This window comes from Micrococcus sp. EWR3.9.1, from assembly GCF_052615555.1.
Genome location: NZ_JBQXFD010000016.1, coordinates 1 through 47,176 on the forward strand (window position 1 = coordinate 1; position 47,176 = coordinate 47,176).

A 47,176-nucleotide genomic window follows, 5' to 3' on the forward strand; every position below is an offset into this window, starting at 1 on the left:
GACGGGGTGGGCGGTCACGTGAAGGTCGAGGTCCAGGACCCGGCGAACGTGCCAAACCCGGTGATGTCCGTGGTCTGGGGAGCGAGGGCGTCGACAATGCACCGCACGTCGACGCTCGGCCCCGGCTCCCGGGAGCGCAGGAGCAGGAGGTCGTGGACCGAGTTCCCCACGGTCGTCAGGACCGGGACGTCCACCTTCCGCCGTCCTAGGCGCTCATCAGTGGCGACGACGTAGCTGTCGGAGTGGGAGTAGAAGACGGCCGGGTGGATGAAGTCAGGGGCCCGGCAGTCGGACAGACTCTGCAGATAGGTCCGCAGGTCGGCCGCCTGGTTGATGGCCTGCCTCCTGGGGGATCGTGCGTTGTGGTCCTCGGCCACGATGCGGACGTCGATCTGCCCGGGGGTCTCGGCCTTGCGTTGGAGCTGGATCGCGAAGTCGTCACCGAGGTCGAGGTCGGGGAAGAGGAGCTTCCACGACCGGTGCTCGCCCCGCGGCAGGGTGCCGTCGAAGATGAGTCCCGTCCAGTGCTTGTTCTCGATGAGCGTCACCGACCTCTCGGTCAGCAGGAGATGGTCGACCTGGTGCAGGAAGTATCTGCCGTCATCAGTCGGCGTGGGGAATCGAATATTTGTGAGAAGGACTCCGTTCAGGTCGAGTCTCCGGCACTGGTCGAGAATGAACCGCCGTGATGGCTGCTCGTAGTTCGTGGCAGAGTCCAGCTTCTTCGCGAGTGCCTCATAGCGCTCGACGAGGACCCTCCGGTCATGGTCCATGCCCCGCACATCATTCTGGTGACGGTCGCTGAGGGCTCGAACGTATTGGTCATGCGCCGGTTGTTTGGCGGCCAGCTCGATGGAGTAGTCCGAATGGATCTGCTCCCGTTGCGCAGCGCTCTCGGTTGCCAGTTCGCTCAGGCTGGCTTCGGACTCCTCCTTGGTCGACTCCAGCGAGGCCTGGAGGCGCCTCGTTCGAAACCGATGCCAAGCGGCCAGTAGAGCGAGGCAGCCGGTGAGAACGAGAACGATGATCCATGGTGTGGTGTTTCCCTCCATGTGCTGAGTGGATCACAACAGGGAGACAGGTTAAGAGTCTCGGGTGCTGTCCAAGCCCCGTCGCCCCATCATGTACGGGGGTATCGCCTGCGGGGGCGGGGTGTGGCGGACGGGTGATCGGCTGCACTGGGGTGGGCGCGCCGCACAGCGCCTCGGTCGTGGCCGTTCGGTGGAAGGAACCCCGTGGCGAGACCCTCCCCCGCGCCGACCTCCTCGCCGCCGTCGTCGCACCGCCGGGCGGCTGCGCCGAGGCCAAGTCGATCGGCGTCTGACCCGGCGCACCCCGCGCCGAGGCCCGCAGACGCGCCGTTTCGTCCCCGAGGTAGCGGCGTGTCTGCGGGCCTCGGCGCCGGTCCGGTCGCCCACGACGACGGCGCGCCCTTCCGGAGGAGGACGCGCCGTCGTCGTGGGGTGGGGACGGGCGAAGCCCGTCAGGCGGGCCGGATCAGGCCGGCACCACCGGGTGGGAGCGGGTGGCGACGACCTGCTCGTCGTGCAGCTCGCGGTCCTGGATGCCCTTGGGGACGAACAGGACGGCGATGAGCGAGACCGCGGAGATCGCGATGATGTACCAGGCCACGTTCTCCCAGCCGGTCTTCACGAGCTGGTCGGCGATCAGAGGGGCGAAGGCGCCGCCGATGATGGTGCCGAGCGCGTAGCCGATGGAGACGCCGGAGAAGCGGACGCGGGCCGGGAACATCTCGGCGTACATCGCCGACTGCGGGCCGTAGGACGGACCCAGGCCGAGGGTCAGGACGAACAGGCCCAGCGAGAACAGCGGCAGAGATGCGGTGTTCAGCAGCCCGAACAGCGGGAAGGCCCAGACGATCAGGAACCCGTAGCCGAACACGAAGGTCAGCTTGCGGCCGATCTTGTCCGAGACCCAGCCGCCGAGCAGGGTGAAGATGAACCAGCCGACGCCGCCGACGAGGCTCGCGATGAGCACCTCGGAGGAGGTCATGCCCAGACCCTTCGGGCCGCCGTACTTCGAGAACCACGCGATGAGCAGGTAGCCGACGCCGTTGTTCGCGGCGAAGATCACGGCGGCGAGGATGACCTCCTTGGTGTGGTGCCGGAAGAGCTCGCCCAGCGGGGCGGACTCGTCCACCTTGAGCTGCTGCATCTCCTTGAAGACCGGGGACTCCTCGACGGCCTTGCGGATCAGGTAGCCGACCACGATCAGGATCACGGAGATCAGGAACGGGATGCGCCAGCCCCAGGTGAGGAACTGCTCCTCGGACATGGTGGAGCGCACGATGAACAGCACGCCGGTGGCCAGGATCATGCCCAGCGGCACGCCGATCTGCGGAGCGGAGCCGAACAGGCCGCGCTTGCCGTGGGGGGCGTGCTCCACGGACAGCAGCGCCGCGCCGCCCCACTCGCCGCCGGCGGACAGGCCCTGCAGCAGGCGCAGCACGACGAGCAGGATCGGGGCCCACACACCGATCTGGGCGTAGGTGGGCAGCAGGCCGATGAGGGTGGTGGCCAGGCCCATGCCGATCAGCGTGAGGGAAAGGACGAACTTGCGGCCGAAGCGGTCGCCGAGGTGGCCGGCGATGATCGCGCCGAGCGGGCGGATGAGGAAGGAGATGCCGAGGGTGGCCCACGCGGCGATCTGGGAGCCGTTCTCGCCCATCGGCTGGAAGAAGAGGGCGGCGAAGACGAGTGCGGTGGCCTGGGCGAAGATGAAGAAGTCGTACCACTCGATGGTGGTGCCGACGACGGTGCCGGCGATGACCTTGCGCTCCTCGCGGCGATCGCGCGCGGGGGCGGTCGCCGCGGGGGATGCGACGGTGTGGCTCATGGGTGCTCCTGGGATGCGGTGCGGCGGCCGACCGTGAGACGGCGGCGGGACGGTGTGGCACCCGACCGATCGGTCGGGAAGTGACACCCGTCACCGCATACGATCCCATGTGACTTACGCCACGATCCAGGCTGATGACGGGAATGTGACGCGGCGTAGCCGGGACGACGACGGCGCCGCGCCCCTCGTGCGAAGGGTGCGGCGCCGTCGTCGGTGGCGGGGTGCGGCGGCTCAGCCGCGGCCGGTGAACTCCGGCTTCCGCTTCTCCTGGAAGGCATGGAAGCCCTCGGCGTAGTCGGCGGTGCCGCAGAGCTCGCCCTGGGCGATGTTCTCCGCGTCGAGGGACTCCCACAGGCCCACGCGCCGGTCGCGGACCTGGGCCACGAGCTCCTTCGACGCGCGGAACGCGAGGGTCGCGCCGGAGGCCACCTGGGCGACCTTCGCACGGGTGAACTCGAGCAGCTCGTCCGCGGGCAGGGCCCGGGAGAACAGCCCGGCCTGGACGGCCTCGACGCCCGAGAGGAGCTCGGCCGTGTAGATCAGGTCCAGGGTGCGGTGCGCGCCCAGGCGCTCGGTGAACAGCCAGTGGCCGCCGGAGTCCAGGGTGGCCCCGAGGTTCGCGAACGGCGAGCCGATCTTCGCGTCCTCGGCCACGTACACCACGTCCGTGGCGATCGCGAGGCCCAGGCCCACACCCAGGCAGGCGCCCTGCACCGCCGCGAAGGTGGGGACCGGGATCGCGGACATGGCCCGCAGCACCGGGGTGACCTTGCCCCGCAGGTAGGCGGTGGCGTCGTCCTCGGCCGGGACCACGGCGGAGATGTCGCGGCCCGCGCAGAAGCCGCGGCCCTCGCCGCGCAGCAGCACGGCCCGGACCTCGCCGGACTCGACGCCGGCGGCGGCCCGCTCGTAGGCGGCCTGGAGTTCGGCCAGCGCGGCCTCGTCCAGGGCGTTCATCCTCTGGGGGGCGTCCAGCACGATCTCGGCGACGCCGTTCTCGACGGTGATCTCGATCATCGGGGGCTCCTTCGGTCTCGTGGGCGGGCGCTCAGGCGTCGAAGTCCAGCGTGATCGAGTCGGAGGTCGGGCGGGTCTGGCACGTGAGCACGTAGCCCTTCTCCACCTCGTCCTTCTCGAGCGCATAGTTCTCGTCCATCTCGTACGCGCCGTCGACGACCTTGGCGCGGCAGGTGCCGCACACGCCGCCGGCGCACGCGAAGGGCACGTCCGAGCGGACGCGCAGCGCCGCGTTGAGGACGGTCTCGTGGGCGGACTTGGGGGACTCGACCTTGGCGGTGAGGCCGTCGAGGTTGAACTCGATGGTCACGTTGTCGCCCTTCGGGTCCACCTCGACGACACGTCCGGAGTGGCCCTGCGGGTTCTCCGGACGGCCGGTGGTGAACAGCTCGAAGCGCACGTCGTCCTCGGACACGCCGCGGGCGGCGAGCGTCTCACGCGTGAGCTGCACGAGCTCGAACGGGCCGCAGAGGAACCACTCGTCGGTGCCCTCCACGTCGATCACGCGGTCCAGGAGGGTGGTGAGCTTGTCCTCGTCGATGCGGCCGGAGAGCAGCGGGGACACGCGCTGCTCGCGGGAGAGCACGTGGTGCACCGTGAACCGGGCCGGGTACTTGTCCTTGAGGTCGCCGATCTCCTCGGCGAACATCACGTCCATGGCGGAGCGGTTCGCGTAGACCAGGTCGAAGCGCGAGGTCTCGGAGGCCGCGAGCACGGCCTTGGCGATCGCCATGATCGGGGTGATGCCCGAGCCGGCCGCGAACGCCACCAGGTGCGTGTCCTTCTTCTCCGCGACCTTCTCCGCCGCCACCTTCTGGGCGTCGTTGAGAGAGGTGACGTGCGTGCGGGACGTGAACGCGCCCTGCGGGTTCATCACGTCGATCTTCTCGCCGACCTCGAGGCTCTCGTTGGCCCACGTGGAGAACTTGCCGCCGATGTCCTTCTTCACGGCCACGCGGATCTCGCCGCGCTTCGGGACGGCGCAGATCGAGTAGGAGCGGCGCACCTCGGCGCCGTCGAGCTCCTTGCGCAGGGCCACGTACTGGCCCGGCACGTAGTCGTAGTCGTCGGCGAGCTCCTCGGGCACCGCGAAGGTGATCTCCACGGAGTCGTCGGTCAGGCGGCGCAGCTCGGACACCTCGAGGGTGTTGAACGTGGCGCGGCGCTTGCCGGTGGTGGGGACGTCGGTGGTCTCGGTCATCAGTGCACCTTGAAGTAGTCGAAGGGCTCGAGGCACTCCCGGCAGGTGTAGAGGGCCTTGCAGGAGGTGGAGCCGAAGCGGGTGATCTCGCGGGTGTTCAGGGAGTGGCAGCGCGGGCACTTCACGGCCATGCCGATCCTGACCGGGCCGTCCGTGGTGCGCGCGACGGGCGGGGCGATGCCGTACTCGTTGAGCTTGGCCTTGCCCTCGTCCGTCATCCAGTCCGTGGTCCACGCCGGCTGGAGCACCAGGCGCACCTCGGCGTCGGGGAACCCGGCGCGCTCGAGCGCGCGGCTGACGTCCGTGGTGATGGTGTCCATGGCGGGACAGCCGGAATAGGTGGGCGTGATGACGACGACGGCCCTCTCGCCATCGGCCCGTGCCTCCCGGAGGATCCCGAGGTCCGCGATGGACAGCACGGGGATCTCCGGGTCGTGCACGGTGGAGGCCGCATCCCAGACCCGCGCGTCGGCGGGATCGGCGGGGCGCAGCTCGCTGGCGGTGGTCACCAGGTCGCTCCCGGGTGACGGCGCGCCAGGGACTGCATCTCCGCGAGGATGTACCCGCGGTACTCGCTCATGGCACCGGAACGGTCGCCGCCGCGGGCGGTGCCCGTCGTCGGGACGGTCAGGCCGGCCTCCTCGATGGCCGCGCGGATGCGGGTCATCGTGGGCTCCTCGAGCGAGGACGGCAGCACGGCGACGCCCTGCTCGGCGAGGGCGCGGACGACGTCGTCGTCGTGGAAGAGCTCGGCCACGTAGGGCCACAGCTCGTCCAGGCCGCGCTGCATGCGGCGCTTCGACTCCTCGGTGCCCAGGCCCAGGCGCTGCAGCCACAGGGCGGCGTGGTCCTGGTGGTACAGGACCTCCTTGAGGGCCTTGTCCGCGATGGCGGCGAGCGTGGAGTCCGTGGACTCGCGCAGGCGGGTGTACAGCTCGTACGAGTAGAAGGAGTAGTACAGCTGGCGGGCGATCGTCTTGGCGAAGTCGCCGTTCTCGGCCTCCACGAGGCGGACGGAGCGGAACTCCTCCTCGTCGCGGAAGTACGCGAGCTCGTCCTCGGTCTTGCCCCACGCGGTGCCGGCGTAGGAGAGGAGGAAGCGGGCGTGGCCCACGAGGTCCAGGGCGATGTTGCCCAGGGCGATGTCCTCCTCGAGCTCCGGGGCGCGCGAGATCCACCAGGACAGGCGCTGACCGAGCATCAGGGCGTCGTCGCCGAGGGCGAGGGCGTAGCGGGCGACGTCGTCGCTCGCCTTCTGCTCGCCCGCCGCGATCTCCTCGGCGGTGATGGCCACGCCCGCGGAGTGCCTCGTGGCGGAGTCGTTGGTCGCGAAGCTCACAGGTGCGGCACCCCCTCGGACTGCTGGTAGTAGGTGGCGTGACGGTAGGACTTGCCCTGCGCGGACTCGAAGAAGCCGCCCTTGGAGTCCGGGTCGGAGGCCGCGATGGCCTCGGCCGGGACGACCCACACGGAGGTGCCCTCGTTGCGGCGGGTGTACAGGTCACGCGCGTTGCGCAGCGCCAGGGTGGCGTCCGGGGCGTGCAGCGAGCCGGCGTGCACGTGGGAGAGGCCGCGGTTGGCGCGGACGAAGACCTCCCACAGGGGCCAGGCGTGGGAGGCGGCGGTGGTCTCGCTCATGGGTCAGGCTCCGATCAGGTGGGTCTCGGCCGGCGCGTTCTGCTCGGCCTGGCGGCAGGCGTAGGCGGCGGCGGCCTCGCGGACCCAGGCGCCCTCCTCGTGGGCCTGGATGCGACGGGCCATGCGCTGGGTGTTCATGGGGCCGTCGCCCTTGATCACGGACATGAACTCGTCCCAGTCCAGCTCGCCGAAGTCGTAGTGGCCGCGCTCCTCGTTCCACTTCAGGTCCGGGTCCGGCAGGGTGAGGCCGAGGGCCTCGGCCTGCGGGACGATCATGTCCACGAAGCGCTGGCGCAGGTCGTCGTTGGAGAAGCGCTTGACCTTCCACGCCATGGACTGGCGGGAGTTGGGGGAGTCCTCGTCCGGCGGGCCGAACATCTGCAGGGCCGGGCCGTAGAAGCGGTCCACGGCGTCCTGGGCCATCTGCTTCTGCTCCGGGGTGCCGTGCGAGAGCTCGTAGAGGATCTCCCAGCCCTGGCGCTGGTGGAACGACTCCTCCTTGCAGATGCGCACCATCGCGCGGCCGTACGGGCCGTAGGAGGCGCGGCACAGCGGCACCTGGTTGCAGATCGCGGCGCCGTCGACGAGCCAGCCGATCGCGCCCATGTCCGCCCAGGTGCGAGCCGGGTAGTTGAAGATCGAGGAGTACTTCGCGCGGCCGGAGAGCAGCTGCTCGTTCAGCTCGTCCCGCGGGGTGCCGAGGGTCTCGGCGGCGGAGTACAGGTACAGGCCGTGGCCGGCCTCGTCCTGGACCTTGGCCATGAGGATCGCCTTGCGCTTCAGGGAGGGGGCTCGGGTGATCCAGTTGGCCTCCGGCTGCATGCCGATGATCTCGGAGTGCGCGTGCTGGGAGACCTGGCGGGTCAGGGACCTGCGGTACGCCTCGGGCATCCAGTCGCGGGGCTCGATGCGTGAGTCCTCCGCGATCAGACGGTCGAAGTTCTCCTGGCCGGCCGCATCCTCGGGGGACGGGACGGAGGCCAGGTGCTGGGGGGAGCTGGTCTGCGTCATGGGGATCACCTCACGCTGAGTGCGGGCTGGTTCCGTGGTCAGGGCGCACCGGGGCGCATCGAATTACTGACCGCTCGTTCAGAATAGGCCAGGGTGTGACCTCGGTCAACACGCCGAAGCCGGCGCGACCCGGGTGCGACGCGGCCGCCGGGACGGTGCGAGAGGGTTGGCTCCTGCACAGGCGTCCCGACGGCGTCCCCCATCCCCGGATCGCCCCTCGCCGCGGTCGCGGGGCCCGGGCCCTCCCTACGGTGGCCGCATGTCACCCCTCATCGGACCTCAGCAGATCGCCACGGCCCTGCGGGCCGTCGGACTCGACGACGACGCCGCCCGCCTGGTCGCGTGGGCCGACCCCGCCCGTCGCGAGCGGGAGGCCGCCGAGCAGGCACTCGCCGACCTCGCCGTGGCCCAGACGCAGCTGCGCACGGCGCTGGGCGGGCTGGTCAGCGCCGCCACGGATGTGCGCTCGGCGCTGCACACGGCATGGCGCGGCGAGGCCGCCGGCGCCTATGGGGAGGCCGTGCGGCGGGCGGCGACCCTGGCGGCGGAGCTCGAACGGGAGGCCGGGGAGTGGCTCGCCCTGCGGGCCACCGCCGAGCGGGAGGCGGAGGACGCACGCCGAGACGCCGAGGCCCGGGAGCGGGCGGCCGAGGAGACGGCGCTGGCCGTCCTGCGCTCGTTGGCGGTGGCGGCGTGACCGGCGGGCGGGGTGCCGGCCCGGGGGCGGTGGCCTTCAGCACGCACGGCGGACCGGGCTCGATCTACGCGGAGGCCGAGGAGATGCGCGTCGTGGCCGGGCGGCACGAGCACGCCGCCGACGAGGCGGCCGGAGCCTCGTGGCAGGTCGACGCGGCCGCCTTCGGGCTGGGCCGGTCGGCCACGTGGCTCGCCTCCGCCGCCCTGCTGCAGGACCGACTGGCGGAGGCGGTCGGTCGGGTGCGGAACCTGTCGGAGCAGTGCGCCGAGCTGCACCGTGACCTGCTCTCCGCGGCGGCCCGCTACGAGGAGGCCGAGCGCGCGGCGGCCGGCATCATGGCCGCCGAGGACGCCTCCCTGGGGGAACTGCCGGCGCTGCTCTGGCGGGACGGCCATGACGGCCTCACCACCCGCGAGGCGGAGCGGCTCGTGCAGGACGTCGTCCAGGCGGTGCCCGAGGCCATCGTGGCCGCCATGCTCGCGGCCGCCGGGTTCCCCCTGCTCGCGGCCCTGGCACGGATCGACGTGAAGATGCTGATGAGGGCGCAGAAGCGCGTGCTGAAGCGGCCCGTCTCCTCCGCCGCGAAGAAGGGGACGGATGCCGCGTCGGACCTCACCGAGGCGCTGCGGGTCTCCCCGGACGAGGCGTGGACCGTGGTGGCGGACGCCCTGACCCTCGCCGGCGCGGCGCCCCGGGGCGCGGTGACCCTGCACGGGGCGCCGCAGGACCGGCCGACGGCGCCCGCCCTGCTGGACGGCTCGGCCACGGGGCTGGCCTCGCTCATCCCGCGCGCGGAGGGGGACGGGGACCTCACGGTCACGGAGGTGGTGCGAGAGAACGGGAGCCGCGCCTGGGTGGTGGGCCTGCCGGGCACCCGCGGCGGCCTGATCCCGGATCCCGAGTCGACCGACCCGTGGGACGCCGGCGGGCTGCTGGACGCCCTCGGCTCCGGGTCCGAGGTCACGGCCCCGGCGGTGCGGGCGGCGCTCGAGGCGGCCGGCGTCCCGCACGGCGCCCCGCTCGTCCTGGCCGGCTACTCCCAGGGCGGGGTGCACGCCGTCAACCTGGCCGGGCGCGAGGACTTCACGTCCGTGTATCCCGTGGCCGGCGTCATGACGATCGCGGCGCCGTCCGGCAACGCGGTGGAGACCGGGCGGACCGCGGTGCTGGAGTTCTCCTCGGACGGGGACCTGGCCGTCGCCGCGGACGGGGCGCCCACCCCCGTCTCGTCGCGCCGGGCCGAGGTGGTCTTCCACCCGGCCGGCCACGGATGGGATGCGCCCGGGGGTGGCTTCCGGACCGCCTCTCCGCTGGCGGTCGAGGACGACCTGGGCGTCGCCCACGACTTCGACGCCCAGGTGGACCTGATCCGGCAGTTCGAGGCCGCCGAGCCCGCGTCCCGGGCGGAGGTCGCCGGGCTCTCCGCCGCGTTGGCCGGGCTGACCGCCGGCACCGTGGCCTCGAGCCGGGCGGTGCGCCTGCGCCGCACGCCGCCCGAGCGGGGCCACCTGCCCCCGGGATCCCGGTGAGCGCGCCGGCGGCGGGGCGCCCGTCGCCTGCTCAGTTCGCGTCGAGCAGCACTCCCGCGAAGAACGCGTTCAGGCGGTCGACCTCGTCCAGGCCGAAGACGCCGGAGACGTACTGGTCCGGGCGGACCACGACGACGGCGCCGTCACGGCTGATGCCGCGGGCCTCGAAGATGTCCTCACCGTGCGTGGGCCGGCACGTGGCGAAGATGTTGTTCAGGTCGTGCAGGCCGAGGGAGCCGGTGGTCGGCCGGAAGACCGACGGCACGTCCGGGTGGGCGAACTCGGTCTGCTTCTGCTGGTACACGACCTTGATGTCGAAGCGGGCGTCCTCCGGCCCGTCCGACGGGGTGTGGCGGTTGCGGAAGGACCGCGGGTCCTCCTCGATCGCCTTCGCCCACGCCGCGACCTTCGAATCCTCGGCGCGCGGGGAGGCGGCGTCGGCGAACACGTAGACGCGCCAACGGCCGTCCGCGCGGTGCAGGTGGCCCAGGTGCTTGACGTTGGTGTCGCACGAGCGCTCCACCAGCGCCGACTTGAAGCGCTTGCCGATGGGGTAGCCCTGCGCCAGCGCCTGACCGGTGGCGTCCGTGGTGAGGAGGGAGGGCCGGTACTGCGTCATGAAGCCGGCCGGGAACTCGGCGGTCTTCGTGTAGAACTCGGCCACCTCGTTCGGGTCGCCCAGCTCGGAGGTGGGCTTGGCCATGAGCGTCGACCACTCCTTGTCGAAGTCGATCAGGTTCTTGGCGATCTCCTTGCGCTCCTCCGAGTAGGTCGGCACGAGCTCGGCCGGGGCCATCCCGGAGAGCACCTGGCCCAGCTTCCAGCCGAGGTTCCAGCCGTCCTGCATGGACACGTTCATGCCCTGGCCGGCCTTCGCGGAGTGGGTGTGGCAGGCGTCGCCGAGCAGGAACACGTTGGGGTGGGCCACGCGCTCGCGGTTGTCGAAGCCCGAGGTGAGGCGGTGGCCCACCTCGTACACCGAATGCCAGGCGACCTCCTTCACGTCCAGCGTGTAGGGGCGCAGGATCTGCTGGGCCCGGCGGATGATCTCCTCGAGCGGGGTCTGGCGCACCTGGTGGTTGTCGTCCGCCGGGACCTCGCCGAGGTCCACGTACATGCGGAACAGGTGGCCGCCCTCGCGGGGGATCAGGAGGATCGAGCCGCTGGACGAGTGGATCGCGCACTTGGTGCGGATGTCCGGGAAGTCCGTGTCGGCCAGCGCGTCCATGACGCCCCACGCGTGGTTCGCGGCGTCGCCGGTCAGGGTGTGGCCGATCGCCTTGCGGACGCGGGAGCCCGCGCCGTCCGCGCCCACCACGTACTTGGCGCGCACCTGGCGGGTTGGTCCCGAGGCGGGGTCCTCGAGGGCGTTGCCCTGGGCGTCCACGGTGCGGCGCAGGGTCACGAGCACGGGGTGCTCGCCGTCGTTCGTGTCCTCGAGGGTCTCGAACGCCCAGCCGTAGTCCGGCCGCGCGCGGGTGGGGGAGTTCTTCATGTACTCGGCGAACCAGTCCAGGATGCGGGCCTGGTTCACGATCAGGTGCGGGAACTCGGAGACGCCCTCCGGGTCGTCCTCGGCCAGCGAGGTGCGCACGATCGTGTCCGCGTCATCCTCGGCCGGGTTCCAGAACGCCATGGAGGTCAGGTCGAAGGCCTCGTCGATGATCTCGCTCGCGAAGCCGAAGGCCTGGAAGGTCTCCACGGAGCGTGCCTGGATGCCGTCCGCCTGGCCGATCTCGAGGCGGTGGGGGCGGCGCTCGATGATGCGGGTGTGGACGTCCGGGAACATCGCGAGCTGGGCGGCGGCGATCATGCCGGCCGGGCCCGAGCCGACGATCAGCACGTCCATCTCGTCCGGCAGCTCGGCGGGGCGGTCCAGGCCGATGCCGGCCGCCACCTGGACGCGCGGGTTCGTGGAGACGTAGCCGTGGTGGTGGAAGAGCATGAGGGTCCTTTCGCTGCGGGGGATGTCGCTGCGCGGCGCGCGTGCCACCCGACGGCGTGTTCTCTCAGAGAACACGGTGTTCCCCCTGGGAACACATGTGTGCCAGACTGTACGCGGACGTGACCGGGTTCACAACCGGCGCGCGGGTCGAACACGCCCCGGGCGCGTCACGTCCGGCACGCGAGGCGAGGAGCACGGATGGCGGAGCACGACGGCGGCCCGGTCCGGGAGGGCGCGCCCTCCCAGACGCTCTCCCGCGCGCTCACCCTGCTCGAGACCGTCGTGGAGGCGCCCGAGCCGCCCACCATCGCCGACCTCGCCGACGGCCTGGGCGTCCATCGCTCGGTCGCCTACCGTGTGCTGCGCACCTTCGAGACCCACGGCCTGCTGCGCCGCGACGGCCTCGGCCGCGTCCACGCCGCCCCCGGCCTGGCCGTCCTCGCCCGCCGGGTGGAGCAGGATCTACGCGCGGCGGCCATGCCGCACCTGACCGCCGTCTCCACGGACCTGGGCATGACCGCGTTCCTGGTGGTGTGGGACGGCGCGCACTGCCTCACCCTGGCCACGGCCGAGCCGCCGAGCGGCAACCTCGTCACGCAGCGGCCGGGGACCCGGCACCCCCTCGGGATCGGGGCGCCGGGGATGGCGATCGCCGTCGCCCTGACCGGACAGGAGTGGGCGCGGCTGCCCGGCGAGGCCCCGCCCGAGCGGCCCGAGCTCGACGACGTGCGGGAGCGCGGCTGGGCCGTCAGCTCCGACGAGGTCATCACCGGCGTCTCCTCGGTGGCCGTGCCGCTGCGGGTCCCGGGCCAGCTGCCCGCCGCCCTCGCCGTGGTCTACGCGACGCGGCCGGAGGACCCCGCGCGCCTCGGAGACCGGCTCGGTGAGGCGGCCCGGGCCGTCGCCGTCGCCTTCGGCGCAGCCTGAACCCCGGGGCCCGTGGGGCGGATCACAGCGTCCGCGGCCCGCATTACCCTGGTGGCCATGACTGATGACGCACCGCAGACGCCCGCCGTGGTCGCCCCCCACAAGAAGGTCGGCATGCTGCCGCCGTACGCCGCCGGCAAGCCGCCGGTCGCCGTCCCGGGCCTGCACCCCTACAAGCTCTCCTCGAACGAGAACCCCTACGCGCCCGTGCCCGGCGTGATCGACCGGGTGCGTCAGGTCGTGACCGGCCCGGAGGGCGCGCCCAGCACCCTCTGCCGCTACCCGGACACCCTCTCCACCGGCCTGCGCCAGGCCCTGGCCGCGCACCTGGACGTCCCGGCGGACGACGTCGTGACCGGCGCCGGCTCCCTCGGCGCCCTGGCCCAGGTCATCACCGCCTTCGCCGGCCACGGCGAGGCCGGGGAGGGCGACGAGGTGATCTTCGCGTGGCGCTCCTTCGAGGCCTACCCGATCGTGGTGCGCACCGCCGGCGCCGTGGACGTGCAGGTGCCGCTCACGGCGGACCACCGCCACGACCTGCCGGCCATGCTGGAGGCGATCACGGAGCGGACCCGCGTGATCCTGCTCTGCACCCCCAACAACCCGACCGGCCCCGTGCTCACGACCGCCGAGGTCGAGGACTTCCTGGCGCGCGTGCCCGCGCACATCCTCGTGGTCATCGACGAGGCCTACGTGGAGTTCGTCCGCGACGAGGACGCGGTCAAGGGCCTGGAGATGTACCGCAAGCACGCGAACGTCGTCGTGCTGCGCACCTTCTCGAAGGCGCACGGCCTGGCCAACCTGCGCGTGGGCTACTCGGTCTCGCAGCCGGAGATCACGAAGGCCCTGCGCACCGTGGCCACCCCGTTCGCGGTGTCCACGGTGGCCGAGGAGGCCGCGATCGCCTCGCTCGAGCACCTGGACGAGGTCCTCGAGCGCGTGCAGGTCGTCGTCGACGAGCGCGAGCGCGTCGCCGCCGCTCTGGCCGGGGCCGGCTGGGACCTGCCCTCTTCGCAGGCCAACTTCGTGTGGCTGCCGCTCGGTGAGCGCACGCAGGCGTTCGCCGAGGCCGCCCAGGCCCGGGCCCTGTCCGTCCGGGCGTTCGCGGGCGAGGGCGTGCGCGTGAGCATCGGCGAGCAGGAGGCCAACGACCGCTTCCTCGAGGTCGCGCGCGACTTCCTGACGTGAGCGGGCCGGCGTGAGCAGCACGCTGGACCGGCTGATCCGGGTCCGCTCCGCGTTCGACGCGGAGCGTCCGGCGCTGACCGTGGCGGCCCTGGCCCGGCGCACCGAGCTGCCCCTGGCCACCGCCTATCGGTGGGTGGACCGGCTGGTGCGCGCCGAGCTGCTGCAGAAGGACGAGGACGGCGTGGTCCGGCCCGGCCTGCGGCTGTGGGAGATGGCCTCCCGGAGCGCGCCGAGCATGTCCCTGGCCCGGACGGCCATGCCGTTCCTCGTGGACGTGCAGTCGGTCCTGCGGCAGCACACGCAGCTCGCGGTCCTCGACGACGACGGCGTCCTCGTGCTCGCCCGGCTCTCCTCCCAGGGGGCCGTGGTGAACCAGGCGGACGTCGCGGGTCGGCTGCCGCCGTTCACCACCGCCCTGGGACTCGTGCTGCTCGCCCACGCCCCGGTCGAGACGGCGGAGCGGTTCATCGCCCGGCACCGGGACCGGCTCGGCGCCGTCGTGGATCACCATCCCCTCGAGTCGGGGCGTGCGGTGCCCGCGGGCGTGCGGGCGCGGGTGGCCACGCCCAGCGAGCCGCGGCTGCGAGCGCTTCTGGCGGATGTGCGGCGGGAGGGGTACGCGGCCGTGGACGGCGCGTTGGACGAGGAGTCCCGGGGGGTCGCCGTGCCGGTCCGCGGGGCCGACGGCGTGGCGGCGGCCGCGCTCGGGGTCGTCGTCCCCCGCGAGGCGCCGTACACCCCGGGGGTGCCGCCCCTGCTGATGACGGCCGCCCGGGGGATCGCCCGCGGACTCGGCGGCCATTCTCACTGAGTGAGAACGGCCGGGCGCGGGCCGTGTCCTGCGCCACAGGATGGTCGGGACCTCCGCCGCCGGCCCCGGCCGCGCGGCCCGACCCGCCCGGCCCGACCGGTGACGTCCCCCGGAAAGGACGCCATGACCCAGCCCCCCGTGACCCGCACCCGCGTCGGCATCGTCGGCGGCGGGCCCGCCGGCCTGATGCTCTCCCACCTGCTCGCGCGGCAGGGGATCGACAACGTCGTCCTCGAGTCCCGTGACCCCGAGACCATCGCGCACACCCACCGCGCGGGCATCCTCGAGCAGCCCAGCGTGGAGATGCTGACGGACATGGGCGTCGACGGCCGGGTGAGGACGGTGGGCGACGAGCACCGCGGCATCATCCTGCGCTTCGACGGCGAGTCGCATGCCCTGGACTTCCCGGAGCTTGTGGGTGCCACGGTCACCCTGTACGCGCAGAACGAGGTCTTCGTCGACCTCGCCGCGGCGCGGCGGCGCGACGGCGGCGACGTCCGCTTCGAGACCGAGGTGCTCGAGGTGCTCGACGTCGACTCGGACACCCCCGGCGTCCGGTTCCGCTCCGTGGCCGCTGGCGAGGAGGGGCCGGTCGAGGAACTGCGCTGCGACATCCTCGTGGGCGCGGACGGCTCGCGTTCCACCGTCCGCAAGGCCCTCCAGCGCGACACCGAGGGCGAGGACCACTTCCACGCGTACCCCTTCGCCTGGTTCGGCATCCTCGCCGAGGCGCCCAAGTCCTCGCCTGAGCTGATCTACGCCCGCTCCGAGCATGGCTTCGGCCTGATCTCGCAGCGCTCGGAGACCGTGCAGCGCATGTACTTCCAGTGCGACCCCTCGACCCGCGTGGAGGACTGGTCCGACGACCGGATCTGGGACCGGCTGCAGCGCATCGTGGCCGGCCCGGACGGCTTCACCCTCAAGACCGGCCCCATCATCGACAAGACGGTGCTCGGCTTCCGCTCCTATGTGCGCACACCGCTGAGTCACCGCAACGTCTTCCTCGCCGGCGACGCCGGACACACCGTCCCGCCCACCGGGGCGAAGGGCCTGAACCTCGCCTTCGCGGACGTGCGCGTCCTGGCCGAGGCGCTCGAGTCGTGGGCCGCCACGGGCTCGCGCGACCTGCTCGACGCCTACTCGGAGACGGCGCTGACCCGCGTGTGGAAGGACCAGAACTTCTCCTACTGGATGACCACCATGCTCCACGCCCGCCCGGACGCCTCGGAGTTCGAGGACATGCGCGTGCGCGGTGAGCTCCGCAACGTGGTCCAGTCCCGTTACGGACGGCAGTTCCTCGCCGAGCAGTACACCGGCTGGCCCTCCGCCTGAGCCCGACCGATCCCCGACCCCGCAGAGAAAGGAGCCGACGTGAGCATCGCCGCCCAGGCCAAGGACGACGACACGTTCGACAGCGCCCACGTGCTCGATCCAGCCGCCACCCGCGACTCGCAGGGGCAGATCAGTGAAGAGATCGCGGCCGTCCATGCCCAGGCCCAGGGCGAGACCCAGCCGCGGCTCGACTTCCCGCCCTATCGCTCGTCGGTGTTCCGCCACCCCACCAAGTCGCTCGTGCACGCCGACCCCGAGACCGTGGAGCTGTGGTCCCCGGCCTTCGGCCACCGCGACGTGCACCCGCTCGAGGCGGACCTGACCGTCGGCCAGAACGGCGAGCCGATCGGCGAGCGCATCAAGGTGCGCGGCCGCGTGCTCGACGACGACGGCCGCCCCGTGCGCCACCAGCTGGTGGAGATCTGGCAGGCCAACGCGGCCGGCCGCTACGTGCACAAGCGGGACCAGCACCCCGCGCCGCTGGACCCGAACTTCACGGGCATCGGCCGCACACTGACCGGCGCGGACGGGACCTACGAGTTCACCACCATCAAGCCGGCCCCGTACCCGTGGAAGAACCACCGCAACGCGTGGCGCCCGGCGCACATCCACTTCTCCCTGTTCGGCACGGACTTCACGCAGCGCATGATCACCCAGATGTACTTCCCGGGCGATCCGCTGTTCCCGCTGGACCCGATCTACCAGGGCATCACGGACCAGGCCGCCCGCGACCGGCTCGTGGCCACCTACGACCACTCGGTGACCAGCCACGAGTGGAACACCGGCTACTGGTGGGACATCGTGCTCACGGGCAGCCACCGCACCTGGATGGAAGACGAGGAGGGCGATCACTGATGCGGATCGACGAGACCACCGAGCGCACCGCCGACGGGAGGCTGGTCCCCACCCCGGGCCAGACCATCGGCCCGTTCTTCGGCTACGCGAACGGCTACGAGCAGGTCCACCTGCCGTGGCGCGACGGCCACCAGCTGGTCCCCGCGGGCCGCGCGGACGCGATGCGCCTGTTCGGCACCGTCTACGACGGCAACGGCGATCCGATCCCGGACGCCATGATCGAGATCTGGCAGGCCGACGCCGAGGGCGTCATCTCGCAGGAGGACGGCTCCCTCGTCCAGGACGGCTTCACCTTCACCGGCTGGGGCCGCTGCGCCGTGGACAACGCGGGCCGCTACACCTTCTCCACCGTGGAGCCCGGCGTGGTGAACGAGGACCGCGCCCGGTTCATCCACGTCGTCGTGTTCGCCCGCGGCCTGCTGAACAAGCTGCACACCCGCGTGTACCTGCCCGAGGACGCCGAGGCGATCGTGCAGGACGCGTTCCTGACCTCCCTCGACGAGGACCGCCGTCGCACCCTGATCGGCACCCGGAACGACGACGGCTCGCTCGAGTTCGACATCTGGATCCAGGGCCCCGGGGAGCACGCACCGAAGGAGACCGTGTTCCTGCAGTTCCCCGGCATCGAGTACCCCGAGCTCGACTGACGCCGGCCTCGGCCGCAGGCCCGGCCCCTCCCACACGCGGGACGGGTCGGGCCTGACGCCGCCTCCGGAGCCCGATCCCACCCCTCCGACCCCAGGAGCCCGCCATGACCTCAGCCGCCGCCGACCTCGCCGCCGTCGCCGACGTCGGCCTCCTGGATCCGGCCTGGGCCGGCAGTCGGGCGGAGACCGCCACCGCGGACCGCACCTTCCTGGGGCACCTGCTCGACGTCGAGGCGGCCTGGGTGCGCGTGCTCGCCCGGCACGGGCTCGCCACGGAGGCGGAGGCGGCGGCCGCCGCGGCGGCGGGCGACCCGGACGCCTACGACCTCGCCGCGCTCGCCCGCGCGGCCCAGGGCAGCGGCACCCCCCTGATCCCGGCGCTGAAGGCGCTGCGCGCGCAGCTGCCGGCCGGCTCCCGCGCCGTGCACCTGGGCGCCACGAGCCAGGACGTCGTGGACTCCGCGCTGATGGTCATGGTGGGCCGGGTGGGCGCGATCCTGGCCGAGGACCTCGCCGCCGCGCAGGACGCGCTTGCGGAGCTGGCCCGCGCCCACCGCTCGACGCCGATGGTCGCCCGATCCCTCGCCCAGCACTCCCTGCCCTCCACCTTCGGGCTGCGCGCCGCGAACTGGCTCGACGGCCTCGGCCAGGCCGCGGATCGGCTCGCCGCCGCCGTCGCGGACCTGCCCGTCCAGTGGGGCGGCGCCGCCGGCACCCTGGCCTCCCTGTCCGGGCACGTCGACCGCGCGCACCGCGCGGGGACCCTCGGCCCCGAGGTCACCGCGTTCACCCTGGTCGAGGACCTCGCCGCCGAGCTGGGCCTCGCCGCCCCCGCCGGGCCCTGGGACACGAACCGCATGGCCGTCACGGGCGTGGCCGCGGCCCTGGCCGACGTCGTGGCCGCGTGCGGGAAGATCGCCAACGACGTGCTGACATCGGCGCGGATCGAGAACGGCGAGCTCGGTGAGCCGCTTGCGGCCGGCCGCGGCGGCTCCTCCGCGATGCCGCACAAGCAGAACCCCGTGCTCTCCGTGCTGATCCGCTCCGCCGCGCTGTCCGCCCCCGGGCTCGCGGCGCGGGTGTACACGGCGGCCGGCGCCGCGGACGACGAGCGCCCGGACGGGGCCTGGCACGCCGAGTGGCCCGCGCTGCGCCGCCTGCTGCGGGTGGCCGGCGGGACCGCGGCCCTGACCCGCGAGCTCGTCTCCGGCCTGCGCGTCCACGAGGACCGCATGCGGCGCAACCTGGAGCTCACCGGCCCGCTGCTCGTCTCCGAGCGGATCATGGCCGAGCTGGCTCCGGAGCTGGACGAGGCCTCCGGCGAGCCGGGCTCCGGGAAGCGGCTGATCCAGGACGTCGTGGACCGCTCCCTGGCGTGCGAGGGGAACTTCCGCGCCCTGCTGCGCGCGGCGGTCCCGGAGTCCGTTCCGGACGCCCGCCTCGACGACCTCCTCGACCCCGCCGCCTACACGGGGGAGGCCGAGGCCCTCGTGGACCGCCTCCTCGCCGCCCGCCGGGGCACGACGACGCCGCCCCGCACCTGAGACCATCTCCGTCAGAACCGGCCGCGCCCCTCGGGATGCGGCGCCGCCGCAGAGGAAGGACCGCCCATGAGCACCCCCCGTGTCACCACCACCCTCCTGAAGCCCGCCCAGGACCCCGCCCGCGTGCTCGTGGTCGGCGCCGGCCTCGGCACCGGCGTCCAGGCCCTGTGGAGCCTCGCCGCGCAGCAGCTCCCTGAGGACACCGTGGTGGTCGGCTACGACCTGCCCGGCCACGGCGCCTCCGAGCCCCACGCCGAGCCGTTCTCGATGGCGGAGCTGGCGGACGCCGTCGTCGCCGCCGTGCAGGCGCTGCAGGAGGACGGCACCGTTCCCGCGGACCTGCCCGTGCACTTCGCGGGCGTCTCCCTCAACGGGTGCGTGGCGCTGCAGCTGGCCCTGGACCACGCGGACACCGTCTCCGGTGTGGCCGTGATCTGCTCCGCCGCGAAGATCGGCGAGGCGGGGTCCTGGCGCGAGCGCGCCGAGCTCGTGGAGCGTGCCGGCACCCCGACCCTCGTCGAGGGCTCGGCGCAGCGCTGGTTCGCCGACGGGTTCATCGCGGCCCACCCGGAGCGGACGACGGGCCTGCTGCACACCCTGCAGGAGGCGGACCGCCATTCCTACGCGCGCCTGTGCGAGGCGCTGGCCGACTTCGACGTGCGCGGGCGCCTCGGGGAGATCGCCGTCCCCGTCCTCACGATCCACGGCGTGGCGGACCAGGTCACCCCGCCCTCGGCGGGCGAGGAGATCGCCGCCGCGGTGCCGGGCACCGTGACCCACGTGTTCGACGAGACCGCCCATCAGGCCCCCCTCGAGCAGCCCGAGCGCACCGCCGCGGCCCTGGCCGCCTTCCCGGCGCGCTGAGCCGCCCGCCCCCTCCCGCCCTGCCCCGCACGACGACGCCCCCACCACGAGGAGAGACTGCGCATGAGCGCCGAGCAGCCCATCGGGCACGACATGGACCGCACCTCCCAGGAGGTGCTCGACGCGGGCATGGCCGTGCGCCGCGAGGTCCTGGGCGACGCCCACGTGGACCGCGCCGAGGCGAGGAAGGACGCCACCACCGAGGACTTCCAGAACCTGATCACCCGCTACGCATGGGGGACGATCTGGACGCGGCCCGGTCTGGACCGGCGGATGCGCTCAGCCGTGACCATCTCCGCCATGGTGGCCGGCGGCTACTGGGACGAGTGCGCCATGCACCCGCGCGCCGCCCTGCGCAACGGCCTGACCCGGGAGGAGATCCAGGAGATCCTCCTGCAGACCGCGGTCTACGCCTCCGTGCCGGCGGCGAACATCGCGTTCAAGCTCGCCCAGGAGGACGCCGACCTCGCCGAGGGCAGGCCGCTCTGAGCGCAACGTTCACAGCGCGCACGAGGCCCCATGCCCGGGAAGGACATGGGGCCTCGTCTGCGCGCTGATCAGTCGAGCTCGACGACCACCGGCTGATCGAGGGAGAGGCCGCCCCCGGAGACCTTGACCTGGGTGATCTCGGTCCCTGCCGGAACGTCGAACCACAGGTAGCCGCTGGCCACGTTGCCCGGGTTGGTCGGCTCGATGTTCATGCCGTTCTCGGTGCCGTAGATCGATGCGTCCGTGCTGTAGCTGTACTCGGCCCCGTCTGCGCTGACGAGCTTCACGCTGTCGGCGAAGAACGTCCGCTCCTCCTTGGCGTTGTTCTTCGCGCTGATCTGCACGGGCACGAACTCGCCCTGGGCCTCCGTGGAGAAGCCGGACGGGCCGACGCTCGCGACGGGCGTATCGACCGACTCAACGGTCGTGGCCCAGTCGCCCACGGTGAACTCCTGGCCGAGGCCGACCTTGGCTGCCTCGTCGCTGGAGCTGGTCTCGCCCTGGGAGGCGGCCTCTCCGCCCCCCTCCGAGGTGCTGTTCGAACCGCCGCCCATCATGGAGGCGAGGACGGCGATCACGATCAGGGCGAGCAGGCCGATCAGGGCGTACTTGAGACACCCCCCTTTCTTCTTCGCGGGGGGCTGCACGACATTGCCGTTGGCGTCGTAATACACAGGATTGCTCTTGCGGGCCACGATGCTCCTTCGGGAGGGCGCAGTGATGTCACATGCCGTTGTGGCCAACGGCTGCCATGCACGGCGCGTGAATTGAGTAATGAATGATGGGAGTATCGCATGCCGTAGAGGAAGCTGGGAGTACTCCCCGGAGCATCGCGTTCCAGCTGGCCCAGGAGGTCTTCGCCCGGCACGATGCCGACCTTGCCGACGCCGGGTCCGGCGTCGTGCTGGGCATGTGGGACCCGGCCGGCCTCCTCTACGGCCTCGGACTCATGGCCGTGGCGGCCGTGACCCTTGTCCGCCGCGCCCCGTTCGGCGGGTCGATCATGGTGCGGGTGGCCCGCTGCACTTGTGACCCTTCTGGCGGCCGTTCCACCCCGGAGAAGGGTCAGAACCGCAGTCGATTCGCGGGGGCCGGTGCTACGGTCGGGCCGAGCCGCCCCACCCCCACTCTCGGAAGGACACCCATGCGTGAGCGCGTCGCCCTGATCGGAGCCGGCCCGTCCGGCATGGCCCTGCTGAGGAGCCTCGCCCTGGCCGAGGACGCGGGGGCGGCGGTCCCGGAGGTCGTGGCGTTCGAGCGCCAGGACGACTGGGGCGGCCAGTGGAACCTGGACTGGCGCACCGGCGCGGACCGCCACGGCGAGCCCGTGCACTCCGCCATGTACCGGGACCTGTGGATCAACGGGCCCAAGGAGTGCATGGAGTACCCGGACTACCCGTTCGATGCGCATTTCGGCCGCGCCGTGTCCTCGTACCTCCCGCGGGAGGCCATGCGGGACTACATCGTGGGCCGGGTGGCCGAGGTGGCCGGGCGCATCCGCCCGCAGATCCGATTCGCCACGGCCGTCCGCTGGGTGCAGCCGCTCGACGACGGCGGGTTCGGGGTGACCTCGGAGGACCTGGTCACGCGCGAGGCCGTCACCGAGCGGTTCGACCGCGTCGTGGTGGCCACCGGGCACTTCCACACCCCGCACCTGCCGTCCTGGCCCGGCGTGGAGACCTTCCCCGGGCAGGTCCAGCACGCCCACGACTACCGAAGCCCGGAGCCGTACACGGGCCGTCGCGTGCTCGTGGTGGGCTCCTCCTACTCCGGGCAGGACCTGGCCCTGCAGCTGCACCGCGCCGGCGCCGCCCACGTGACCACCGCCTACCGTGCCCGCCCGCAGGACATCGCGTGGCCGGCCGGCATGGACGAGGCCCCCGAGGTGCAGGGGTTCGACGGTGCGGAGGTCACCTTCGCGGACGGCTCCACCGCCGAGTACGACGCCGTGCTGCTGTGCACCGGCTACCGCCACCACTACCCCTTCCTGCCGGGCGAGCTGGCGCTGGCCGGCCCGAACCTGCTGGCCCCGTTCGGGCTGTGGAAGGGCGTGGTCTGGCACGCCGACCCGCGCGTGCTCTACCTGGGTGCCACCCAGCAGCTGTTCACCCTGACGCTCCTGGACGCGCAGGCCTTCTTCGCCCGCGACGTGCTGCTCGGCCGCGTCCCGGTGCCCGGCGATGAGGAGCGTCGGGCCGACATGGACGCCTGGTTCGAGCGGATGACGCGGATCGACGGGCCGCCGGCCGCGCTGGCCTACCAGGGCGCGTACATCCAGGACCTGTCCTCCCACACGGACTGCCCGGAGGTGGACGTCGAGGCGGTGGCCCGCACCTTCCTCGAGATGCGCGACGCCCGGATCGAGGACGTCCGGACGTTCCGCGACCGGCGGCACCGCTCGACCGTGACCGGCACGCTGGCCGCGGCGCACCCGGTGCCGTGGATGGACCGCCCGGACGACTCCCTCGAGGAGTACCTCCGCCGCTTCCCGGCCTGACCCCCCACCCTGCCCTTCCCGTTCCGAATCCACTGCACTTCCGACCCTTCTGGCGGCCGTTCCGGGCCTCAGAAGGGTCAGAACCGCAGTCGATTCGCGGGGGCGGGTGCTGGTGCTGGTGCGGATGCGGGTGCGGGGAGTGCTGAAGGGGGTGGGCGCTCAGCGCTGGAGCGCGGCCAGGGCGGCCTCGGCGTCGTCCGCGGCGGCGCGCAGCACCGGCAGGGCCTGCACGACGGCGGCCGCCACCTCCGGCGTGCGCGGCGCCGGCACGCGGGCCCCGGTCCGCAGGGCCGCCCGGCGCGCGCCCGGGTCGCGATGGTCCGGCCCGAGGGACAGCGCCGTGTTGATCGCCACGGCCACTCGCCCCTCGGCGTCGCGCACGGGCACGGCGACGCTGCTCAGATGGGCGTCCAGCTCCGCGGTCACCACGGCGTGGCCCTGCTCCCGCACGCGCGCCAGCTCGGCCATCAGCGCGTCCACGTCCGTGAGGGTGTGCTCCGTGGCGGGGGTGCGCGGGGCGCCTGCGAGCAGGGCACAGGCCTCGTCCTCGGGCAGGTCGGCCAGCAGCACGCGGCCCATGGACGTGGTGAACGCGGGCAGGCGCGTGCCGACGTCGAGGTTCACCCGCAGGATCCGCTCGGTGTGCACACGCGCGATGTACATCAGGTGCGCCCCGTGGAGCACGCCCGCGGAGCAGGACCGGTGCAGGCGCTGCGAGGCCTGGGTGAGGATCGGCCGGAGGATCTCGGAGACGGACCGGCCGGACCAGTAGCCGTGGCCGAGCTCCAGCACGCGCGGGGTCAGCGCGAACCGCCGCCCGTCCTGCACGGCGTAGCCGAGCTCCGTGAGCGTCAGCAGCATGCGCCGCGCCGTGGCCCGGGTGACCCCCGCGGCGGTCGCGGCCTCGCTCACCGAGAGCGTGGGGGTGTCCGGGGTGAACGCGCGCAGCACCGCCAGACCGGACGCCAGGGCGCGCACCACGTCCCCGCCCGACGCGGGACGTGCGCCGGGGGCGTCGACGTCGTCGGTCATGTCCGCCAGCGTAGTCCGCTATGCGCACAGCGCACGCCCGTGCGCGTCACGCACACACCCTTCCCCGCCCGCCGAGGCGGTCCTACGGTGAGGCCATGAGCCTCACCGATGCCTACGTGTTCGACGCCGTCCGCACCCCCTTCGGCAAGGTCGGCGGCGCGCTGTCGGGGGTGCGCCCCGACGACATGGCCGCCCACGTGGTCCGCACCCTCGTGGACCGCGCCCCGGGCCTGGAGGGCCTGCGCGCCGCGTCCGCCCAGGCCGTGGCCGACGCCGCCGCCGGCCGCCCGATCGAGGCCGGCACGGACGCCGCCGCCCCGCAGCGGATCGACGAGGTCGTCTTCGGCAACGCCAACGGCGCGGGCGAGGAGAACCGCAACGTGGCCCGCATGGCCACCCTCCTGGCCGGCCTGCCGCTGTCCATCCCCGGCACCACCGTGAACCGCCTCTGCGGCTCCTCCCTGGACGCGGCGATCATCGCCTCCCGCCAGATCAACACCGGCGAGGCGGACGTGGTCCTCGTGGGCGGCGTGGAGTCGATGTCCCGTGCCCCGTGGGTGCTGCCCAAGACCACCCGCCCGTTCCCCATGCACGACCTGGCGGCGGCGAACACCACGCTCGGCTGGCGCCTGATCAATGACGCGATGCCGCCGGAGTGGACCGTCTCGCTCGGCGAGGCCACGGAGCTGCTGCGCGAGCGCTTCGGCATCTCCCGCGAGCGCCAGGACGAGTTCGCCGCGCGCTCGCACCGCCTTACCGCGCGGGCGTGGGACGAGGGGCGGTATGACTCCCTCGTGGCCGCCGTGCCCGGCACGGACCTGGAGCGGGACGAGACCGTCCGCCCGGACTCCACCCCCGAGACCCTCGCCGGCCTGCGCGCCGTGTTCCGCCGGGAGAACGGCACCGTCACGGCGGGCAACGCCTCGCCCATGAACGACGGCGCCTCGGCCGCCCTCCTGGGCTCGTCGACGGGCGCCGATGTGCTCGGCCTGGAGCCCCTGGCCCGCATCGCCGGCCGCGCCACCGCCGCCAACGAGCCCGACTTCTTCGGCTACGCGCCGGTGGAGGCGGTGAACCGGGCCCTGTCCCGCGCCGGGATCGGCTGGAAGGACGTGGCCGCCGTCGAGCTCAACGAGGCCTTCGCCGCCCAGTCCCTGGCCTGCACGGACGCCTGGGGCGTGGACCCGGAGATCGTGAACGCCTGGGGCGGCGCGATCGCGATCGGCCACCCCCTCGGGGCCTCCGGCACCCGCGTGCTCGGCACGCTGGCCCGCCGCCTCGAGGCCTCCGGTGAGCGGTGGGGCGTGGCCGCGCTGTGCATCGGCGTGGGCCAGGGCATCGCCGTCGTCCTCGAGAACGTGGCCGCGCGCTGACGCGTCCGGCCGAGCACCCACCCGACCCCCTCATCCAAGGAGTCCCCATGCTGGAGTTCGTGGACACGGCCGCGCAGGCCGTCTCCCGCATCACCGACGGCGCCACGGTGCTGATCGGCGGGTTCGGCAACGCCGGCCAGCCGATGGAGCTGATCGACGCGCTGCTCGAGTCCGGGGCCACCGGCCTCACGGTGGTCAACAACAACGCGGGCCAGGCGGACGCGGGCCTGGCGCTGCTGATCAAGGAGCGGCGGGTCGCCAAGATCATCTGCTCGTTCCCGCGCCAGTCCGACTCGTGGCATTTCGACGAGGCCTACCGTGCCGGGGAGATCGAGCTGGAGCTCGTCCCGCAGGGCAACCTGGCCGAGCGCCTGCGCGCCGGCGGCGCCGGCATCGGCGGCTTCTTCACGCCCACCGGCTACGGCACGCAGCTGGCCGAGGGCAAGGAGGTCCGCGAGATCGACGGCACGCGCTACGTGCTGGAGGCCCCGATCCGCGGCGATGTCGCGCTCATCAAGGCGTACGCGGCGGACCGCCACGGCAACCTCGTGTACCGCAAGACCGCCCGCAACTTCGGACCCGTCATGGCCGCGGCCGCCGCCACCACGATCGTCCAGGTGGACGAGGTCCGCGAGGAGCCGATCGACCCGGAGCACGTGGTGACCCCCGGCATCTACACGGACACCGTGGTGCGGATCGACACCGAGTCCGGGGAGAAGGAGCGCGCCGAGCGGGCTGCCCTGGCGGAGGGCCGGCCGAAGCCGTGCGCGGCCACGACGACCGCGGCCGAGCCGGCCGCCGAGGGGAAGTGAGGAGAGCGATGAGCATCACCCAGACCGACACCCCGCTGACCCAGGACGAACTGGCCCGTACGATCGCGGCGGACATCGCCCCCGGCTCCTTCGTGAACCTGGGCATCGGCCAGCCCACCACGGTGTCCAACTACCTGGAGGCGGAGAAGAACGTCACCCTGCACACCGAGAACGGCATGCTGGGCTTCGGCCCGCAGGCCGAGGGCGAGCAGATCGATGAAGACCTCATCAACGCCGGCAAGATCCCCGTCACCGAGCTGCCCGGGGCCGCGTACTTCCACCACGCCGACTCGTTCGCCATGATGCGCGGCGGCCACCTGGACGTGTGCGTCCTCGGCGCCTACCAGGTCTCCGCGACCGGCGACCTCGCCAACTGGTCCACGGGCAAGCCCGGGGCGATCCCCGCCGTCGGGGGTGCGATGGACCTGGCGATCGGCGCCAAGGACACCTACGTGATGATGGATCTCTTCACCAAGAAGGGCGATCCGAAGCTGCTGGCCGAGTGCACGTTCCCCCTCACCGGCGTCGGCTGCGTCTCCCGCATCTACGCGGATCGGGGCGTCTTCCTGCTGGACGCCTCCGGGGTCGTGCGGGTCCGCGAGCTGCACGGCATCACGTGGGAGGAGCTGGAGGCGGCGCACCCCGGCGTGCGGTTCGAGAAGCTCGAGGACTGAGCCGCGGCGCCGCAGCCACCGGCCCCACGGGCTCTCGGAGGCCTGCGCCGTCGTCGACTTGTCCTGGGGAGCAACGTCGGTTGACTTATCCCGGGTGCGGCGGCCTACGACCGGTGATAACTCAACCGACGACGTCGGCCGGCAGGCCGCCCCGCGCCGTGAAAGGCCAGCGGCACGGCACGGGCGAGGCCCCCGAGCGCGGTCGGAATGCGCCGAGGAATCTCCTTGACACCCCGTCGGGGGGGGATGAGTACCCTACTCACAGGGATGTGGGAGGCGTCACAGGGGATCAGGGGATCCTCTGGGTGCCACACAGCAAGGAGGCCATCATGGCCCTGCTCAGGAAGACTGCGGCGTGGGGAGCCGCTGCGGTCGGTGCTGTGGCGCGGGTGCAGTACGGGGCCCTGTCCGAGCCCATTGGTGGGAACTGACCGTGACGGGCAGGGGACTCCGGACGCTCGGGCTGCTCGTCACCCGTGCCGTGCTGCTCGTGGCACTGTGCGGGCTGGCGCTGAGCCTCGTGGGCTCCATGTCCGTCCACCAGCGGCAGTACTTCGGTGCCGCCGAGTGCGGCGACGCGGTGTGGGATGTCGGCATCGGAGGCAGCGGCGAGGTCTGGTCCGCCACGGAGGCCGCCCTGACCGGGCGGAACCTGACCCTGATGGCCAACGGGGCGGACCCGCGGGTAAGCCATCTGACCGGCCCGACGGCCCCGTGCCTTGCGGGTGTCGACGAGCAGATGCTGAATTCTCTGCGCATGGAACGGGGCTTCCTGGTGCGCGAGGGCAGTGTGCTGGCCGATCGCGCAGCGGGGGAGGGGGAACTGGCGGGCCGGCCTGTGGCCCTCGCCTCATCGGCCCGCTGGCGAGGACTGCCCTCGGACGGGGTGATCCAGCCGACCCCGGCGTTCGACAACGCCGCCGCCTACGTCGGGTTCCTCGTGGGCGACCCGCCGACCTGGACGGATTCCTGCAGAACCTGCGAACCGCCGGCCTGGAAGTCGACGCGGCGCCGGCACCCACGGCGATGACCGCGTCGCTCGGGACGCCCGTGCTCGGCGTGACCTCGTCGCTGACCGGCCTCACTCTGATGAGCGTCACGGCGTTCTGGGTGCTGACTCTGCGCGCGGGGGAACGTCCCTCTTTGCGGGTGCTGCGCCTGCTCGGGGTCTCCCCGCTCCGGGCCGCCGTGTCTCGGGCTCGCGTGAGCCTGGTGCCGTTCCTCGGCGCTGCGGGGATCTCGGCCGCGCTGTGGCAGGGGATGGTGCTGACCGGCGCGGTCACGGAACCGTCCCCGCTCGTCGCAAGTGGCGTGATCCTGGTCGTGCTGCTGGGTGATGCCGTGCTCGTGGCGGCGACCCATGTGGTCTCCCTCTGGATGCGAGCGCCCCGGTGAGCCTCCGGAGTCTCGGCGTGGCTTGGAGCGACGGGCTGCGCGACACCCTGAGGTTCTGGCCGTTGGTGCTGGTCGCCTTCGTCCACGCGGTCGCCTCGTGCTCGCTCTTGGGACTGTCCTTCCAGCAGGCGAGCGAGGCGCAGGAGATCGATCGGCACCTGCAGCGGTGGGAGCAGCTCGGTGCGGCCTCGTTGCGGGGCTTCTATCTCGCGGGGCCAGGGGATCTGGAGGGAGGCGGCGCCGCGCCTGGCGACTCGCAGCAGGAGCCGCCCGAGCCCGACTTCTCTGCCGACTCCACGGCCGACTCCGCCGACGACGGTCGGCGTACGGCCGCGCTGTTGGCACTCCTGGCGGACCCGCACCGGACGGCGTACACGATGGACCCCTACGGGGACCGATTCGGCGACGACCTCCCCGGCGCCCTGCTGGTGACCGAGGACTTCTTCGCCGGGTCCGGTCTCGACGAGACGATGTCTCCGACGGGTCAGTCCCCGCATCGCGACGCCGGCGGCACTGCCGCTCCCTACGCGGTGCTGGGCAGCGACTCCTCGGCGAAGGACCCGTACGCGCTCACGGTCGGGGGCGTCCTGCCGCCGCCGACGCGTGTGCAGTTCCAGGAGGCGATGATCCCGGTGACCGGACGGCTGGCGCCGGGCGCCACCGCTCTGGATCCGATGATGGGATCGGTTCCGCTGGACGAAGCCGTCCTGGTGGTCGTCCCGACCTCGATGCTGGCGAGCCTGTACCCGCCAGACGCGTTGGAGGGCCTCCTGCTGCGCACCATCGTCCTGGGCCAGGATGCCGTCCCGGCACTGGATGCGGCAGGACGAGCCCTCGAAACGGACGCTCTGGTGGTCACCGCTGAGCCCTTGACCCCGCAGTCCTCCGCGCTCCTGCAGTCTCTGAGCGCCAGCTCCCGCACGCTGCTCGTCCTGTTCGGCGCGGCGGTGCTCGGCGCCGTCGTCTCCCTGTTCGGCGTTCTCGGCGTGCTCGCCCGGGCTCTCGCCCCCACCTGGCGGATCGCCGCGATGGTGGGTGCCGCCCGCTGGCAGGCCGCGGTGCGGATCATCGTTCCCGTGCTCTTCGCGTGGGTCCTGCCGGCCGCCGTCGGTCTCACCGCGGGCGCGTCCGCCCTGCCGGGGCCGCCGCCCACCGGTCTGACGTCCACCGCGCTCATCGCCGTCATGGCGATCGGCGCCGTCGCCACCCTGTCCTCCTGGCGCGCACTCGCGGCGACCTTCGGTCGCCGCCCCCGCCGCCACCGGCCGACCAAGGAGACCGCATGACCCTCCTCGAGGTCCACGACGTGGACAAGACGTTCCTCTCCGGCGGGGAGGCGGTGCCCGTCCTCCGGGGGGCCTCTCTGCTGGTTCCGGCCGGTGAGATGCACGCCGTCACCGGGCCCTCCGGGTCCGGGAAATCCACCCTGCTGCGGATCCTCGCGTGCCTGGACTCCCCGGATTCGGGTCGCGTCCTGCTCGGGGGCGAACCTCTCCCGGAGCCGTGGAGCCAGGGCGGGGACCGGTATCGGAACCAGCGGTGCGGCATCGTCCTGCAGGACTTCGCCCTCATGGAGCACGCCACCGCACTGGAGAACGTGATGCTGCCCCTGCGCTACGGCCCGGACCGGGTCCCGCGTGGGGAGCAGCGACGCCGCGCGGGGGAGGCCCTCGAGCGGGTGGGGTTGGGAATGCGCACGGGTCACCGGGCCCGCACGCTCTCCGGCGGGGAGAAGCAGCGGGTGGCCGTCGCCCGGGCTCTCATCAACGAGCCGCCGCTGGTCCTGGCGGACGAGCCGACGGGTGCGCTGGACCAGGCGAGGACGCGGGACGTCGTCGACCTGCTGCGCGGAGCCGTGGGGCCTGAGCGGGCCGTGGTGGTCGTGACCCATGACCCGAGGGTGGCGGCCGCCTGTGATCGGCGCTGGCACCTCGTGGACGGGGAGCTGGCCCCACAGGACTGAGGCGGCGCGCACCCTCGTCGACTTCTCGTGGCGAGCAACGTCGGTTGACTTATCCCGGGTGCGGCGGCCTGCGACCGGCGACAACTCAACCGACGACGGCGGCCCGCACCGGCACGCGCAGGTGCGGGCCGACGTCGTCCCGGCGGTGTGCTCAGGCGGTGCGCAGCACCATGCCCGGGTGGAGCATGGTCGAGACCGTCATGCCGTTGAGGCGCTGCAGGCGCTCCATGGGCACGCCCGTGCGCTGGGAGATGAGCCACCAGCCGTCGTTCGCCTGGACCACGTACGTGGCGGGCGAGGGCGCCGGGGCGGAGGCGGTCTGGCCGGTCCGCAGCACCATCCCCGGGTGCAGCACGGTGGTCGCGGTCATGCCGTTGAGCCGCTGGAGGGTCTCCATCGTCACGCCGGTGCGGTAGGCGATGATCCACCAGCCGTCGCCCTCGCGGACCGTGTACGTGCCCGGGGCGGGGGCCGGAGCGGGCGTGGCGGCCGGCGCCGTGGCGGCCGTGAGGAGCACCATCCCCGGGTGCAGGACGGTCGACGCCGTCATGCCGTTGAGCCGCTGGAGCTCCGCGGCGGACACGCCGGTCCGTCGGGCGATGACCCACCAGCCGTCGTTCGGCTGCACCGTGTACGTGCCGGTGGTGATCGGGGTGGGATCCGGGGCGGTCGGGTCGGCGACGGTGCGCAGCACCATGCCCGGGTGGAGCACGGTCGACTCGATCATGCCGTTGAGCTCCTGGAGGGTGGCCGCGGGCACGCCGGTGCGGCGGGCGACGGTCCACCAGCCGTCGTTCGGCTGCACCGTGTACGTGCCGGCGGTCGACGGCGCGGTCGTCGGGGCCGGCGTCGGAGCCGGGGTGGCCGCTGCCGGCGTCGGAGCCGGGGTGACCGCTGCCGGCGGCTGGCCGGCCGCCGTCGCGATGGCCTCGGCGCGGTCCCGCAGGTCGTCGAAGCGGGCCATCAGGTGCTGCCCCGGGCACGCGGTCGCGGACGTGGCCCGGTGCGGGAAGATCGTGTCCACGGTGACGGGCGTGCCCGCGGCGTACTTCGTGCTGCCGCCCGAGGTCAGGGTGACCCGGCCGCGCGCGTCGATCCCGTCGCGGTACAGGTAGTAGGCGGTGGCGCGGGCCATCGCGTCCACGACCTCCTCGGACGGGGCGACCACGTCGTAGTTGCCCATCGTGGAGACGCCCATCGTGCCCCGGTTGAACCCGCCCGCGTGCGTGCCCAGCGGGTTCGAGTCCAGGGCGCCACGGCGGCCCTCGTAGATGTTGCCGAAGCGGTCTGTGATCAGGTGGTACGGGAAGTCGCCCCAGCCGAGGGTCTTCGTGTAGTACGCGTAGATGCCGCGCATCTGCTCCACGGCCTGGGCGCGCGTGTAGTCGTTGGTGCCGGCCGTGTGGTGGATGGTCAGGGCGCGCACCTGGTCGAACTGCGGGGAGTCCTCCGCCCAGGACTCGTCCGCGCCCCACTGTGCGCGGGTGATCACGTCCGGAAGGATCTTCGCGCGGGCGTCCGAGATCGTGGCCACGGTGCGGGCCTCGGCGGGCTCCTCGCCCCCGACGACGGCGCTCGACTTCACACCCCGGGGCAGGCCGGCCGTCTCCGTGGCCTGCTCGGCGGTCACCGCCGGCTGCGCGCTCGCGACGGTCTCGTCCGTGGCGGCCGTGCCCGGGTCGATGAGGGACAGCTCGAGACCGGCCGGGGCCGCGCCGTCGACGGTGGTCACGCGCAGCTGGGCGCCGTCCGCGCCGAACGCGACGAACGGGTCCGTGCCGGTGCGCGCGGGGGCGGCGTCCTCGGGCAGGACGGGCCGATCCAGGACCAGCCACGGGCCCCAGGCCCCGTCCTGACGCACGCGGATCTCCACGCGCTTCACGGCGTCGTCCGCCGCGGCGTCCCACACGGCGGCGGCCACCGTGAACGGGCGGTCCACCACGGGCTCGCCGAGCACGACGCCGGCCGGGGCCTCCTCGGCCGGGACGAGGTTCTCGCCCTCCTGCGGGACGGTCGCGACGCCGGCGCCCTCGACGGGAGCGGCCGACGCGGGGGTCGCGGCCGTGCCGGCGGTCGTGGCGCGGGCGGCGTCGTCGCGAGGGCGTGCGTCGGGGGCGCCCTCGGTGGTCGCGGACGGCTGCTGCGGGAGCAGGCCGCCGACGAGGACGGAGAGCGCGGCGACCGCGACGGCGGGCGCGAGCGGGCGGGGGGATGCGGCGGAGCGCGGCGGGAGAATCTTCATGCGGATGCCGTCGGAAGGTGGAGTGCCCGAGGAGCGACAGGCGCAGGCCGTGTCACTTTCCCGGGGCGGTGACGTGGTGCGGGTGGGATGAGGGCCGAAGAGCCGTCGTGATCGTAGCGTGATCGACCATTCCCGGGAGTATTTTTCGGAGGCTTGTCGGGTCATTTCACGCCCCGGTGATGTCCGGTTCATCCATTCACAGGAGGAGGCGATTCCACACCGGGGCGGAGCACAGCGGAGGGGTGTCGGGTCCGCGCCGGGGGATACGGTGACGGGAGACCACCACGGGCCGTCCGGCCCGGGAACCAGAGGAGGCAGACCATGGCGGAGCCGATCCACATCGGCGCGGCGGCGGACGTCCCGGAGGGCGAGGCGATCGTCGTCCCGGCGGCGACGGCGGGGACGAGGGACGACGTCGCGGTGTTCCACACGGACGCGGGCGAGTTCCACGCGATCGACGACACGTGCACCCACGAGGACGCCTCGCTGGCCGAGGGCTGGCTCGAGGACGACCGCGTGGAGTGCCCGCTGCACGCCGCGCAGTTCTGCCTGCGCACCGGCGAGGCGCTCTGCCTGCCCGCCACCAAGGGCGTCGGCGTGCACCGCGTCGAGGAGCGCGAGGGCCAGCTCTACCTCATCCCGGGCGCATGAGCCACGACGTCGAGGCCCCGGCAGGCATGCCCGGCGCGGTCGTCGTGGTGGGCGGCGGCGTCGCGGGCTTCGCCGTGGTCCGCGAGCTGCGGCGCCGCGGCTTCGCGGGCGGGATCGCCCTCGTGGACCCGCAGGGCGTGCCCTATGACCGGCCGCCCCTGAGCAAGGAGTTCCTGACCGGCGACGCGGACGCGCACCGCCTGCTGCTCGCCCCGCCGGCGTGGTTCGCCGAGCACGGGGTGGAGCTGGTGGAGGACGAGGCGGTCCGGGTGGTGCCGGGCGGTGTCCACCCCGACGGCGGCCCCGCGCCCCACCGGGTGGAGACGGCCTCCGGGCGGGTCCTGGAGGCGGACGCGGTCGTGCTCGCCACGGGCGGGCGACCCCGGGCCCTCGACGTCGCCGGCGCCGACCACCCGGACCTGATCACCCTGCGCACCCGCGCCGACGCCGAGACCCTGCGCGACCGCCTGACGTTCGGGACCGAGGTGGCGGTCGTGGGCGGCGGCTTCACGGGGGCGGAGGTCGCGGCCGCGGCGCGCCGCTCGCTCGCCGCGGTGACGCTCGTGACCGGGACGGACGCCCCGGCTCGCGCGGCGGTCGGGCCGGCGCTGGCCGCCCGCCTGCACCGGATGCACGCCGAGCACGGGGTCGCGGTCGAGGTCGGCCGGGCGGCCTGGATCGAGCACCAGGACGCCGACGGTGGCGCCGCGCTGCCGGCCGCCCACCGGCTCCACCTCCACGACGGGCGGACCGTGGACGCCGACGTCGTGGTGCTGGCCGGCGGCACCGTGCCGGACACCGCCCTCGCCGAGGACGCCGGTCTGGAGGTGGCCGACGGCGTGCTCACGGACGCGATGGGCCGCACGACCGTACCCGGGATCCTGGCCGTAGGCGATGCCGCGCGGGCCCGGGAGTCCGCGTGGGCGCCGTCGCGGCACTGGGAGCCGGCCCTGCGGTCCGGTGCGGCCGCCGCGGCGGCGATCCTGGGGGAGCAGGCGGACGCCCCGGGCGCCCCGTGGTTCTGGTCCGACCGGTACGACGCCCACGTGGAGGCCGTGGGGGACATGACGGTGCCGGCCGGCGGGCGGATCGTGGACCGCGAAGTGCGCGGCGTCGTGGTGGCGAGCTTCGCCCTGGCCGCGGACGGGACCCTGCGCGGGGCCGCGTCGATCGACGACCCCATGACCGTCAAGGCCGCCCGGCGCATCATCGACCGGGGGATCGTGGTGGACGCCGCCGCGCTCGCGGACCCGGCCGTGCCGGTGAAGTCGCTGGCGCGGGGGTGAGGGCGCCCATTTCGTCAACGAAAGCGGCCTGGAGGGCGTCCGTTTCGTCGACGAAAGTGGTCAGGTGCCGCAGTAGGTGACGAATGGGGCCCCGTCCTCCGGCCCCGGCTCCGCGTACCGCTCGAACCCGGGGCGCGGGGTGAAGGGATCCGTGACGGCCTCGAGCAGCCGGTGGACGGCGGTGAGGTCCCCGCCCTCCGCGGCCGTCAGAGCCTCGTCGAGCAGGTGGTTCCGCGGGATGTAGACGGGATTCACCGCGCGCATGCGGGCCGGATCGGGACCCATCGCCCGCCAGTCCGAGAGCCAGGCGGCGAGCCCCGCGGGGTCCGGGGCGCCGGGGACGAGCCGTGCCGCCTCGGTGCGCGCCGCGTCGTCGTCCACGGGCGCCGCCGTGTGCTCGGCCAGCCGCACCCAGAACGAGGTCCAGTCGGTCCGCGCCGCGGCCAGCCACGGGAACAGGCGGTCGGTGAGCGCGGCGACGTCGTCCTCCGCCACCGACGCCGGGAGGCCGAGCTTGTCCCGCAGTCCGCCCCGCCACGCCGCGAGATGGGCGCCGTGGAACCTGCCCAGCGCCTCCTGGGCGAGTGCGACGGCGCGGTCGGGGTCGTCGTCGAGCACGGGCACGAGGGCCTCGCCGAGCCGGGCGAGGTTCCACGCGGCGATGGGCCCCTGGTTGCCGTACGCGTACCGGCCCTGGGTGTCGATCGAGGAGAAGCTCGCGGCCGGGTCGAAGGCGTCGATGAACGCGCAGGGGCCGTAGTCGATGGTCTCGCCGGACAGGGTCATGTTGTCCGTGTTCATCACACCGTGCACGAAGCCGACGAGCATCCAGCGGGAGATGAGCTCGGCCTGCGCGGCGATCACCGCCTCGTAGAGCGCGAGCGCGGGGTGCTCGGCGTCGGTGGCGTGCGGGTGGTGGCGGGCGATGGCCTCGTCGACGATCCGGCGCAGCACCTCCGTGGGGTGCGCCTGCTCGGGGAGGGCCGCGGCGTACTGGGCCGTGCCGACGCGCAGGTGCGACGCGGCCGTCCGGGCCAGCACCGCACCCGGCAGCACGGTCTCGCGGCGGACCGGGTGGCCCGTGGCGACGACGGCCAGCGCCCGCGTGGTCGGCACGCCGAGGGCGTGCATCGCCTCGGAGACCACGTACTCGCGGAGCATGGGGCCGAGCACGGCCTGCCCGTCGGCGTTGCCGCGCGCGAAGGGCGTGCGACCGGAGCCCTTGAGATGCAGGTCGTGGAGCCGACCGTCCGGAGCCGTGAGCTCGCCGAGGAGGAGGGCGCGCCCGTCACCCAGGCGGGGAGAGTAGTGGCCGAACTGGTGGCCCGCGTACGCCTGCGCGACCGGCCGCGCGCCCGGGCCGGGCTGCTCGCCGGTGAGGAAGCGGACGCCGTCGTCGGTGGCGAGCCACTCGGCGTCGAGGCCGAGCTCCGCCGCGAGGCCGGCGTTGAGCAGGACGAGCTGCGGGCCGTCCGTGGCCTGGGCCTGCCAGGGCAGGGCGAGCTCGGGGAAGGTGTCGGCGAAATGCGAGCTCAGGGCGGGAACGGACGTGGTCATGGGGCCACGCTACGTGGGGGAGCACGGGTGTTCACGGGCCGACTCCCACCGCACCCGTCCTTTGGAGGCGGGAAATCGACCCCACGGGCGTGGACCAGAGCGCTTTGACCTGGATTTCCCGCCTCGAAACGGGGGGCCGTGGCGGACTGCGGTGACCGTGGATCTCACCGGGTCACCCACCGAACGCGGCCGCCCGGCGCCGCACCCGCGCGACGACGTCCGCGTAGTCGTTCCGAGCGTCGGCCCACATGACCTTGATCGAGAGCCAGTCGTGGTCGGCGCACCAGCGGTCGCGCAGCACGTCGCGGGCCTGCTGCTCGGCGGTGCGGTGGTGCTCGCCTTCGTATTGCAACGCGAGGCGCCACGGCCGATACCCGAGGTCGACCGTCGGAGCGCGGCGGTCTGACGGGTCCAGCCGGCACTGCACCTCGGGCTCCGGCAGCCCGGCATCGACGAGCGCCAGCCGCAGACGCGTCTCGCGCGGCGAATCCGCCCCCACGCGCATCCTCGCCAGCGCTGCCCGGGCCAGTCCGCGCCCCCGGAAACGTCCCCGTTCGGCCAGCGATCGGACGAGCTCCTCCGGGGTGTAGGCGGGATCCCCGCGTCCGCCGCCGGGCAGCCACGGCGGGCAGAGCAGGGCGTCACCGGCGACGACGACGTCCCGCTCCGTGAGCGCCGCCCGTGCCGCGCACAGGTCCCACAGGGTGCGGGCCGGCGTCGTCACAAGCACGCCGCCCCGCGTCATCCGCTGTCCCTCCGGCACCTCGATGCGGTGGGGCACCAGACCCGCCTGGACCGGCCGGCCGCCCGAGGTGCCGACGCTGACGTGCACCGCACCGGGGGCCAACAGCCGTGCGGGCACGGTCAGGCCGTGCAGGCGCGCGGCGGTCTCATGGCTGACGACGACGTCGGGATGGCGCCGCTGATACGCGCGGATCTCATCCATCGTCCACTCACGGACGGAGACCGCCGCAGGGCCGGCCGGCCCGTAGATGCCGTGGCGCAGCCGCCGCAGGTCTGAGGACTGCAGTCGGGACCACGTCACACCCGCCCGGCGCGCGTCATCGACCGTGAAGGCGGTGGGGTCGATCGACGGCGGCAGCGGGGCGGGACGACGGGGCATGCGGCGAGCGTGCTCCGTCGGTCGGCATCCCGAGACAGACGAGCGGGGGCCTGGGGACGCGCGAGGGGGCCCGGTGCGGTTGTGCAGGAGGCGGTGACGTCCCCCGGGGCGCCGGCCCCGAGCCATTCGAGGCGGGAAATCCACGTCATGGGCCAGGATCGGGCGTCCATGGGGTGGATTTCGCGCCCCGAAGTGAGGGGATGACCAGGTCAGTACGACGCGCGGGGCGCGCCCTCCCCGTCGCCCGCGGCGTCGCTCGGAGCCGGGCACCAGCGGTCGGCGAGGGCCTCGGCGGCGCGGGCCAGCAGGGCGACGTCGGCGCCCACGTTGACGTAGTCCGCACCGGCGGCGGCGTAGGCGTCGGCCTGCGCGGGCACGAACGCGTTGACGCCCACGATCTTCCCGGCGGCCTTGACCTTCGCGATGACCTCCTCCACCGCCGCCACCACCTCCGGATGCGACTGCTGGCCGAGCAGGCCCAGGGACGCGGAGAGGTCCGAGGGGCCGATGAAGACGCCGTCGATCCCGTCCACCGCCGCGATCTCGTCGGCGTTGCGCACGCCCGCGGCCGTCTCGATCTGCACGATCACGGAGACGTGGTCCGCCGCGCCGGGCAGGTAGCCGGGGATCCGGTTCCAGCGGCCCGAGCGTGCCAGGGCGGAGCCCACGCCGCGCACCCCGCCCTCGGCGGAGCCGTCCGGGTAGCGGGCGGCGGCCACGGCGCTGCGGGCCATCGCGGCGTCGTCGACCATGGGCACCAGCAGCGTCTGGGCGCCCAGGTCCAGGAACTGCTTGATGGCCACGGTGTCCAGCGCCGGCACACGCACCAGGGTGGGCACGCGGTAGCCGGCGATCGTGCGCAGCTGGGCGAGGACGTCCTGCAGGGTCAGCGGGGCGTGCTCGGCGTCGATGAGCAGGTAGTCGAGGCCCGCGCCGGCGCAGATCTCCGCCGTCGTCGGGTCCCCGGAGGAGAGGAACATGCCGGCGGCGGGGCGGCCCCCACGGGCGGCGACGGCCTCGGGCGTGAAGAGGTCGCGGAACAGCGGCTGCGGGTTGTGGCGGACGGGCATGGGATGTTCCTCCGGGGTTCTCCGCGCCCTCCACCCGACGCGGGTTGAGTTGTCGCGGGTGGAGCGGGGTCGTACTGGTGATAGGTCAACCCGCGTTGCGGGCGGGCGGGCGGGCGGGGCGACGACGACGGGCGGGTCAGGCGAAGCGGCAGGTGATGGTGCCGAGCGGGCCGTAGTCGGCGTAGACGGTGTCGCCCTCGTACACCCACATCGGGCGGGTGAAGGAGCCGGCGAGCACGATCTCACCGGCTTCGAGCGCGTCTCCGTGCTCGGCGATGCGGTTGGCCAGCCAGTGCACGCCGTTGGCCGGGTGGTTCAGCACGCCCGCGGCCACGCCGGTCTCGATGATCTCCTCGTTGCGGGAGAGGATGCCGGAGACCCACCGCAGGTCGACGTCGTGCACGCCCACGGGGCGGCCGCCGATCACCAGGGAGCCCAGGGCGGCGTTGTCCGAGATGGTGTCCGTGATGGTGCGGCCGGCCATCTCGATGCGCGAGTCCAGCACCTCCAGCGCGGGCACCACGTACTCGGTGGCGCGCAGCACGTCCATCAGGTTCAGGCCGGGCCCGCGCAGCTCGTCCCGCAGCACGAACGCCAGCTCCATCTCGATGCGCGGATGGGTGTACTTCTTCCACTCGTACACGTGGCCGGACTCGAACACCTGGTCGTCGAAGATCACGCCGTAGTCCGGTTCGTCGATCCCGGTCGCGTCCTGCATGGCCTTGGAGGTCAGGCCGATCTTGTGGCCCACCTTGCGGCGGCCCGCCTCGACCTGACGCTCGGCCCAGATGCGCTGGATGGCGTACGAGTCCTCGATCTCCATCTCCGGGTAGCGCGCGGTCAGCCGCGGCACGGGCACGCGGTCGATGCCCGCGCGGTGCAGCTCGTCGGCGATCTTGAGGTGGGTCTCGTGGTCCAGCACAGCGGTCTCCTTCACGACGACGGGCAGGGGCCTGGCCTTGATCGTATACGATTACGCGGCTCTGCCCCCGGCCCCGTCGCCATCCTGTCACCGCCCCGGATCAGTCCGGGGCGCGCGTCCCGATGCCCAGCCCGGGCTTGCGGCGGTGCACCGTGAGCCAGGCCAGCCCCCCGACGCCCGTCTGCGAGGCGGGACACCCCTGCTCCCCACGCTTTGAGGCGGGAAATCGAGCTCAAACTGGCCCTCCCGGCTCGAATGAGGTGGATTTTCCGCCTCGAACGGCGTGGGGCGGGGAGACGCGGAGGATGGTAGGGAGGGCGGACGCCGACGGCGGGCACCTGCGTTGGGTGCCCGCCGTCGTCGTGGTGTCCCGAAGCGGTGCCGGCCGTGCCGGTCAGAGCTGGTTGCCGAGCTTGTACTCGCCCTGCTTCCACTCCGGCATGGACTCCTCGCCCTGCCCCTCGCGGGTGTAGGAGAAGCCGTCGGCGCCGATGGTCACGGCCATCTCCGAGTCGTCGGTGCGGGAGACCAGCGGCTGCAGGTTGCCGTCGAGGTCCAGCACGCGGGAGGCATCGGTGTACCAGGACGGCACGATCGGGGTGCCCCACCAGTCGCGGCGCTGGTTGTCGTGCACGTCCCAGGTGACCACGGGGTTGTCCGGGTCACCGGTGTAGTAGTCCTGGGTGTAGACCTCCACGCGGTGGCCGTCCGGGTCGCGCAGGTAGAGGTAGAACGCGTTGGAGACGCCGTGGCGGCCCGGGCCGCGCTCGATGTGGTCGGACATGCGCAGGGCGCCGAGCTTGTCGCAGATCGCCAGGATGTTGTGCTTCTCGTGCGTGGCGAAGCACACGTGGTGCATCCGGGGGCCGTCGCCGCCGGTCATGGCGGTGTCGTGCACGGTGGGCTTGCGGCGCATCCACGCGGCGTAGACGGTGCCGTTCTCGTCCTGGATGTCCTCGGTGACGCGGAAGCCCAGGTCCTGCATGTAGCGGGCGGCGCGCGGCACATCCGGGGTCACCTGGTTGAAGTGGTCCAGGCGGACCAGGGCGCCCGGGGTGTAGAGGTCGTAGCGCCAGGCCAGGCGCTCCACGTGCTCGACGTCGTGGAAGAACTCGTAGGGGAAGCCCAGCGGGTCCTCGACGCGCACGGAGTCGCCGACGCCCTTGACGAAGCCGTCCTTCCGGCGCTCCACGCGGCAGCCCAGCTCCTCGTAGAAGGCGACCGCCTTGTCCAGGTCCTCGGGGGTGCGCACGCGGTAGGAGAACGCGGCCACGGCGGCGGTCTCGCCCTGGCGCAGCACCAGGTTGTGGTGGATGAACTCCTCCATGGAGCGCAGGTAGACGGTCTCCTCGTCCTCCTCGGTGACCACCAGGCCGAGCACGTCCACGTAGAACTCGCGGGAGGCGGCGAGGTCCGTGACCACGAGCTCCATCGAGGCGCAGCGCAGGATGTCCGGCGCCTCGGACGTCGGGGTGGGGAGGGGGTTCTCCGGGTCGATGGGGACTTCCTTGGTGACGAAGAAGCCGGAGGAGGTCTTCTGGCGGCTCTCGAGGTTGGTCATCGGTGCTCCTTGGTGAGGGGGCGGTGCGCTGTGGCCTGGGACACGGTCACGGGCTCGATCGTATACGATCCGGGCGACCGACGGAAAGGCTCTCGAGGAACGCGGGTTGAGTTGTCGCGGGTCCGGGGCGCCGGCACCCGCGACAACTCACCCCGCGTCGGTGGGCCGGGTGGGCCGGGGGAGAGACCCGGCCCGGCCCCACCACGACGACGGCGCCCGCACCGTCGCGGGGACGGTGCGGGCGCCGTCATGGTCGCCGGTCAGCGCGGGGTCAGCCGTCGATCTGCGCCGCGGCCTGCTCCTGCTTGCCGAACACCGGGTTGTGGACCTCGCCGAGGTTGATGTGCACGGCCTGCTGGTCGGTGTAGAAGTCGATCGAGCGGTAGCCGCCCTCGTGGCCCAGGCCGGAGGCCTTCACCCCGCCGAACGGGGTGCGCAGGTCCCGCACGTTGTTGGAGTTCAGCCACACCATGCCGGCCTCCACGTTCTGCGCGACGTTGTGGGCGCGCTTGAGGTCGTTGGTCCAGATGTAGGCGGCCAGGCCGTACTTGGTGTTGTTGGCCAGCTGCAGGGCCTCCTCCTCCGTGTCGAACGGGGTGATGGCCACCACCGGGCCGAAGATCTCCTCCTGGAAGATCCGGGCGTCCGGGGCCACGTCCGCGAACACGGTGGGCTGCACGAAGTTGCCCTCGGGGAAGCCCTCCGGGCGGCCGCCGCCGGCCACCAGGCGGGCCTCGGTCTTGCCGATCTCCACGTAGGACATGACCTTCTCGAAGTGCTCCGGGTGCACGATGGCGCCGACCTCGGTGGTCTCGTCGTCCGGCAGGCCGACCTTCACGCGGGAGGCCTGGGCGGCGTAGCGCTCCACGAACTCGTCGTAGACGGAACGCTGGACCAGGATGCGGGAGCCGGCGGTGCAGCGCTCGCCGTTCAGGGAGAACACGCCGAAGATGGTCGCGTCGATCGCCGCGTCCAGGTCCGCGTCCTCGAACACCACGGCCGGGGACTTGCCGCCGAGCTCCATGGACAGGCCCTTCAGGTGCGGGGCGGCGTTGGCGAAGATGATCTGGCCGGTGCGGGACTCGCCGGTGAAGGAGATCAGCGGCACGTCCGGGTGCTTCACGAGCGGGTCGCCCGCGTAGCCCTCCTCGCCGAAGCCGTGCACCATGTTGAACACGCCCTGGGGCAGGCCGGCCTCCTCGAAGATCCCGCCCCACAGGGAGGCCGAGAGCGGGGTGAACTCCGCCGGCTTCAGGACCACCGAGTTGCCGGTGGCGATGGCCGGGGCCAGCTTCCAGGACTCCAGCATGAACGGGGTGTTCCACGGGGTGATCAGGCCGGCGACGCCGATCGGCTTGCGGTTCACGTAGTTGATCTGGCGACCCGGCACCTTGAAGGTGTCGTCGTGCTGGGCCACGATCAGGTCCGCGAAGAAGCGGAAGTTCTCGGCGGCGCGGGCGGCCTGGCCCCTCGCCTGCTTGATCGGCAGGCCGGTGTCGAAGCACTCCATCTCGGCCAGCTGGTCGCCGCGGGTCTCCATGATGTCGGCGATCCGGTGCAGCACACGGGAACGCTGGCGCGGCAGGGCCTGGGACCATTCGCCGGACTCGAAGGCCCGCTTCGCGGCGGCGACGGCGCGGTCGATGTCCGCGGCCTTGCCGGAGGCGGCCGTCAGGTACGGCTCGTTGGTCACCGGGTCGAGCACCTCGAAGGTGTCGCCGTCGATCGAGTCGACGAACTCGCCGTCGATGTAGTGGCGCAGGACGTCGGGCAGGCCCTCGGGCGTGCGGGCCTCGATGCTGGTCTTCTCCGTCATGGTGTCTCTTTCACTGAGTGCTTCGGGTGGGTCTGATGATCGGGGCCTGGAGCCGACGGCGTCGGCGCCGGTCCGGCCGGCGGTCACGCGGACGGTTCGGCACCGTGCTCCAGGTAGGCGCGCAGGGTGTTCAGGCGGTGGGCGCGGGCGGCGGCCTCGATCTCCTCGAAGCGCGCCCCGTCCTCGATCAGGCGCAGCAGGTGCTCGTGCTCGTCCACGGAGGCCACCGCCCGGCCGGGCACGTACGCGAACGTGGAGGAGCGCAGCGCGGCCAGGCGGTTCCAGCCGCGGTGCACCAGGTCGTGCACGTGCTCGTTCTGGTGATGCTCGAACAGGATCGAGTGGAAGCGGCGGTTGAGCTCGGTGAACGTCACCGGGTCCCAGGCCGTCTCCGACTCCGTCATCGCGCGCATGGTCGCGTTCACCTCGCGGGCCGCCGCGAGGTCCTCGGCGGTCACGTGCGGGGCGCACTGGGCGGTGGAGAACCCCTCCACCAGCGCCAGCGTCTCCATGGTGTGGCGGTACTCGACCGGGTCGATGCCCACCACGGTGGCGCCCACGTTGCGCTCGTAGGCCACCAGCTTCTCGGACTGCAGGCGGCGGATCGCCTCCCGCACGGGCACCACGGACATGCCCAGCTCCGCGGCGATCTGGGACAGCACCAGCCGGTCGCCCGGCTCGTGGCGCTGGTCCCGGATCCCCTCGAGGATCGCCTGGTAGGCGCGGTCCGCCTTGGAGACGGGGGCGCCTGCGAGGCCGACCGTTCCGATGTCCGTGCGGCGCATGCTCAGGCGTCGCCCTCCGGGGCCGGGGCGTCCGGCAGGGTCTTGCGGTACTCGGCGAACGTGGCCTTCCACTCGGCGTTCGGGGGGAACATCCCGTCCACCGGGTAGCCGGCCTTGACCTGCTCGTACGCCCAGGCGTCCTGGAGCTCCTGCTCGTAGGCGTCGTCCACAACCTCCTGGAGCAGGGACGGCGGGATAACCACCACACCGTCGTCGTCGCCGACGATGATGTCGCCGGGCTGCACGGTGGTGCCGCCGCAGGCGATGGTGCCGCCGACCTCCCACGGGATGTGACGGCGGCCCAGCACCGCCGGGTGCGTGGCGCCGGCGTACACCTGGAGGCCGACCTCGGCGACGGCGGCGGAGTCGCGGATGCCGCCGTCCGTGATCACGGCGTTCGCGCCGTTCACCTGGGCGCGCAGGGCCAGGACGTCCCCGAGGGTGCCGGTGCCGTGCTCGCCACGGGCCTCCATGACCACCACGTCGTCCGGCTGCACCGAATCGATGGCCCGCTTCTGGGCGTTGAAGCCGCCGCCGAACTCCTTGGCCAGGTCCTCGCGCTTGGGGATGTAGCGCAGGGTCTTCGCGTAGCCGAGGACGCGCCGGCCCCGGTGGATCGGGCGCGGGCCGTCGATGGTCGCGTTCTGGACGCCGCGCTTCTGCAGCTGGGCGGTGAGGGTGGCCACCGCGATGGCGTCGATCTTGGCGCGCAGCTCCGGGGTCAGCAGGGAGCGGTCCGGCTGCGGGGCGCTCGCGACCCAGTGGCCGTTCTCGTCCACCGCGGACGACGACGGCGCCGCGGCCTGCGGGGCCAGACCGGCGGCCTCGCGGGAGCCCCAGGCCTCCTCGCGCTGCACGTCGTCCACCTGCGGCTGCGCGCCGAACGGGGCCAGGGAGTGCTCCGAGTCGACGACCGTCGTCACCAAGCGGCCGGTGGTCGGTGCGCCGGGGGCGCTGGGGGCGTCCACCTCCACCTCGACGACGTCGCCCGGCTGGGCCACGGAGGAGCCGGCGGGGGTGCCGGTGAGGATGACGTCGCCCTCCTCGAGCGTCATGAGCTGCGAGAGGTCGGCCACGAGCTGGCCGAACGGGAAGACGAGGCCCTCGGTGGTGTCGTCCTGGACGATCTCGCCGTTGACCCAGGTGCGCACGCGCAGGGCGGCCGGGTCCAGGCCCGCGGCGGAGATCACCGCGGGGCCGAGCGGGGTGTAGCCGTCGCCGGACTTGTTCTTGACGTTGGAGCCCTTGTCCGCGTGGCGGAGGTCGTAGAGGCCCCAGTCGTTGGCGGCGGTGATGCCGGAGACGTGCGACCAGCCCTCCTTCGGGCTGACGCGCCGGGCGGTGCGGCCGATGATCAGCGCGATCTCGCCCTCGTAGGCGAGCAGCTCGGTGCCGGCGGGGCGCTCGATGGTGTCGCCGGTGCGGGCGAGGGAGGTGCCGGCCTTGAGGAAGTAGCCGGGGGCCTGCGGGGACCGGCCGCGCTGGGCGATGCGGGAGGGGTAGTTCAGGTGGACGGCGAGCACCTTGCCCGGCCGGTTCTCCCGGACGGTGAAGTCGTGCTCGGTGACGGTGGGCGTGGGATCCGGTGTGCTCTGCGTCATGGTCGAGATCGTATACGATCTCGCGGGCCCGGGGAAGAGGTCGCACGTCCGGCAGACGCGCCGGGCCGACGTCGTCGTGGGCGCCCGCCGCGGCTCAGCGGGCCCGGTCGATCGACTCGTTCACCGCCGGGGCCAGGCGTCGCACGCCCTCCACGAGCTTCTCGGCCGCCACGAACGAGTACGCCAGGCGCAGGGTGGAGTGCGTGCCCTCGACGGGGGTGAAGGCCGCCCCCGGCACGAACACCGCGCCCGCCTCGATGCCGCGGTGCATCACCTCGAGGGTGTCCACCCCGGCTGGCAGGGTGGCCCACAGGAAGAAGCCGCCCTGCGGGGTGATGAACTCGACCGCCGGGTCCCAGTGCTCACGCACCGCGTCCACGAGCGCCGCGGCCCGCTCGCGGTACAGCCCGGTCACGTGGCGGACGTGGCCCTGCCAGTCCAGCTGCGTGACGAAGGCGGTGGAGAGCATCTGCGAGTACGTGGACGCGTGGATGTAGGCGGACTCCGCGCACAGGTAGAACTCGCGCTTGAGCGCGGCCGGCACGAGCGCCCAGCCGATGCGCACGCCCGGGGAGAAGATCTTGGACATCGTGCCGAGGTGGACCACGTTGTCCCGGTGGTCGGCGGCGATCGGGGCGACGGGCTCGCCGTCGAACGCGATCTGCCCGTACGGGTTGTCCTCCACGATGAGCACGCCGTGCTTCTCGCAGATCGCGCCCACCTCGGCGCGGCGGCCCGGGGGCAGCAGGGCGCCCGAGGGGTTCGCGAACGAGGGGATCGTGTAGAGGAAGGCCACGCGGCGGCCCTCGGCGGCCAGGCGGGTCAGGGTCTCGTCGAGGGCCGCGGGCACCAGGCCGTGGTCGTCGGTGCCCGTGGCCACGGCCTCGAGCTGCCAGGTGGTGAAGGTGGTCAACGCGCCCACGAACGTGGGGTCCTCCACCACGACGACGTCGCCCGGGTTCGCGAACGCCCGGCAGGCGGTGTCGATCGCGGCCTGCGAGCCGGGGGTGATGACCACGAGGTCGGGATCCGCGTCCGGGATGCCGTCGGCGGCCATCACGGCGGTCGCGGCGGCACGCATCTCCTCGGTGCCCTGGCCCGGGCCGTACTGCAGGGACTCCGTGCCGAACCGGGTCATCAGGTCGGAGGCGATCCGGCCCAGCTCGTCGAGGGGCAGGTCGGCGAGCCACGGGTTCCCGCCCGCGAGCGAGATGAGGTTCGGGTCCATCGCGATGTCGAAGACGTCGCGGACCGCGGACTGCTTCACGCCGACGGCGCGCTGGGACAGGTGATCTCGGAGGTTCCGCACGCTCGGCACCCTATAGCACGGCGCGGCCGTGCCCGAAGGTCCGATGACGGGCGACGACGGCGGGTCGCGCGGTCAGGGGGCGCTCGGCTCCTGGCCGGGGGACCACGTGCCCTGGGTCGGCTCGGCGGGACCCCAGGACGACTCGCCCTCCGGCGCCCACGTCTGCCCGCCGGATCCGTCGCTCGGCTCCCCACTCGGCGTGGGGTCCCCCTGCGGGACGTCCACGGACTCGCCGAGGCGGAGCGGTTCGAGCCCCAACACGTCGTCGAGGTCCCGGCCGTCCACCTCGAGCCGGACCTGTCCCGCTGACGTGAAGGCGGCGGCGGTCGCCTGCAGCTGGGCGCGGATCCGCTCGGCCGTGCACTCGTCCTCCGGCGTCACGGTGCCGGTGAAGGTGAAGATCTCCACGTCGCCCGCGCGGCGGTGCCCGGTCGGGGTGAGGGTCTCGCGCGCGTCGAACACGGCGTTCCACAGCGACGGGTCGCCGTGCCAGCCGCGCTCGTCCGCGAACAGGAAGTCCAGGGCGGTGTCCGCCTCGTCCTCGGTGTCCGTCGGCACGGTCTGCACGGGCACCAGCAGGTCGCCGCAGCCGAAGGGCCGGCCGCTCGTCCCCGGGACCGCCTCCGCCTCGGCGACGGCGAGGTAGACCGTCAGCGGCTGATACCCCTCCGTCGCGGGCAGGGGCACGCCGTCGTCGGACGCCGAGTCCTCGGCCAGGTCGGGGGCGACCGCGCAGCCGGCCAGCAGGCACGCGGCCGCCACGGCACCCGTGAGCCGCAGGGCGCGGGAAGGGGAGGTCGGGCGCATCGGGTACTCCTGGCGGTCGGGGGTCGGCGGCGTCGGACGGACCGACGGCCTCTCCATGCTACGGCCGTCCGTCTCGCCCGCCGCGAGCGGATGTGAGGCCTCCCGCGGGTGGGAAGGGGCCCGCGGGCGGACGGCCGCGGCGGGCTAGG

At 73.0% G+C, this 47,176-nt stretch carries 43 protein-coding genes; 21 read left to right on the forward strand and 22 right to left on the reverse strand.

All coding sequences use genetic code 11. The annotated features are described in order from the left end of the window. Nucleotides 1-14: 14 nt before the first annotated feature. From ACUJ8O_RS09500 to paaA, 8 genes are all read right to left on the reverse strand, one after another. Nucleotides 15-1,052, reverse strand: coding sequence for a nuclease-related domain-containing protein (locus ACUJ8O_RS09500; RefSeq protein ID WP_041102590.1), 1,038 nt, complete (start codon nucleotides 1,050-1,052; stop codon nucleotides 15-17). A 445-nt stretch (nucleotides 1,053-1,497) separates the two neighbouring features. Further along, on the reverse strand, nucleotides 1,498-2,856 hold the full coding sequence (locus ACUJ8O_RS09505) for an MFS transporter (RefSeq protein WP_445373333.1): 1,359 nt from the start codon (nucleotides 2,854-2,856) through the stop codon (nucleotides 1,498-1,500). A gap of 231 nt (nucleotides 2,857-3,087) precedes the next feature. Then, entirely contained in the window at nucleotides 3,088-3,873 is a 786-nt protein-coding gene (locus ACUJ8O_RS09510) for an enoyl-CoA hydratase/isomerase family protein (protein WP_445373334.1), read from the reverse strand. A 31-nt stretch (nucleotides 3,874-3,904) separates the two neighbouring features. Continuing rightward, on the reverse strand, nucleotides 3,905-5,074 hold the full coding sequence (gene paaE / locus ACUJ8O_RS09515; RefSeq protein WP_061866839.1) for a 1,2-phenylacetyl-CoA epoxidase subunit PaaE: 1,170 nt from the start codon (nucleotides 5,072-5,074) through the stop codon (nucleotides 3,905-3,907). Beyond that, nucleotides 5,074-5,583: a 1,2-phenylacetyl-CoA epoxidase subunit PaaD gene (paaD, locus tag ACUJ8O_RS09520; RefSeq protein ID WP_061866840.1), complete on the reverse strand. Its 510-nt coding sequence runs from the start codon at nucleotides 5,581-5,583 to the stop codon at nucleotides 5,074-5,076. The genes paaE and paaD overlap by 1 nt, the downstream gene beginning before the upstream one ends. Continuing rightward, a complete protein-coding gene (gene paaC, locus ACUJ8O_RS09525; protein ID WP_095347245.1) occupies nucleotides 5,580-6,413 on the reverse strand; it encodes a 1,2-phenylacetyl-CoA epoxidase subunit PaaC in 834 nt (277 codons plus the stop codon). Before paaC ends, paaD begins: the two co-directional genes overlap by 4 nt. Further along, complete coding sequence (gene paaB / locus ACUJ8O_RS09530) at nucleotides 6,410-6,712, reverse strand: 1,2-phenylacetyl-CoA epoxidase subunit PaaB (RefSeq protein WP_020624884.1); 303 nt, start codon at nucleotides 6,710-6,712, stop codon at nucleotides 6,410-6,412. The genes paaC and paaB overlap by 4 nt, the downstream gene beginning before the upstream one ends. A gap of 3 nt (nucleotides 6,713-6,715) precedes the next feature. Continuing rightward, nucleotides 6,716-7,723, reverse strand: coding sequence for a 1,2-phenylacetyl-CoA epoxidase subunit PaaA (gene paaA / locus ACUJ8O_RS09535; protein ID WP_445373335.1), 1,008 nt, complete (start codon nucleotides 7,721-7,723; stop codon nucleotides 6,716-6,718). A gap of 259 nt (nucleotides 7,724-7,982) precedes the next feature. Here paaA and ACUJ8O_RS09540 point away from each other — a divergent pair, with 259 nt between their 5' ends. Beyond that, nucleotides 7,983-8,420 carry a hypothetical protein gene (locus ACUJ8O_RS09540; protein WP_095347247.1) on the forward strand — a complete coding sequence of 146 codons (438 nt, stop codon included), beginning with the start codon at nucleotides 7,983-7,985 and terminating at the stop codon, nucleotides 8,418-8,420. 29 nt (nucleotides 8,421-8,449) lie between these two features. Next, nucleotides 8,450-9,949 (forward strand): hypothetical protein, encoded by a 1,500-nt coding sequence (locus ACUJ8O_RS09545; RefSeq protein WP_445373336.1) that lies wholly within the window; start codon nucleotides 8,450-8,452, stop codon nucleotides 9,947-9,949. A 31-nt stretch (nucleotides 9,950-9,980) separates the two neighbouring features. Here the strand turns inward: ACUJ8O_RS09545 and ACUJ8O_RS09550 are convergent, their stop codons facing one another. Continuing rightward, entirely contained in the window at nucleotides 9,981-11,894 is a 1,914-nt protein-coding gene (locus ACUJ8O_RS09550; protein WP_445373337.1) for an FAD-binding monooxygenase, read from the reverse strand. A 198-nt stretch (nucleotides 11,895-12,092) separates the two neighbouring features. Here ACUJ8O_RS09550 and ACUJ8O_RS09555 point away from each other — a divergent pair, with 198 nt between their 5' ends. The 9 genes from ACUJ8O_RS09555 to ACUJ8O_RS09595 all read left to right on the forward strand — a co-directional run bounded on the left by ACUJ8O_RS09555 (nucleotide 12,093) and on the right by ACUJ8O_RS09595 (nucleotide 20,551). Beyond that, on the forward strand, nucleotides 12,093-12,821 hold the full coding sequence (locus tag ACUJ8O_RS09555; RefSeq protein WP_049146523.1) for an IclR family transcriptional regulator: 729 nt from the start codon (nucleotides 12,093-12,095) through the stop codon (nucleotides 12,819-12,821). Nucleotides 12,822-12,878: 57 nt separating this feature from the next. Beyond that, nucleotides 12,879-14,009: a histidinol-phosphate transaminase gene (locus ACUJ8O_RS09560; RefSeq protein ID WP_445373338.1), complete on the forward strand. Its 1,131-nt coding sequence runs from the start codon at nucleotides 12,879-12,881 to the stop codon at nucleotides 14,007-14,009. Between the two features lie 10 nt (nucleotides 14,010-14,019). Then, the gene (locus tag ACUJ8O_RS09565) at nucleotides 14,020-14,820 is read left to right on the forward strand and encodes an IclR family transcriptional regulator (protein WP_445373339.1); all 801 of its coding nucleotides are present in this window, start codon (nucleotides 14,020-14,022) and stop codon (nucleotides 14,818-14,820) included. Between the two features lie 123 nt (nucleotides 14,821-14,943). Beyond that, on the forward strand, nucleotides 14,944-16,152 hold the full coding sequence (locus ACUJ8O_RS09570; protein WP_036316631.1) for a 4-hydroxybenzoate 3-monooxygenase: 1,209 nt from the start codon (nucleotides 14,944-14,946) through the stop codon (nucleotides 16,150-16,152). Nucleotides 16,153-16,197: 45 nt separating this feature from the next. Next, complete coding sequence (gene pcaH, locus ACUJ8O_RS09575) at nucleotides 16,198-17,007, forward strand: protocatechuate 3,4-dioxygenase subunit beta (RefSeq protein ID WP_196489408.1); 810 nt, start codon at nucleotides 16,198-16,200, stop codon at nucleotides 17,005-17,007. Beyond that, on the forward strand, nucleotides 17,007-17,654 hold the full coding sequence (gene pcaG, locus ACUJ8O_RS09580) for a protocatechuate 3,4-dioxygenase subunit alpha (protein ID WP_020625037.1): 648 nt from the start codon (nucleotides 17,007-17,009) through the stop codon (nucleotides 17,652-17,654). Before pcaH ends, pcaG begins: the two co-directional genes overlap by 1 nt. Before the next feature lie 104 nt (nucleotides 17,655-17,758). Further along, complete coding sequence (locus ACUJ8O_RS09585; RefSeq protein WP_095347251.1) at nucleotides 17,759-19,198, forward strand: lyase family protein; 1,440 nt, start codon at nucleotides 17,759-17,761, stop codon at nucleotides 19,196-19,198. A 66-nt stretch (nucleotides 19,199-19,264) separates the two neighbouring features. Continuing rightward, nucleotides 19,265-20,062 (forward strand): alpha/beta fold hydrolase, encoded by a 798-nt coding sequence (locus tag ACUJ8O_RS09590; RefSeq protein ID WP_020625038.1) that lies wholly within the window; start codon nucleotides 19,265-19,267, stop codon nucleotides 20,060-20,062. Between the two features lie 63 nt (nucleotides 20,063-20,125). Further along, on the forward strand, nucleotides 20,126-20,551 hold the full coding sequence (locus ACUJ8O_RS09595; protein WP_020625039.1) for a carboxymuconolactone decarboxylase family protein: 426 nt from the start codon (nucleotides 20,126-20,128) through the stop codon (nucleotides 20,549-20,551). 68 nt (nucleotides 20,552-20,619) lie between these two features. Here ACUJ8O_RS09595 and ACUJ8O_RS09600 read toward each other — a convergent pair whose 3' ends face one another. Further along, nucleotides 20,620-21,246: a DUF4352 domain-containing protein gene (locus ACUJ8O_RS09600; RefSeq protein WP_129867092.1), complete on the reverse strand. Its 627-nt coding sequence runs from the start codon at nucleotides 21,244-21,246 to the stop codon at nucleotides 20,620-20,622. A 449-nt stretch (nucleotides 21,247-21,695) separates the two neighbouring features. Here ACUJ8O_RS09600 and ACUJ8O_RS09605 point away from each other — a divergent pair, with 449 nt between their 5' ends. After that, nucleotides 21,696-23,048: an NAD(P)-binding domain-containing protein gene (locus ACUJ8O_RS09605; RefSeq protein WP_020624472.1), complete on the forward strand. Its 1,353-nt coding sequence runs from the start codon at nucleotides 21,696-21,698 to the stop codon at nucleotides 23,046-23,048. Between the two features lie 159 nt (nucleotides 23,049-23,207). Here ACUJ8O_RS09605 and ACUJ8O_RS09610 read toward each other — a convergent pair whose 3' ends face one another. Continuing rightward, the gene (locus ACUJ8O_RS09610) at nucleotides 23,208-24,080 is read right to left on the reverse strand and encodes an IclR family transcriptional regulator domain-containing protein (protein WP_052001203.1); all 873 of its coding nucleotides are present in this window, start codon (nucleotides 24,078-24,080) and stop codon (nucleotides 23,208-23,210) included. 95 nt (nucleotides 24,081-24,175) lie between these two features. On the opposite strand from ACUJ8O_RS09610, the gene ACUJ8O_RS09615 reads away from it, so the two are divergent. The 7 genes from ACUJ8O_RS09615 to ACUJ8O_RS09645 all read left to right on the forward strand — a co-directional run bounded on the left by ACUJ8O_RS09615 (nucleotide 24,176) and on the right by ACUJ8O_RS09645 (nucleotide 30,297). Further along, nucleotides 24,176-25,453 (forward strand): thiolase family protein, encoded by a 1,278-nt coding sequence (locus ACUJ8O_RS09615; RefSeq protein ID WP_036339724.1) that lies wholly within the window; start codon nucleotides 24,176-24,178, stop codon nucleotides 25,451-25,453. Nucleotides 25,454-25,500: 47 nt separating this feature from the next. Continuing rightward, the gene (locus ACUJ8O_RS09620) at nucleotides 25,501-26,265 is read left to right on the forward strand and encodes a 3-oxoacid CoA-transferase subunit A (RefSeq protein WP_036339722.1); all 765 of its coding nucleotides are present in this window, start codon (nucleotides 25,501-25,503) and stop codon (nucleotides 26,263-26,265) included. Nucleotides 26,266-26,273: 8 nt separating this feature from the next. Next, a complete protein-coding gene (locus ACUJ8O_RS09625; protein WP_020624468.1) occupies nucleotides 26,274-26,939 on the forward strand; it encodes a 3-oxoacid CoA-transferase subunit B in 666 nt (221 codons plus the stop codon). Nucleotides 26,940-27,372: 433 nt separating this feature from the next. Beyond that, nucleotides 27,373-27,969, forward strand: coding sequence for a hypothetical protein (locus ACUJ8O_RS09630; protein WP_036339720.1), 597 nt, complete (start codon nucleotides 27,373-27,375; stop codon nucleotides 27,967-27,969). Beyond that, a complete protein-coding gene (locus ACUJ8O_RS09635; protein ID WP_036339719.1) occupies nucleotides 27,966-28,334 on the forward strand; it encodes a hypothetical protein in 369 nt (122 codons plus the stop codon). Before ACUJ8O_RS09630 ends, ACUJ8O_RS09635 begins: the two co-directional genes overlap by 4 nt. A 17-nt stretch (nucleotides 28,335-28,351) precedes the next feature. Continuing rightward, nucleotides 28,352-29,620, forward strand: coding sequence for a hypothetical protein (locus tag ACUJ8O_RS09640; RefSeq protein WP_152744093.1), 1,269 nt, complete (start codon nucleotides 28,352-28,354; stop codon nucleotides 29,618-29,620). Beyond that, nucleotides 29,617-30,297 (forward strand): ABC transporter ATP-binding protein, encoded by a 681-nt coding sequence (locus ACUJ8O_RS09645; RefSeq protein WP_152744094.1) that lies wholly within the window; start codon nucleotides 29,617-29,619, stop codon nucleotides 30,295-30,297. Before ACUJ8O_RS09640 ends, ACUJ8O_RS09645 begins: the two co-directional genes overlap by 4 nt. Nucleotides 30,298-30,448: 151 nt before the next feature. Here ACUJ8O_RS09645 and ACUJ8O_RS09650 read toward each other — a convergent pair whose 3' ends face one another. After that, entirely contained in the window at nucleotides 30,449-32,539 is a 2,091-nt protein-coding gene (locus tag ACUJ8O_RS09650; RefSeq protein WP_445373340.1) for a LysM peptidoglycan-binding domain-containing protein, read from the reverse strand. Nucleotides 32,540-32,860: 321 nt separating this feature from the next. Here ACUJ8O_RS09650 and ACUJ8O_RS09655 point away from each other — a divergent pair, with 321 nt between their 5' ends. Both ACUJ8O_RS09655 and ACUJ8O_RS09660 read left to right on the forward strand, forming a co-directional pair. After that, complete coding sequence (locus tag ACUJ8O_RS09655; protein ID WP_100059285.1) at nucleotides 32,861-33,190, forward strand: bifunctional 3-phenylpropionate/cinnamic acid dioxygenase ferredoxin subunit; 330 nt, start codon at nucleotides 32,861-32,863, stop codon at nucleotides 33,188-33,190. Next, nucleotides 33,187-34,476 (forward strand): NAD(P)/FAD-dependent oxidoreductase, encoded by a 1,290-nt coding sequence (locus ACUJ8O_RS09660; RefSeq protein ID WP_445373341.1) that lies wholly within the window; start codon nucleotides 33,187-33,189, stop codon nucleotides 34,474-34,476. The genes ACUJ8O_RS09655 and ACUJ8O_RS09660 overlap by 4 nt, the downstream gene beginning before the upstream one ends. Nucleotides 34,477-34,536: 60 nt before the next feature. Here the strand turns inward: ACUJ8O_RS09660 and ACUJ8O_RS09665 are convergent, their stop codons facing one another. The 10 genes from ACUJ8O_RS09665 to ACUJ8O_RS09710 form a co-directional block, all read right to left on the reverse strand. Beyond that, nucleotides 34,537-36,033, reverse strand: a complete 1,497-nt coding sequence (locus ACUJ8O_RS09665) for a protein adenylyltransferase SelO (RefSeq protein ID WP_095347671.1) — start codon at nucleotides 36,031-36,033, stop codon at nucleotides 34,537-34,539. Between the two features lie 172 nt (nucleotides 36,034-36,205). Further along, nucleotides 36,206-37,156, reverse strand: a complete 951-nt coding sequence (locus ACUJ8O_RS09670) for a hypothetical protein (RefSeq protein WP_095347672.1) — start codon at nucleotides 37,154-37,156, stop codon at nucleotides 36,206-36,208. 209 nt (nucleotides 37,157-37,365) lie between these two features. After that, the gene (locus ACUJ8O_RS09675) at nucleotides 37,366-38,226 is read right to left on the reverse strand and encodes an HpcH/HpaI aldolase family protein (RefSeq protein WP_095347673.1); all 861 of its coding nucleotides are present in this window, start codon (nucleotides 38,224-38,226) and stop codon (nucleotides 37,366-37,368) included. A gap of 136 nt (nucleotides 38,227-38,362) precedes the next feature. After that, nucleotides 38,363-39,148: a 2-keto-4-pentenoate hydratase gene (locus tag ACUJ8O_RS09680; RefSeq protein WP_119217764.1), complete on the reverse strand. Its 786-nt coding sequence runs from the start codon at nucleotides 39,146-39,148 to the stop codon at nucleotides 38,363-38,365. A gap of 394 nt (nucleotides 39,149-39,542) precedes the next feature. After that, on the reverse strand, nucleotides 39,543-40,709 hold the full coding sequence (gene hpaD, locus ACUJ8O_RS09685; protein ID WP_113914330.1) for a 3,4-dihydroxyphenylacetate 2,3-dioxygenase: 1,167 nt from the start codon (nucleotides 40,707-40,709) through the stop codon (nucleotides 39,543-39,545). A gap of 271 nt (nucleotides 40,710-40,980) precedes the next feature. Continuing rightward, nucleotides 40,981-42,525 (reverse strand): 5-carboxymethyl-2-hydroxymuconate semialdehyde dehydrogenase, encoded by a 1,545-nt coding sequence (gene hpaE / locus ACUJ8O_RS09690; protein ID WP_445373342.1) that lies wholly within the window; start codon nucleotides 42,523-42,525, stop codon nucleotides 40,981-40,983. An 83-nt stretch (nucleotides 42,526-42,608) separates the two neighbouring features. Continuing rightward, nucleotides 42,609-43,310, reverse strand: a complete 702-nt coding sequence (locus ACUJ8O_RS09695) for a GntR family transcriptional regulator (protein WP_036339691.1) — start codon at nucleotides 43,308-43,310, stop codon at nucleotides 42,609-42,611. Nucleotides 43,311-43,312: 2 nt separating this feature from the next. Continuing rightward, nucleotides 43,313-44,911, reverse strand: coding sequence for a fumarylacetoacetate hydrolase family protein (locus tag ACUJ8O_RS09700; RefSeq protein ID WP_036339688.1), 1,599 nt, complete (start codon nucleotides 44,909-44,911; stop codon nucleotides 43,313-43,315). A 94-nt stretch (nucleotides 44,912-45,005) separates the two neighbouring features. Then, nucleotides 45,006-46,220: an aminotransferase-like domain-containing protein gene (locus ACUJ8O_RS09705; protein ID WP_127435124.1), complete on the reverse strand. Its 1,215-nt coding sequence runs from the start codon at nucleotides 46,218-46,220 to the stop codon at nucleotides 45,006-45,008. Nucleotides 46,221-46,292: 72 nt separating this feature from the next. Further along, nucleotides 46,293-47,027, reverse strand: coding sequence for a hypothetical protein (locus ACUJ8O_RS09710; protein ID WP_445373343.1), 735 nt, complete (start codon nucleotides 47,025-47,027; stop codon nucleotides 46,293-46,295). Nucleotides 47,028-47,176 lie beyond the last annotated feature (149 nt).

Excerpts from the sequence above, each read along its gene's own strand:
- ACUJ8O_RS09540 (WP_095347247.1), top strand. The coding sequence starts at position 7,983 with ATGTCACCCCTCATCGGACCTCAGCAGATCGCCACGGCCCTGCGGGCC.
- ACUJ8O_RS09665 (WP_095347671.1), bottom strand. The coding sequence starts at position 36,033 with ATGACCACGTCCGTTCCCGCCCTGAGCTCGCATTTCGCCGACACCTTC.
- ACUJ8O_RS09590 (WP_020625038.1), top strand. The coding sequence starts at position 19,265 with ATGAGCACCCCCCGTGTCACCACCACCCTCCTGAAGCCCGCCCAGGAC.
- ACUJ8O_RS09560 (WP_445373338.1), top strand. The coding sequence starts at position 12,879 with ATGACTGATGACGCACCGCAGACGCCCGCCGTGGTCGCCCCCCACAAG.
- ACUJ8O_RS09585 (WP_095347251.1), top strand. The coding sequence starts at position 17,759 with ATGACCTCAGCCGCCGCCGACCTCGCCGCCGTCGCCGACGTCGGCCTC.
- ACUJ8O_RS09675 (WP_095347673.1), bottom strand. The coding sequence starts at position 38,226 with ATGCCCGTCCGCCACAACCCGCAGCCGCTGTTCCGCGACCTCTTCACG.
- ACUJ8O_RS09695 (WP_036339691.1), bottom strand. The coding sequence starts at position 43,310 with ATGCGCCGCACGGACATCGGAACGGTCGGCCTCGCAGGCGCCCCCGTC.
- ACUJ8O_RS09620 (WP_036339722.1), top strand. The coding sequence starts at position 25,501 with ATGCTGGAGTTCGTGGACACGGCCGCGCAGGCCGTCTCCCGCATCACC.
- ACUJ8O_RS09700 (WP_036339688.1), bottom strand. The coding sequence starts at position 44,911 with ATGACGCAGAGCACACCGGATCCCACGCCCACCGTCACCGAGCACGAC.
- ACUJ8O_RS09660 (WP_445373341.1), top strand. The coding sequence starts at position 33,187 with ATGAGCCACGACGTCGAGGCCCCGGCAGGCATGCCCGGCGCGGTCGTC.
- ACUJ8O_RS09550 (WP_445373337.1), bottom strand. The coding sequence starts at position 11,894 with ATGCTCTTCCACCACCACGGCTACGTCTCCACGAACCCGCGCGTCCAG.
- paaE (WP_061866839.1), bottom strand. The coding sequence starts at position 5,074 with ATGACCGAGACCACCGACGTCCCCACCACCGGCAAGCGCCGCGCCACG.
- ACUJ8O_RS09625 (WP_020624468.1), top strand. The coding sequence starts at position 26,274 with ATGAGCATCACCCAGACCGACACCCCGCTGACCCAGGACGAACTGGCC.
- ACUJ8O_RS09670 (WP_095347672.1), bottom strand. The coding sequence starts at position 37,156 with ATGCCCCGTCGTCCCGCCCCGCTGCCGCCGTCGATCGACCCCACCGCC.
- ACUJ8O_RS09710 (WP_445373343.1), bottom strand. The coding sequence starts at position 47,027 with ATGCGCCCGACCTCCCCTTCCCGCGCCCTGCGGCTCACGGGTGCCGTG.
- ACUJ8O_RS09610 (WP_052001203.1), bottom strand. The coding sequence starts at position 24,080 with ATGACCGACGACGTCGACGCCCCCGGCGCACGTCCCGCGTCGGGCGGG.
- ACUJ8O_RS09645 (WP_152744094.1), top strand. The coding sequence starts at position 29,617 with ATGACCCTCCTCGAGGTCCACGACGTGGACAAGACGTTCCTCTCCGGC.
- hpaE (WP_445373342.1), bottom strand. The coding sequence starts at position 42,525 with ATGACGGAGAAGACCAGCATCGAGGCCCGCACGCCCGAGGGCCTGCCC.
- paaB (WP_020624884.1), bottom strand. The coding sequence starts at position 6,712 with ATGAGCGAGACCACCGCCGCCTCCCACGCCTGGCCCCTGTGGGAGGTC.
- ACUJ8O_RS09615 (WP_036339724.1), top strand. The coding sequence starts at position 24,176 with ATGAGCCTCACCGATGCCTACGTGTTCGACGCCGTCCGCACCCCCTTC.
- ACUJ8O_RS09500 (WP_041102590.1), bottom strand. The coding sequence starts at position 1,052 with ATGGAGGGAAACACCACACCATGGATCATCGTTCTCGTTCTCACCGGC.
- ACUJ8O_RS09650 (WP_445373340.1), bottom strand. The coding sequence starts at position 32,539 with ATGAAGATTCTCCCGCCGCGCTCCGCCGCATCCCCCCGCCCGCTCGCG.
- pcaG (WP_020625037.1), top strand. The coding sequence starts at position 17,007 with ATGCGGATCGACGAGACCACCGAGCGCACCGCCGACGGGAGGCTGGTC.
- ACUJ8O_RS09655 (WP_100059285.1), top strand. The coding sequence starts at position 32,861 with ATGGCGGAGCCGATCCACATCGGCGCGGCGGCGGACGTCCCGGAGGGC.
- ACUJ8O_RS09555 (WP_049146523.1), top strand. The coding sequence starts at position 12,093 with ATGGCGGAGCACGACGGCGGCCCGGTCCGGGAGGGCGCGCCCTCCCAG.
- ACUJ8O_RS09505 (WP_445373333.1), bottom strand. The coding sequence starts at position 2,856 with ATGAGCCACACCGTCGCATCCCCCGCGGCGACCGCCCCCGCGCGCGAT.
- hpaD (WP_113914330.1), bottom strand. The coding sequence starts at position 40,709 with ATGACCAACCTCGAGAGCCGCCAGAAGACCTCCTCCGGCTTCTTCGTC.
- ACUJ8O_RS09595 (WP_020625039.1), top strand. The coding sequence starts at position 20,126 with ATGAGCGCCGAGCAGCCCATCGGGCACGACATGGACCGCACCTCCCAG.
- ACUJ8O_RS09635 (WP_036339719.1), top strand. The coding sequence starts at position 27,966 with ATGACCGCGTCGCTCGGGACGCCCGTGCTCGGCGTGACCTCGTCGCTG.
- paaA (WP_445373335.1), bottom strand. The coding sequence starts at position 7,723 with ATGACGCAGACCAGCTCCCCCCAGCACCTGGCCTCCGTCCCGTCCCCC.
- ACUJ8O_RS09510 (WP_445373334.1), bottom strand. The coding sequence starts at position 3,873 with ATGATCGAGATCACCGTCGAGAACGGCGTCGCCGAGATCGTGCTGGAC.
- ACUJ8O_RS09605 (WP_020624472.1), top strand. The coding sequence starts at position 21,696 with ATGCGTGAGCGCGTCGCCCTGATCGGAGCCGGCCCGTCCGGCATGGCC.
- ACUJ8O_RS09570 (WP_036316631.1), top strand. The coding sequence starts at position 14,944 with ATGACCCAGCCCCCCGTGACCCGCACCCGCGTCGGCATCGTCGGCGGC.